This is a genomic window from Maribacter sp. Hel_I_7 (assembly GCF_000688315.1).
Taxonomy (GTDB): domain Bacteria; phylum Bacteroidota; class Bacteroidia; order Flavobacteriales; family Flavobacteriaceae; genus Maribacter; species Maribacter stanieri.
Genome location: NZ_JHZW01000002.1, coordinates 112,153 through 169,823, shown reverse-complemented (window position 1 = coordinate 169,823; position 57,671 = coordinate 112,153). Strand labels below are relative to the sequence as shown.

The window sequence follows — 57,671 nt, the reverse complement described above, 5'->3', positions numbered from 1 at the left end:
CATCTGGTAGAGCTGTAGCAAATGTTCATTCAGATGCATATGTTAAACAATAGGGTTTGAATTAGTCATAGTATCTATTGTGAAAACCCCGTCTACTTAGTAGACGGGGTTACTTTTATAGCACATATGAATCTAATGATTTACATATTGTCTATCATTTGCTTTAATTTTTCCTTAGACTCACCGGTCTTTTCTTGTATTCTACCAAGTAATTCATCAGATTTACCTTCAGCGTACTTTAGGTCATCATCTGTAAGGTCTGCATATTGTTGTTTAAGCTTACCTTTTGCTATATTCCATTTCCCTTTAAATTGCTCTTCATTCATGATATATTGTTTTAAGATTTATAGCTAAGTTAGTATCGATATGTAAATGAAATCTTAATATTTTTAGTATTCAATCGATAGCGCACACATTGATTTTGATACCGTTAATTATGGGCTGGGATTGTTAAGAGATCATTAATTTTTAAATGGATTTCCTGAGATGAAAATGTAATTGTACTGGCTCAATTTCGAAGTTATATCGGGAATTGCAGTATTCTTTTATCGTTTTACCTAAATAAATGAGGATTCAATAGTTATGTCTATTCTGTGTTTTAAAGAACAGACTGTAATTTTCCACAATAATTGTTGATAACTTACAATTGCTCAATTGCTAGAAAGTCCATATTTCATGGGGTATTGCGTATATTTGTAAGATTGCAAAATTTGAAGTAAAACAACCTTAATTTTATGAGCGAAGAAGCAAATAAGAAAAATTATTCGGCAGATAGTATTCAGGCCTTAGAGGGAATGGAGCACGTACGTATGCGTCCATCCATGTATATAGGTGATGTTGGGGTCCGTGGTTTGCACCATTTGGTATATGAAGTAGTAGATAACTCTATTGATGAGGCTATGGGTGGTCATTGTGACACTATTAGCGTAATCATAAACGAAGATAATTCCATAACCACAAAAGATAACGGTAGGGGTATACCTGTTGATCTTCATAAAAAAGAAGGTGTATCTGCATTACAGGTTGTAATGACCAAAATTGGTGCGGGTGGTAAATTTGATAAAGATTCTTATAAAGTTTCTGGTGGTCTTCACGGGGTTGGTGTTTCTTGTGTTAATGCACTTTCTGATCATTTGTCTGCAAAGGTATTTAAGGAAGGTGTTATTTGGCAGCAAGAATATTCTAGAGGTAAGGCTTTGTATCCTGTAAAACGTATTGGCGAAACTACAGAAAGAGGTACAGAGGTAACTTTTCACCCAGATGATACCATATTCACTCAAACAATAGAATATAGCTATGAGACTTTAGCCAATAGAATGCGTGAGCTTTCTTTCTTGAATAAAGGGGTAACCATTTCTATTACCGATAAGCGTCAGAAAGACGAAAAAGGGGGATATGTTGGTGAAACTTTTTATTCTGACGAAGGTCTTAAAGAGTTTGTTAAATTTTTAGATGGTAACCGTGAGTCTTTGATTCAAGATGTTATTGCAATGGAAGGGGAAAAGAATGATATTCCTGTTGAGGTTGCAATGATTTATAATACGAGTTATACTGAAAATTTACACTCGTACGTAAACAATATTAATACACACGAAGGTGGTACGCATTTATCTGGTTTTAGAAGAGGTTTAACTTCTACTTTAAAGAAATATGCAGATGCTTCTGGAATGTTGGATAAATTAAAGTTTGAAATTCAAGGAGATGATTTCCGCGAAGGTTTAACTGCAATTGTTTCCGTAAAAGTTTCTGAACCTCAATTTGAAGGTCAAACTAAAACTAAATTAGGTAACCGTGAGGTTTCTGCGGCTGTTAGTCAAGCTGTATCGGAAATGTTGACCAATTACCTAGAGGAGCATCCAGATGATGCTAAAATTATCGTTCAAAAAGTAATTCTTGCAGCTCAGGCTAGACACGCAGCTTCTAAAGCGCGTGAAATGGTACAGCGTAAGAATGTTATGAGCGGTGGTGGGTTACCAGGTAAATTATCAGATTGTTCTGAACAAGACCCTGAAAAATGTGAAATATTCCTTGTCGAGGGAGATTCGGCGGGTGGTACAGCAAAAATGGGTCGTGATCGTAATTTTCAAGCGATTCTTCCTTTAAGAGGTAAGATTTTGAACGTTGAAAAAGCCATGCAACATAAGGTTTTTGAAAATGAAGAAATCAAGAATATGTATACTGCTTTGGGTGTTACCATTGGTACAGAAGAAGATAGTAAGGCATTGAATCTTGCTAAACTAAGATATCATAAGGTAGTCATCATGTGTGATGCCGATGTCGATGGTAGCCATATTGAAACATTAATATTGACCTTCTTCTTCCGTTATATGCGAGAGTTGATTGAGAGTGGTCACGTTTATATTGCAACGCCGCCATTATACTTAGTGAAAAAAGGTCAGAAAAAGAGATACGCTTGGAGTGATAAAGAGCGTGACGAAATTGCTGAAAGCTACAGTGGTGGAGTTAGTATTCAACGATACAAAGGTCTTGGGGAAATGAACGCCGAGCAATTGTGGGATACTACTATGAACCCTGAGTTTAGAACCTTACGTCTAATTCAAATTGATAATGCGACAGAAACAGATCGTGTTTTCTCAATGCTTATGGGTGATGAAGTACCGCCTAGAAGAGAATTTATTGAGAAAAATGCTGTTTATGCAAACATTGACACATAGAAAATACCATTTACACAACAAAAACCTGCGTCTACAGCGCAGGTTTTTTAGTTTTAAGGAAATTTACAATTATGAAAAATTTACTTACTTGTGTTTTTCTTGGAACTTGTATAACGGCTACCGCACAAGCAGACTTTAATAATGTGCTATCAGCAGGCGTAGAGGATGCAGAAAGATTTACTACCGATTATATGGAACCACTCTCTGAAAGTGTGGTGTATAGTATTTCTACAGGATGGTACAATACAGCCGATGCAAAACCTTTAGGTGGGTTTGAAATCTCGATAGTTGGAAATATCACTGGTTTTAAAAATAAAGAGGATAAGAAGACTTTTCTTTTAGATCCAAATGATTATGAGAATCTAGATTTTGTTGATAATCCAGGTGAGGCAAGAGAGGTTTCTACGGCATTAGGTGATATTTCAGGAACAGAAATGTTCGTTGAAGGAGAAGTATTGGGTGTTACGGTTCGAGAGACGTTTGAATTACCATCAGGATTAGCTGGTGAAGATATTAATTTCGTTCCTTCAGGTTATGTGCAAGCAAGTGTAGGCTTGATAAAAGGGATAGAGGTAAAAGCAAGATTTCTTCCTAAAATGGAATACGAGGATGCTTCAATAGGTTTATACGGAATTGGTATTCAACATGATTTTACCAAATTATTGCCTGCAGATAAAATTTTACCTGTTGCTATTTCTGCAGTTATTGGGTACACTAATATTAGTGGTGATTATGACCTGACCAATGCAAGGCTAATAGATGGAGAGAATCAGCGAATAGAGGCACAGATTAATAGTTGGGTATTTGGTGGCGTAGTTTCAACTAAACTCCCAATAATTAATTTCTATGGCGGTGTTAATTATATTACAGGAAAATTTGTTACTGATGTTCTTGGAACTTACAGGGTAACGAGTGGTCCTTTTGCATCAGATACCTATGTAGATCCTTTTTCTATAACCAAGAAGGTGAGTGGTGTAACCGGTACTTTAGGTACTAAACTAAAATTAGGTTTTTTTAGGCTGAACGCTGAATATAATTTAGGAGAGTTTAATACCGCAACCCTAGGTATTAATTTCGGTTTTAGATAAAGACAAGTTATAAATTTAAAAAGGTCCGATAGGAATTATCTCTAATTCCGTCGGACCTTTTTTGTGCTTTAAATAAGCGTAGGTAATACTTTTTAAAAGCTAAGTTAGAACAACAATGGGTATAAAAAAGACTGCCCAGATCCCTCCGGACAGCCTTTTTCCCATGGCCCTGTTAAAATCGTTTATTCCCTTATAGCCAATGTAGCACCATCTTTCTTTAGAAGATAGAATCCATCTTCAGTAGCTTTAATGGTAATTACATTGTTGGGCTTGCCGTCAAGACCTTTATACTCTACAGTATAAATATCGTCTTGCTTGGACCAGTTGAAATCTGTTTTTAAGGTAATTGTATTGCCGTCAATTTCATGATATCTTCCTAAGAATACATCATTGAAAATCCATTCTTTACGTACGGTTTGTTTCGCAGAATTTTCTGTTGTAATAGTGTTAGATTGCGACCATATCCCAATAATGGGGTCGGTATTCTGTTCTATCCTAGAACAGTTTGCAAGCAACACTATGGCACAAATGGCCAACAAAGAGAGGAACTTCTTAGTCATAAGTAGGTTAATTTAATTTTGGATTTGGGATCCACAGTTATTAACGTGATGAATTTTGTGTTATTACTTTAATTCGACGTATGGTAACTATTTGACGATTTCTTCGTTAAAGCGCAATTTTTTTTAACAAGACGTGTATTTTATCGATGTTTTTTAGGGCTTTCAAGAGTAATTAAATCACAGGTCCGATAGCATATTTTATCAATAAATACCTATTTTTGGAGTGAAAATTCAATAAACATAGGGTGGGCGTTCCATTTTATATATAATAATTCATAAAATAAGAATAAATGAAAGTTACAGTTGTAGGTGCTGGTGCAGTAGGTGCTAGTTGTGCAGAATACATTGCCATTAAAGATTTTGCGTCAGAGGTGGTTATTTTGGATATTAAAGAAGGTTATGCTGAAGGTAAGGCTATGGATTTGATGCAGACTGCATCATTGATGGGGTTTGATACTAAAATCTCGGGTAGTACTAATGATTATGCTAAAACTGCCGATAGCCATATTGCTGTAATTACCTCTGGTATTCCAAGAAAACCAGGAATGACTAGAGAAGAATTAATAGGTATTAATGCAGGTATCGTAAAAACAGTATCAAGCAACCTTTTAAAGCATTCTCCAAATGTTATCATTATAGTTGTAAGTAACCCTATGGATACTATGACATATTTGGTACACAAAACTACTGGTTTGCCTAAAAATAGAATTATAGGTATGGGTGGTGCTTTAGATAGCGCACGTTTTAAATATCGTTTAGCAGAAGCAATGGAAGCTCCTATTTCTGATATTGACGGTATGGTAATAGGTGGTCATAGTGATACTGGTATGGTGCCATTAACATCTCATGCAACTAGAAACAGTATTCGTGTTTCTGAGTTCTTGTCAGAAGATAGATTGCAACAAGTTGCGGACGATACTAAAGTAGGTGGGGCAACTTTAACCAAATTATTAGGTACAAGTGCATGGTACGCGCCAGGTGCTGCAGTTTCTTCTATGGTACAGGCAATTGCATGTGATCAGAAGAAAATGTTTCCTTGTTCAACAATGTTAGATGGTGAATATGGCTTAAGTGATATCTGTATTGGTGTTCCAGTAATTTTAGGAAAAGACGGAATTGAAAAAATAATAGATATTCCTCTTAGTGATGCTGAAAAAGCAAAAATGAAAGAGAGTGCCGCTGGAGTTTCTAAAACAAACGGACTTTTAGAGTTGTAGTTCATATACTCATACATAATAAGAAGCCTTTATAGTTCAACTATAAAGGCTTCCTTTTTGTAAGAGGTTGAGCTTTAGAAATATTTATATTGTAGAAAATAGACTACCTAGTATAATCTTTCTTTTTATATTTGCCGCATGAATGCAAAATGGTGCGTAAGTACTTTAATTATTATTCTAGCCTTATTCGGGCTAAGTCAAGAGCAATCAAAGGCTTCTAATCAACAAATTGTATTACAATTTACTGATGTAGAATTAGCTTCAGAAAGTGCTCATGATGATGTTTTGGCAGCTATAACCAAGAAGTTGCAAGTATTGGGTGTTGATGCTATTGAAATCATAGAAAATGATGGCAGACAACTAAGTATTCGTTATTATAGTGATGTTGATGCAATAAGAGTTGAAGAGTTTCTTTCTCAAGAAGACCAACTGTCATTAACAAATGAAGATGAATTTCCTTCAGATTACCCTAAAGAACAACTTCCGGAAAAATATAACCTAGTAGTATCGGATCTTCATCAGCAAGCTGATGGAGGATTTAAGTTACAAGCAAATCTTGTTTTAATTCAAAAGCAAGACTATAGTAGATTTTATAGCCCGGTAACTCTACATTATAACAATACAATTGTTTTTAAACATGAAACTGTTGTTAATGTAGCTTTTAAGATTAATAGAAACATTGCAATTGCAATAGATAATACTTCACCAATTATTCCAGAAGTTAGGGCAGGACCTAATGTTTATGGGAATAGCTAATTCCGCTAAAAATTTTACTAAGGAACGTAATTACTTTGCGTAAAAGTAATTTGCTTTAGATTTTAAAAATATTCAAAACAATAATCAACATAAATTAAATTATTACAAATGCAAAACAAAGGACTTATAAAGCTTTTTGCTTTATTATTTGGGTTAGTTAGTATCTACCAGCTATCCTATACTTTCATAACAAGTAAAGTAGAAAAAGAGGCGAATGTCTTTGCTGCAAGCCGTGTTTCGGAAGCAGAAGATGGTTATATAGCGCAAAGAGAAATTGTAGCTGCAAACTACCTAGACTCAATTGGTAACAATACCATTTTAGGGTATACCAATTATCATGAAGCAAAAAAGAAGGAATTAAATAAAGGTCTTGACCTTAAAGGTGGTATCAACGTAACGTTACAGATTTCTATTAAGGATATCCTTAAAGGTTTGGCTAACAATACAAAAAGCCCAGTTTTTAATAAAGCATTGGCTGATGCAGATGTTGCTTCTAAAAGTAGTGATGATACATATATCGATTTGTTTTTTGAAGCTTTCGATAAGATTAAGGGAGAAACTAAATTAGCTTCACCAGATATCTTCGCAAACAAAGGTCTTAGTGATGAAATTAATTTTCAAATGTCTGATGATGAGGTTAAGCCTATCATCCGTAGAAAAATAGATGAGTCTATAGTTTCTGCTTTTGAAGTATTAAGAGAACGTATAGATGGTTTTGGTGTTACCCAACCAAATATTCAAAGAGAAGGAAATTCTGGTCGTATTTTGGTTGAATTACCAGGTGCTAGAGATATCGCTCGTGCACAAGACTTATTATCAAGTACTGCTCAATTAGAATTTTGGGAAACATACAAACAGAGCAATACAAGCTTTAGTACTTTTCTTATTCAAGCAAACGAAAAATTAAAGACGATTGTTGAGGTTAAGCAACCGGAACAAGTTAAAGAAGAAACAGAATTAGATTCGTTATTATCTGATGTATCTGCAGATTCTTTAGATTTAGCTACTCAAGTAAATCCGTTATACGAATTATTGATTCCTGCTAACCCAGGAAGTAATGCAATGTTTCGTGCTGCTATTAAAGATACGGCAACAATTGGCTCGTACTTAAGAATGCCAGAAATTAGAAGGTTGTTGCCTGCTGATATTCAGTTTACAAAATTTGTATGGGAAAGACCATCAACTGAAGATACCGAAGTAATAGATTTATATGCTTTAAAATCAAATCGTGATGGTACGCCAAGAATTAGTGGTGATGTAGTTAGTGATGCTAGAGCAGATTTCGATCAGTTCAGCAAGCCAGCTGTTTCTATGACCATGAATACTAAAGGTGCCAAAGAATGGGAAAAATTAACTGGTGATGCATATACTAACCAAACTGGTATTGCTATTGTTTTAGATAACAAGGTATATACTGCTCCTGGTGTTTCTTCAGGTCCTATCTCTGGTGGTCGTTCAGAAATTACGGGTGACTTTACAGTAAATGAAACTAAAGATATTTCTAACGTACTAAGAGCTGGTAAACTTCCTGCTTCTGCAGAGATTATTCAATCAGAAATTGTTGGTCCTTCTTTAGGACAAGAAGCTATTGACAGTGGTTTTATGTCTTTCTTGATTGCTATGGCAATCGTGCTTTTATGGATGATCGCATACTACGGTAAGGCTGGTGTTTTTGCAGATGTCGCTTTGTTATTGAACATCTTATTGATTTTTGGTGTGTTAACTAGCTTAAATGCGGTATTAACATTACCTGGTATTGCAGGTATCGTTTTAACTATTGGTATGTCGGTGGATGCTAACGTACTGATCTTTGAGCGTATTAAAGAAGAATTGGCTAAGGGTAAAGGCAAGAGTCAAGCGGTTGCTGATGGTTTTGGTAATGCATTGTCCTCTATTTTAGATGCGAACATAACAACTGGTTTAACTGCAATTATCTTATTCATTTTTGGTTCAGGACCAATTAAAGGTTTCGCAACTACATTATTAATAGGTATTATAACATCTTTATTTACAGCAATATTCATCACTCGTTTATTAGTTGATTGGTATATTGGAGGAAAAGGTAGAAGCTTAGATTTCTCTACAGCTATCACTAAAAATCTTTTCAAAGGAATCAATATCGATTTCTTGGTAAAAAGAAAGATAGCTTATGTACTTTCTGGTATACTAGTAGCTGTTGGTTTGTTTTCTTTGTTATTCGGACCTGGATTACAAAAAGGTGTAGATTTCATCGGTGGTCGTTCTTATACAGTTCGTTTTGAGCAAGCGGTTAATCCTTCTGAAATAGCATCTGAATTAAATACTGTATTTGGTAGTGGTACAAACGTGAAAACGTACGGTGAATCTAACCAAGTAAAAATTACTACTCCATATAAAGTAGATGTTGAAGGTATTGAAGTTGACACTGAAATTCAGGATAAATTATACGCATCTCTTCAAAAGTACTTGCCAGATGGTATTAGTAAAGAAGCTTTTAAACTAGGTGGCGTAGATGCTGAAGCTGTTGGTATTTTGGCATCGGTTAAGGTTGGTCCTACGATTGCAGATGATATTCAGAAAAATGCGTTTTTAGCTATTTTAGGTTCATTGGCAGTAGTATTCCTATATATCTTATTTAGATTTAGAAGATGGCAATTCTCATTGGGTGCTGTAATTGCAGTATTCCATGATGTATTGATAGTACTAGGAGTGTTCTCTATATTTGGTAAATTAATGCCATTTAATATGGAAATTGATCAAGCATTTATAGCGGCGATTCTTACCGTAATCGGGTACTCATTGAATGATACCGTGGTTGTGTTTGACCGTATTCGTGAGACATTGGCAGAACGTGGCTGGAAAGGTGGTTCAAATATCAATTACGCTATAAACAGTACGTTGAGTAGAACATTAAATACTTCGTTAACTACCTTGGTAGTATTATTGGCTATCTTCATTTTTGGAGGAGAGTCATTAAGAGGATTTATGTTTGCAATGATCGTTGGTGTAGTTGTAGGTACATACTCATCGGTGTTTATTGCGACTCCTGTAATGTTCGATGCATTAAGCAAGAAAATTACTTCTGGAAAAGAAGAATAGATACAACTAACTCAAGCAGAAAAAGCCGTTCAGAAATGAACGGCTTTTTTTATTTTTATAATATGAGATTAAATTATTTTACCCAAAGATCCATTTTCACTGGGTATAAGGTTTAAAATCCGTTTGGGTTTTAGACCTTTTTCTTTTCTATGGGAAACAAAGATTATAGCGGTATCTGTTTCTTCTGAGAATTTATTGACCAATGCAACCAATAAAGCTGCTGAATCATCATCCATACCTGCCGTTGGTTCATCTAAGATTAAAATTGGTGGTCTTTTAACCATAGCACGGGCTGTCATAACCAATCTTTGCTTACCTGTAGATAAGGTATTAAAATAAGCCTTCTTTAAGGCATGTAGGTCTAGTAAAGTTAGCCACTGCTTCACAATTCTTTTTTGTAATTCTGTTGGTATTGTATAGAGTCCTACAGAGTCCGTTAATCCAGAGATAAGCATATTTTCTATAGAGTGCCTGCCGTTGAATTTATTGGTCATTGCAGGAGCGTAATAACCAATTTTGTTTTTAATATCCCAAACACTTTCTCCGCTTCCTTTCTTGTTTCCGAAGAGATAAATATCTTGCCCAAATGCTTTTGGGTTGTCTCCGAAAATCATGGAAAGAATGGTAGATTTTCCACTACCATTAGTACCAGATAGTTGCCAGAAATCACCTTTGTTAATTGTCCAATTAATATTGTTTAATATTCTTATCTCTCCGTAAGCGACATTTACATTTTTGAAATTGATTAATGGATTTTGAAAACCGGAATATGTTGTTATGGCATTTGGAATGCTAACTTGGCTAAAGGCTTCAATTGAAGAGTTTTCGTTAAATTCTATATTTTTAATAACAGAAAATTCATCCTTATCAAGTTTTCCATAGTTGTTTATAAATGAAAGAGTGTCTGCCTTGCGACTTGCTAATAGAATAAACGAAATATAAGAAGAGTGAGATTTAAGGATATCTTTTAGTTGCGCTTGGAAAGTTATATCTAAATTATCAAAAGGGTTATCTAATATTATATAATCAGGGTTTTTACTTAGTAAATGATGTAATAAAGCTCTTTTTTGTTCACCACTAGACATGCTCTCAAGAGATTGATGCGCAGTACTAATAATTTTTTTATCATGCTTATCTTCTTCATCAATAAGTTTTTCTAAAGTAAAAGGGGAGAATAATTTTCCCGTTTTATTTTCAAATTCAAGAAAATTTATAGGCATTTTCCCTTTTTGAAAATTTTTTAAAAAACCTTTCTTGTTAGAGTTATTATCTAAATATATTACCCAATGATTCATTTATGCATGTATTCTAAAAATATGAACTTCGTTGTTGTGGTAGGTGGTTGTAAAGTCTAAAAACATTCCGTTTTTTAAGGCTGTCTTTTGCGAGGGGATATTATTGATCTGAATAATAGAAATTAGGCTTTTCGCCCATTGTTTTTCAAAAGCTACCAATTTGCATTTTTCTGCGGCTTCAAAAGCAAAACCTTGCCTCCAGAATTTTGGAAGAATGGAATAGCCTATTTCTAACTCTTGTTTATCATCTACTTGTTGTACCAATAAACCGCAAAGCCCAACCAAAGTGTTGGTATTCTTTAAAAATAGTGCGTTCATTCCGCCTAAATTTTCATTGTAGCGCTCAAAGATTCTGTCAAATTGTTGTTGACAGGCTACTTTAGGGTTTTTAGGTAAACCAGACCAATATTGACTACTTAAAGGTTCTTTGTGAAATGGAAGCCACTTTTCAAAATCAGCTGGTTGTACTTTTTTAAAAAGTAACCGCTCAGATTCTTCACTGGTCAATAAGTATGCTGACATTGTTGTAGTAAATAAGATAAGTAGAGGAACGCTGGCGCTACTTTCTATTGAAACTTATGCTATCACCTATAGATAGCCCCAATTCTTGCGCTAAACCACCATTAACTTCGAGTACGTATTTTATAGGAACTTGTGACGATAACCCGTTTTCGTTTAATGGTTGTGCATTTTCTTGAAAACTGGCGATCCTTTGGTTTTCTTTAATATAAATAATATCTAAAGGGAACTTTGTATTCTTCATATAAAAAGAATGCATAGATTCATCTGGAAAAATAAACAGCATTCCTTGATTATTTTTCATTCCCTTTCTGTACATAAGTCCCGTTTGGGTCTCATATTCAGTTTCTGCAAATTCAATATTGAATTTAGTTTTTACGGTGTCGCTGGCATTTAAGTAAACTGTTAAGTCCCCTTCATGCGTGAATTCAATATTTTGAGTAGCTATAGTTTTTTTAGAATCTTCTTTACAAGAAAAAACTAGCATTGCCAATGCTATTATAAAAACCCAGCTCTTGTTGATTTTATTAAACATTAAGCAGTTTTTGTTTTTCTGAACATAAAATAAAACCCAATAATAATAAATGGTATACTTAACCACTGACCTGTGGAAAGTAATCCTAACGATTCTTCAAAACCACCTTGACTTTTCTTAACGAATTCTACGAAGAAACGTACTGTCCATAGCAACACAAAGAATAAGCCGAATAAGTAACCTGGTTTGTTCTTTTTGTCTGTCTTCCAGTATAAGAAATAAAGTAAAATGAAGATAAGAATATAACCGATACCTTCATACAATTGTGCAGGATGACGGTAAGGAATTTCGGCTAGATACTGAGAAAATTGCGGATTGTTTTCAATAGCGGCATAGGCTGCGTTTAATGTTTTTTCTCCTGTAATGCCCAGAGCTTTTGAAGGGTGTAAGTCATCAGAATCGCGAATGAATTTGGTGGCAAAGATGAAATTTTCATCAACTATTTTACCATTTATTTCAGAATTGAAAAAATTTCCAAGTCGTACACAAAAGCAACCAATGGCAACAGGTATAACCATCCTGTCAAAAATCCATAACATGCTAAATTCCGGATATTTTCTTGTATACAAATAAGTACCAATGATAATACCAATTGTAGCACCGTGACTTGCTAAGCCAGTGAAACCGGTAAATTCATAGCCATTTATTAACCCGAATAATAAGCTGCCAGAATCACTTTCACGAACCGGAATTAAAATTTCTACCAAGTGGTTAGAATAGTATGCCCAATCATAGAAGAAAACATGACCTAATCTAGCACCTAACATGGTACTTAAAACCGTGTAAATGAAAAGAGAATCTAATTGTTCTATAGATTTTTTTTCGTTAAGGAAAATCTTTTTCATAAGAAACCAGCCTAATGCAAAGGCGGTAATCCAAAGAAGATTGTAATACTTTATTTGTATAAATCCGATATTGAAAAGTGTTTCATTCGGATTCCAAGTAATTCCTGAGAAATGCATGTGTTGAATTTTGAAAGGCTAAGATAAGAAATAGCCATTAGACAAATCGATTTTGAAAAATAGAGTTGTCATAAATATTATAGAAAGTTGCTGTTTTAAGAATGAATTAATATTTCCCGTTCATGGAACGGGATCGTACCCTTTACCACCCCAGGGATTGCAGCTAAATATGCGTTTTGTCGCAAGCCAACCTCCTTTAAATAGCCCATGTTTTTTTAAAGCTTCTAATGTATATTGCGAGCAAGTAGGGGAGTACCTGCAGGTAGCAGGCGTATATGGTGATATGGCCAGCTGGTAAAAACGAACTAATAATACAAAAGGCGTAATCAGTATTTTTTTGATAGATATCTTCACAGTCAATAATTGATAGTACAAATTTACTACAAAAGTGCTAACCCTTTAAAAGAAGAAGTCCGGATGATTAACAGCCGGACTTCATTACATTAAATGATCACTTTTTAAGCTCCGATTCTGATCGGTTCTAGGTGTTCTGCCTCTTTTTCAGTATACAGTCTAGATTTAATAATAAAACGTATGCCCATTGGTATTTCTAATGAAAAACTTGAACCGATACCAGGTGTTACATCAAGCGTTAACTGAGTATGTTTCCAGTATTCATATTGATCTCTTGACATATGAAAATCACAGCCTTCTATATTGCCTAGACAAACATCGTTATCATCTAGCATTAAATCGCCTTTCTCAAAACACATAGGGGCAGATCCATCACAACACCCACCACTTTGGTGAAACATGAGTTCGCCATGTTTTTCTTTGAGTTCAGCAATAACTGCAGCTGCTTTTTCGGTTACTAATACTCGTTTCGTTTTCATCTTGTTTCGGTTATTAAAAGAATCCCATTTTCTTTTTATCGTAAGAGATAAGCATGTTTTTTGTTTGACGATAATGTGCTAACATCATTTTATGGTTTTCTCTACCAATACCAGATTTTTTATATCCGCCGAAAGGAGCATGTGCAGGGTATAGGTGGTAGCAGTTTACCCAAACTCTACCTGCCTTAATGGCTCTAGAAATTTGATATGCTTGGTGTGTATCTCGTGTCCAAACTCCGGCACCTAGTCCATATAATGTATCATTGGCTATTTCAATTGCTTCCGCCTCATCTTTAAAGGTAGTAACACAAAGAACAGGTCCAAATATTTCTTCTTGGAAAACACGCATTTTATTATTTCCTTTCAAGATGGTAGGTTGTACATAATAACCACCTTCTAATCCTTCATTATAAGCTTGATCACCACCGGTTAGCACTTCGCAACCTTCTTCTTTTCCTATTTGAATATAGTTTAGAATTTTCTCAAACTGATCATTTGATGCCTGTGCACCCATCATTGTATTTGGGTCTAACGGATGTCCTATTTTAATTGCTTTTGTGCGTTCTATTACTCGTTCAATAAATTTATCATAGATGCTTTCCTGTACTAACATTCTCGATGGACATGTACACACCTCACCTTGATTTAAAGCAAACATGTTAGCGCCCTCTAAACATTTATCGAAGAATTCATCATCGGCATCCATGATGCTCTCAAAGAAAACATTTGGAGATTTACCACCAAGTTCTAAGGTTACGGGAGTGATATTTTTTGAAGCGTATTGCATAATTAATTGTCCGGTGGTGGTTTCTCCGGTAAAAGCAATCTTGTCAATTCTTGGGCTTGATGCTAGTGGCTTTCCTGCTTCTGCTCCAAATCCATTTACAACATTTAGTACGCCATCTGGCAAGATACCTTCAATAATCTCCATAAGAATAAGAATGCCCACTGGTGTTTGTTCTGCAGGCTTGAGAACAACACAGTTACCAGCCGCCAGTGCTGGTGCTAATTTCCATGTAGCCATTAATAAAGGGAAATTCCAAGGAATAATTTGACCGACGACACCAAGTGGTTCTGTTACATTTAAAGCGACCGTGTTAGAATCTAATTCACTGACCGATCCTTCTTCTGCTCTAATAACACCTGCAAAGTATCTAAAGTGGTCTACTGCTAAAGGTAAATCTGCAGCTCTGGTTTCACGTATGGCTTTACCATTGTCCCAAGTTTCTGCTCTCGCTAAAACTTCTAGATTTTGTTCTATTTTATCTGCAATTTTTAAAAGCATATTACTTCTCTCCGTAGCAGAAGAGGTATTCCATGATGGGGCTGCTTTCCATGCGGCATCAATAGCTTTCTCAATATCTTCCGCAGTGGATCTTGGTATTTTCGTAAATGCTTTTCCGTCTACAGGTGAAATATTATCAAAATATTCACCTTTGCTAGGTGCCACCCATTTTCCACCAATAAAATTTTCATATTGATTTTTGAATTTAGGTTTTTGAAGTACGTCTTTTTCTACAGTTGCTGTTGTGCTCATATTATGTGATTTAAGTTAATAATAGATGTAAGTTTTTATGATATTCTAAATGTACTTACCAAGTTCTTATTACATCTGACGCATTCTACGAATAATGTGAACTATTCTATCAATAATTGATTTTATGATTTTTTTAAGTATAAATTTTTGTAAATTCCTTAAAATAAAATCAAAATAACTGTGATTCAATTATCCGATAATTTCTTTAATGGAAGACGTTTAGAGACAATGGTGGAAAACCAAACCTCTTATACCATGAATAATGCGGCTATGCATGTTTTTGAAACACATGAACAGGCAGCTAGTGTTTTATTGAAATTTGAACAACCTGTTTTAGCAAGTATGATTCAAGGAAAGAAAATTATGCATCTGCGCGATTTTGAATCATTTGATTTTTTACCTGGAGAATCTTTAGTCTTGCCAGCCAATGAAGGCATGTGCATTGATTTTCCTGAGGCTATGGCAAAAAATCCTACGAGGTGTTTAGCTATGGCCATTTCAGAAGATAAGATTAAAAAAGTATTAGAGTTTATGAATGAAAACATGCCCAAGAGTACCAAAGAGCCATGGGGATTAATGGATTATAATTTTCATTTTGTAAACGATAGAGGAATTTTTCAAATTATACAGCGCCTATTGTTTTTGTTTTCTGAAGACCATCCTTCAAAAGACTTGTTCGTTGATAACATGTTGCGTGAACTTATTATTAGAATATTGCAGACTAACGAGCGTAAAATATATAGTAATGCAACCTTGACCATTAAGAAAGAAAGTAGGTTAACCGAGGTCATTAGATATATTAGAGATAATGTTCATAAAGCTATACAAGTGGATGATCTTAGTAAAATAGCCTGTATGAGTCCATCTCATTTTTATAGAACGTTTAAATTAGAGCTGGGTATTTCTCCTGTTGAATTTATTAATAACGAGAGAATAAAATTGGCAGTTGGGTTATTGCAAGACCCAAGTAGAAGTATTAAAGATGTATATCTGGACTGCGGATTTGAAAGTAGGTCCTATTTTAATAGAGTATTCAAAACAAGGCAAAACTTAGCGCCTGGCGAATACCAGTCTAAAATACAAAAATCTAGATTTTTAGATTAATTTTAAAGGCTATACGTAGTTCCTTCTTTGCCGTCTTTTAATTGAATACCTAACACTGCAAGTTGATCACGAATTTTATCTGATGTGGCAAAATCTTTATTTTCTCTTGCTGTCTTACGTAATTCAATCAATAATTCTACAACACCGCCTAATTTCTCAGAATCAGCATCAGAACTACTTTTGTTTTCAAGACCTAAAACATCAAACACAAAACTATGAAGGGTGTTTTCTAATTCTGCTCTATCTTCTTCAGTAATTGATTCTGAACCTTCTTTAATTAGATTTATATGCTTAACAGCGTCAAATAATTTTGCTATTAAAATTGGCGTATTAAAATCATCGTTCATTGCTGCGTAGCAAGATGTTTTCCAAGCTGCAACATCAAAATCAGTAGTCTTGCCAGTATTCAAAGATTTAACAGCATTAATGGCTTCCATCAATTTATTAAAACCTTTTTCTGAAGCCAAAAGCGCATCATTACTCATATCTAAGATACTAGTATAATGAGCTTGCATCATAAAGAAACGCACCATAGAAGGTGAGAACGGCTTGCTAAGAATTTTGTTTTCACCAGAGAATATCTCTCCAGGTAGAATACTATTTCCTGTAGATTTTGCCATCTTTCTACCGTTCAAGGTTAACATATTTGCGTGTAACCAATAGTTTACAGGGCTTTGATCATTGCAAGCTTCTGCCTGTGCAATTTCACATTCGTGGTGTGGGAATTTTAAATCCATTCCGCCTCCGTGAATATCAAAGGTTTCACCTAAATATTTAGTGCTCATGGCTGTACACTCTAAATGCCACCCTGGAAATCCATCTCCCCATGGCGAAGGCCATCTCATAATATGTTGTGGTTCGGCCTTTTTCCACAAAGCAAAATCTTGTGGATTATGCTTATCGTCTTGTGCGGCAAGATCGCGTGTATTGGCGATCATGTCTTCAAGCTTGCGTCCACTTAATTTACCATATTCATGCTTTTCATTGAACTTAGCAACATCAAAATATACAGAACCATTGGTTTCGTAAGCAAATCCTTTTTTAAGAATATCCTTAATAATTTCAATTTGCTCTATAATATGGCCTGTAGCTGTAGGTTCAATACTAGGAGGTAAGAAATTGAATTTCTCCAAAATATTATGAAAGTCAACAGTATATCGTTGAACAACTTCCATAGGTTCCAATTTTTCTAAACGTGCTTTTTTTGCAATTTTATCTTCGCCATCTTCCGCATCGTCAACCAAATGGCCGGCATCGGTAATATTACGAACATAACGTACTTTATAACCAAGATGTCTAAAGTATCTAAAAATCATATCAAAAGACATGAAAGTTCTACAATTACCTAAATGCACATTACTATACACTGTAGGTCCACAAACATACATGCCAATATGACCTGTGTTAATGGGTTTGAAAACTTCTTTTTTACCTGTTAAGGAATTGTATACTTTGATTTCTTGACTTTCGTATAATTGCATGAAGCTATATGCTATTAAAAATGGGTATCTAGATTAAGGTAATTCAAAAACTCACGGCGTACTAATTCTTCTTTGAATTTACCGCCATATTCTGCCGTTACGGTACTACTATCGATATCGCGTATACCTCTAGAGTTTACACAAAGGTGTTTTGCATCTATTACACAAGCAACATCTTCAGTACCTAAAGCTTTTTGTAATTCTCTTACAATTTGAATATTTAAACGTTCTTGAACTTGAGGGCGTTTAGCATAATAATCAACTATACGGTTCATTTTAGAAAGACCTACAACCGTACCTTTAGAAATATATGCAACGTGCGCTCGACCTACAATAGGTAGTAAATGATGCTCGCACGTAGAATATAGGGTAATGTTTTTTTCAACTAACATTTCGCCATACTTGTACTTATTATCAAAAGTAGAAGCCTTAGGTTTCTTGGCTGGATTTAAACCACCAAATATTTCATTTACATACATTTTAGCAACTCGGTTAGGAGTTCCTTTTAAGCTGTCGTCAGTTAAATCTAAACCTAACGTAAGCATGATTTCACGAACGTTTTCGCGAATGCGTTCAATCTTTTCGGCATCATCAAGGTCAAATGCATCTGAACGTAATGGAGTATCTTCTGAAGTGGAAATATGATCATTTCCTAATTCCTCAAATTGATTTTCCAATGTATCCTCAATTTTCATTTTATCTATCTTTTAGAAGCTGCAAAGATATACAATATGTGCCACTTTATAACTAAATGCGGGCATTACACAACATTAATTAGCCATAACGTTAAGGTCTAGTTAATTTTATTTTTCCAATTTAAAAGGCCTTTATGACCAAGTATGGTATAACCATTTTTTTAATTAGCTTACTTTGCTTCTTTACTTCGTTCGCTCAAGTGTCCGCAGATTGTGCCAATGCGGTACCTATTTGCTACAACACACCGGTAAACGGAGGTACTAATGGTTACGGAATTGATGATTTTAACGGAGCATCTATTTCTGGGTGTATTACACAGGGTAGCGGAACAATAGAAACCAATTCTGCTTGGTATAAATTTAAAATCGGGGAAATTGGTCAATTAGGCTTTAATATAGGATTCGATTCTAATGAAGATTGGGATTTTGCCTTGTACAGAACTAATGACTGTAGTTCATTAGGAGAACCTGTAAGATGTAATTATTTTGATAATTCTGATGATAGTAGTTATATAGGTGTTGGTGAAGATCCTACCGGATTGGATAATATACAATATGATGATTGGTTAGATGTTGAGCCAGGAGAAGAGTATCTCTTGATGATTAATAATTTCAGTAATAATAATTCCGGATTTTCTATTCAATTTTCAGGAAACATTTTTGTAGAGTTCCCTAATTCAGCCTTGGATTGTGATATAATAGATAACTTATTAGGACCACCTGTAATTGCATGTGATAACGAAACGGTTATTTTAGATGCAACTACTACGGATGCGTTAGATTATGAGTGGTACTTAGATGCTGGTGCGGGCTTTCAACTTATTCCTGGTGAAAATGACCCGCAATTATCAATAGCTGTTTCTGGAATGTATCGTGTTTTAGTGGTAAGACCATTAGGAAATAATTTAATTAGTGAGACACAGGTAGCATATGCGCCATCACCAGAAACGTTTCCTTTAGAAAATGAGACTGCTTGTTTAGATGGTACAGCCATAGATTTTAATGTAAAAGATACTGAAGCTTTGGGAAGTCAAAGTTCTTTAGAATTTAGAGTGTCTTATCATGATAGTTTTGAAGATGCTTTTGATGGTACCAATGCACTTTCAAAAGAGTTTATTCCATTACAAGAAACTCAGACTATTTATGTTAGAACTACCTCCTTAGAGAATTCAATGTGTTTTGATGCTTCAGAAACTTTTGAAGTAAACGGAATTGAGTTACCGTTTTTAGATTTTGATACAGAAGTTTTTATATGTGGTGATGAACCTGTTGTTACCATTGGGCAACGTATACCAAATAGTGATTTTTCATATGAATGGAGTTCAGGGCAAACCTCTTCTTTAATTACCGTTGCAGAACCAGGTGTGTATACTTTATCTGTTACCAATACACAAGGTTTAATTCAATGTATAACTGTTCGTTCTGTGACCGTGGTTTTTTCTAGTCCGCCAGTTATTTCAGATATCACTATTGAATATGAAGATGATGCATCTAATGTTGTATCCGTTTATGTGGAAGAAGAAGGTGATTTTCAGTATCAAGTAGATAATGATATACCACAAGGTAATGGTGTTTTTAATAATTTGTTTCCAGGCGAACATATTATAACGGTCAGCGATATAAATGGATGTGGTTTTGATACTAGAGATATCGTTGTTGTTGGTTTTCCAAAGTTTTTTACTCCTAACGGAGATAACGTAAATGATACTTGGAAAGTCGATGGGTTGTCTGCCTTAGATAATCCTGTAATTACAATATATGATCGTTACGGTAAATTACTGTATCAAATAATTAATGACTCCAGTGGATGGAACGGTACATTAAATGGATCTTTATTACCAGAATCTGATTATTGGTTTAAGCTTTCCTATACTAATTCTTTAGGTGAGAATACTAGCGCATCATTCATCAATAATCACTTTACTTTAAAGCGTTAAGCCTAATAATTAGGCTCAAAAAGTGCATTTTATCGATTAAATACCAGAATCTTCGTTGTAAGATACTAAAGCGGAGCATGTGTAGTTATAATATACATCACCTATACTAATAGATACGCTTTTATGAGAACACTTATTTGTTCTATTTGTTGTATGTTTCTTTTCTATTGGAACGCAACTGCACAAAATTCTGCCGATTGTAGAACGGCTATACCTGTTTGTGCCGATCAACCTATTATGGGTATTGCTGGTGGCACCGGTGATGTTGATGATTTTGATCCTGATGTTATTCTTCAAACTGGGTGCCTTGAAAAAGGTAGCCTTTCTTCCGCAAATATTGAGTTTAATACCTCTTGGTTCGTTTTTAGAGCGGGAACAGGTGGCCAGGTTGGTTTTGATATTGAAGCTTTAGCGACTTCAGGATCTACACCTACGGCCGAATGGGATTTTGCTGTTTATGGTCCAGATGTAGATTGTGCTGATATTAGCAATGGTACCGCCCAACCTATTCGATGTAATTATGAAGTAAACGACACTAATTTTACGGGATTAGGTGTAAACCCTGATAGCGGTCAAGAAGGTCAAGCATCTTTAACCGGTAGTCAAAATACTTATGATGAATATTTAGACGTACTTCCTGGAGAGATATATTATATTTTAATAAACAATTTTGCTGATAATTTTACGGGAGACCCTGAACCTTTTATGTTGACTTTTACGGGTAGTTCTGTTAGTGATAATCAAGATACTGCTTTAGATTGTACTTTGCGTGATGAGTTTTTGGGATTGGATATCATTGCTTGTGAAGGTGATGATGATATAACTATTAGTGCATTGAATTCTCCTGCGGGCGCAGATATTGCAAGTGTAGAATGGACTGTTGATTATGAAGATGATGGTGTTGTTGATGATACGCTTACCGGTTCTGGTGATTTTGGAGCAGAACTAATTGTTGCTAGTCCTAATTCGGGTCGTTATTTCGCTACAATTACAACCATAACAGGTACGCCGCCAACTGTTAGAGATGATAGTGGAGTGTTAATTACATTTTTTGGCACCCCAATTTTAGACCGAGTAGAAACATTGGATACTAATCTTTCAATTGATCCAGACCGAAACAATGTTGAGTTTTTTGTGGACGGTGATGGGGATTATGAATATGCTATTAATAATGGCGTATTTCAAGATGATGCTGTTTTTATGAATGTGCCTCCAGGAATTAATACTGTAATTATCAATGATAAAAATGGATGTGGTATAACTGATCCAATTGAATTTTTGGTAGTAGGTTACCCTAAGTTTTTTACGCCCAATGGTGATGGAACAAATGATGATTGGAATGTAAAAGGTATAGAAACATTAAATAACCCAGTTGTATTTATATTTGATAGGTATGGTAAGCTATTAAAACAATTAGGCGCAGCCGATGCTTGGGACGGTAATTATAACGGTCAACAAATGCCTTCTACAGATTATTGGTTTCGTTTTGAATATGGAGAACAAGAAGATAATTTAATGGTTGCCAAAACAAGGAAAACACATTTTTCTTTAAAGAGATAACAAAAAAAAGGGAAGCAAATTTGCTTCCCTTTTTTTATAAATATAATCTTTTAACTTAAAAGTTAATGGTATAACTTAAAGTAGCGTTTGTTATGCTCCTGTCTATTGTTGCGGGTGTGGTAATACCGGCGTTAAATAGTCTTTCGCTAACATCTTGTTGAGATTGACTAAGAGCAAAATCTAATTTACTTCCGCCAAAATTATATCCTATACCTGCAGAAACAGCATTTAAATCTCCAATAGTATTTCCATTGGCATATGGGCTTTGTTCAAAACGATATCCAGCTCTAAAGCTTACTTGTTGAACTCTGTATTCACCACCAAGTCTAAATGTTGAAACTGAGCCAAGATCACTAGAAATTTGAGTATTTACAGATTGAAAACTTGGGTCGTTTGTAGGGCGTAATTCAGATTGAGAAAAATCTTGATATCCGTAATCAAAACTTAATAGACCATCCTTAGCAAAAATTACTGCTAAACTACCCGTTAATTTACTAGGTGTTTTTACAGTATAGCTTTCAAATAGGTTAACAATATTGAAATTGATAAAATTAATATCATCGTCTGCTAAATCAGAATTAATGCGTTGAGATAAATCGTCTTCTAATCTATACCAAGTAGGGGACTGGTAGCTGCCGCCTAATCTTACGTTATCATTCAATTTTGCAATAGCTCCTAAGCTAAAGGAGAAACCGTTACCTTCTGTTTGTAAATAATTATCAAATGTTGTGCGTGTAATTTCAGAATTAGGCTCGTATCCACTTTCAGTAAACTGATCATATTGCGTATATAATACATTGTGAAAGTTTAAAGAAGCACCTATGTATATATTCTCTTTGTATTGAGACGCTGCATTTAAAGTGAATTTACTATTATAGCCAGAAGTTCTTCTTAAGAAATCTTGTTCCACTCTATCATAAAGACTGTTGCTAATATAATTGGTGTTATTATCGGCATCTGTCTCTGGGTCAAAAATACCGCCATAATACCCTAAAAAAGCTTGCTGGTCACTAAAACCTTGAACTGCACCTATATCTAAATAGCCTTCTTCTATAAACTCTCCTTCCTGTAAAAGAATTGATCCAAAAGGTGTGCCTCCTGCATATTCTAAAAAATACGTATCAATACCATCTACTGCACTTCCGGTAACATAATATTCGTTATCAAAATTATCGACAACATCGTAGTTGAAGGCCAAAGTAAATTTTTGCCAATCAGAATTAGAGTCGGTGTTTTTAAAAACAAAAGCACCACCTATTTGATTTAATTCTATGTTGTTGTCTTTTGTAATTAAAGCATCTCCAAAATAGCGAGCGTCGTTATTTGTATGATAGTTAGATCCTGTTACGGTAAAAAGGCTGTTGTTAAATACAGCAGACCCAGCAGGATTTACGTTTAAAGATGATAAGTCGCCACCTAATGCGCCAAATGCACCACCCATAGCTTGAAAACGGGCAGTACCTTGAAGGTTTTCGGTACCATAACGTAAAGCGTCATTTATATTTTGTGCACTACCAATGGCACATGAAGCTAGTATTATGAAAGTTAAATATCTTTTCATAGCAATATTCAATTTTAAAAATAATGTTAGATTTTAGTTTCTTCTTCCGCTACTTCTGCTAGATGAACCTGAAGATCTTGATGAAGAACCACTGCTAGAACTTCTGGTACTGCTACCAGAACTTCTGTAAGAACTTCCGCTAGAGCTACTTCTTCCAGAGCTATAGTTACTACTTCTAGAGCTACTTCCAGAACTACGGTAAGATCCACTTCCAGAACTTCTTGTGCTTCTGCCAGAAGAATAACTTCTAGATGTGCTTCCAGAATTTCTATACGTAGAAGTTCTAGGTACAGCTACTCTACTACTTGACCTTGCAGAGCTAGGGCTGCTACTATATCTACTACTGCTACTTCTTGAGGAGTTGCTGCTATATCTTGGAGTGGCCCTAGTACTTCTACTTGTTCTGTATGCTCTATTTTGATCAACGCCTACAGTTCTTCGTGTAGTCGTATTTCCTGAATATGTTCTTGAGCTACGTGTATTTGCAGAGCTTCTAGCGGTTGCTGTACGAGATGTGTTGCTTCTGTATCTTGGAGAATCACCTCTTGTGTTTACATTTGATCTTCCACGTAATGCAGTTGAAGACAAACCGCTGTTATTTATATTTGCTCTTGTGTAATTTCCTCTTCTAGAATTATTTAATGCATAATTTCTATTAGAAAAACGATTATTTCTGCCGTAATATCTATTGCCGTAGCCATACCCGTATCCATAACCATAATAAGGTCTGTTCCATCCAAATCCAAATCCTCTATATCCTGCGTATCCGAATCCGAAACCTGAATATCCCCAATTGTTCCATCTGTTCCAGCCCCAAGGTTGGTTCCATCCGTAATTATAAAAACCTCCGTAACCCCAGTTGTTCCAACCCCATCCAAAAGAATTGCCATAGCCCCAGTTATTCCAACCGTTATTATGAATATAAATGCTAACATCGGCATTATTGCTACCCCAACTTCCGTAACCTTCGTAATCATTGGTTGTGGCGTAATAATCAGTTAGTTGATCTTCTGGTATAGTATCGTCTATTTCATTGCTAGAATAAGAATCAACATCAGTGAAAATTTCACTATCCAATATTTCATCATACTGATTTGCTTTTTCACCAAAGTAATTAGAATAGGTATCCGTTTCGGGATTATTTTGATTATAATTTTTCTGTTGAGGTCTTCTTTCTGTGGTTGGTGCGTCATCTGAATATATGCCGTCATTGTCGTAGTAAGAAGATTGTTGGTATGAACCGCAAGAAGCTGCCAATACAGCTAGGGTCACCATCATTGTTATGTTTCGAATTTTGTTGTGGGGCAAAGAATATATCATCGGATCAAAATTATATTGTTGAACATATTAAAAATAACTAGTTTTACTCAATTATTGTATAGTAATATTCACAAAATTTGTGCCAAAGTCCAGATAATGAGTAAAAATTTGACAAAGAGAAGCGAGGATTATTCCAAGTGGTATAATGAATTAGTGGTTAAGGCAGATTTAGCCGAGAACTCTGGTGTAAGGGGTTGTATGGTCATAAAACCATACGGCTATGGTATTTGGGAGAAAATACAAGCAGGGTTAGATAAAATGTTTAAGGAGACAGGTCATGAAAATGCCTATTTTCCTTTATTCATTCCTAAATCCTACTTAAGTAAAGAAGCTAGCCATGTTGAAGGGTTTGCTAAAGAATGTGCGGTTGTTACGCATTATCGATTGAAAAATGCAGAAGATGGTAGTGGGATCATTGTTGATCCAGATGCCAAATTAGAAGAGGAATTAATTGTTAGACCAACTTCTGAAACCATAATTTGGGATACCTATAGAAAGTGGATACAATCCTATAGAGATTTGCCATTATTAATAAACCAATGGGCAAATGTGGTACGATGGGAGATGCGTACTAGATTATTCTTAAGGACAGCTGAGTTTTTATGGCAAGAAGGGCACACCGCTCATGCAACCGAAAAAGAAGCAATTGAAGAGGCAGAGCAAATGATGAACGTTTATGCGGATTTTGTTGAAAACCATATGGCGATACCTGTCATAAAAGGAACTAAAACAGAGAGTGAAAGATTTGCCGGTGCTATAGAGACATATTGTATAGAGGCATTGATGCAAGATGGTAAGGCTTTACAAGCAGGTACATCGCATTTCTTAGGGCAGAATTTTGCAAAGGCTTTTGATGTGAAATTTGCTACTAAAGAAGGTGGTAAAGAATATGTATGGGCAACTTCTTGGGGGGTTTCTACAAGATTAATGGGTGCCTTGGTAATGACACATAGCGATGATAATGGATTGGTAATTCCACCAAAATTGGCGCCTATACAAGTTGTTATTGTACCAATTTACAAAGGAATGGATCAATTGGACCAAATATCCGATACGGTTAATCCATTAGTAAAAGAATTAAGGGCTAAAGGTATTTCTGTGAAATTTGATAATAGGGACACACATAAGCCAGGATTTAAGTTTAATGAGTATGAAATGCGTGGAGTTCCTGTTAGATTGGCAATTGGACCAAGAGACATGGAAAATGGCACGTATGAAGTTGCAAGAAGGGATACATTGCAAAAAGAAACAGTTTCTGCGACTGATGTAGTAGCTAAAATTGAATTTTTAATGGAGGATATTCAGAAGAATATGTTCCAAAAAGCACTCGATTATAGGGCTGATCATATTACAGAAGTGGATTCATATGACGAATTCAAGAAAGTTTTGAATGAAAAAGGTGGATTTATTTCAGCTCATTGGGATGGTAGTAAAGAAACTGAAGAACGTGTAAAAGATGAGACAAAAGCTACGATAAGGTGTATTCCTATTGATGCGAAGGAAGAAAAAGGTGTTTGTATGGTTACTGGAAAACCATCTAATAAAAGGGTGCTATTTGCTAAAGCGTATTAATTTTTTCAAAAAATTATAATCAGGTGTTGTGATAGTAAAAAATATTTGTATTTTTGCATCCGCAATTGCGCAAAGTATGGTCCGTTCGTCTAGGGGTTAGGACGCCAGGTTTTCATCCTGGTAACAGGGGTTCGATTCCCCTACGGACTACTAATTAACATTTGGATGTATTTCCAAGCATTGACATATAATGGTCCGTTCGTCTAGGGGTTAGGACGCCAGGTTTTCATCCTGGTAACAGGGGTTCGATTCCCCTACGGACTACAAAAATTGAATGGATGAGAATCCGAAGAAATTATAATAAATTATAAAATGGCAAATCACAAGTCGGCATTAAAGAGAATCAGAAGAAACGAAGCAGTTCGTTTACGTAACAGATATCAGCATAAAACTACGCGTAACGCTATAAAAAGATTACGTGGAGAAGAATCTAAGAAAGATGCAGAGGCTCTTTTTCCAAGTGTTGTTAGTATGATCGATCGTTTAGCAAAACGTAACATTATACATGATAATAAAGCTGCCAACTTAAAAAGCAAATTAGCTAAGCACGTAGCTGCACTATAATTTAGCTTTAAGTTAAAAGTATAGAGCCTTCCTTTAATTAGGAAGGCTTTTTTTGTTTAGTTTTTTTAAATTGTTTCGTTCGCTATTCTTAGTCTCTTCATGAATAATAGCCCTAGAATAATACAAGAGTAGAAAATTCCAATAGTGGCGTAATGGTATTTAGATAAATTATAAGCGGTAAATAACTCGTAATTAAAGGATAATATATACATGGTAATTGGGTAACACGTATAAAAAATTAAAATACCAACACTGATCCAAAATAGAAGATTTGTATGTAATGGCAACTTGTGTTTAATCGTAATTAATTTATACAAATAGATTATTGCTGCATATAACAAGATTATTGAGCCTGCAATAATTCCAAAATTTTGAGGTTCCGTAAAAAAATCTTGATAAAATAAATTTACTATACATGTTATTACAAAAAATACACTGCCGTATTTAATTATCTTCTTTGTTATCGGATATTTACTTAAATGGTAATAAATGTAAAAGAAGTAAAGAAAAAATATAATATCGAATACATTAAAAATGATAGTATTGTAATTGTGAAATTCTTGCTTGTAAATAAGTTGAATGTCATCTACATCTCTAACTATTAAGCCCAGGACTTCAGACAAAAAAGTGTATGCGAGTAGAATTGGGAAATATCTTAATACAGTATCATAATAGCGTTGATATTTAGCTATGGACAGAACCAACGCTATAAAATAGAGTAATATAAAATAATTCTCCAATAGGTATTCCAGCATAATTCAGCTCAAGTGTTTACAAGATGATTAATTTTTTGGTGGTGGTACGCCTGAGCCTCTATTGAGCGTTAAACTTTGTTGACCTTGAATGTTTAAAGGTTTTGCGGCTGTTTTTGAAATTGGTGCAAATGATGCATGCGCTTTGTTGTTTTCATTTGTATGTATGCTGTAACCTTTTATATTTTCAAAATCATTGTTTAAAGGAACTGCTTGTTTGCCTTTTGCACCTTGCCCTATGTAGAACAGATAATCTCGTTTTCCATCATTATAGGTTGGTGAAAGCATAATTGAATTCTGTCTTGGGTGTTTAATGGAATCTTTTGAATTCGGGAAAAACACATCATCTGGGTAATTAGAATAGTATAATCTTAAAGTCGATATTTCTACGTTGGCATCTGCAGCTTCCTGTTCAATAAATTTTAGATACTGCTTTAAGATTTTATAATCGTAATATACATATCTGCCAACATCAAATTCTTTGTCATCTTTATAATGCTGGTTTATAGAATCTTCGTAATGTTGAATTAGAGGAACCCTTCTTTTGCTATAAGAATCATACATGTTTTTAGCTTGTGATACTTCTACAATTTGAGCAGGAGCTTCTACAGTGGGTTTATCATTTTTATCAGGCTCATTGGGCTCTTGTACTTGGTTACAGCTAACAAGCACTGTGAGCATCAAAATAAAGGTGATTCTAGTCAATAACATGGTTGGTCTTTTCATTTTCCAGGAATTAGATTAATTAGTTAGAAAATAGAAAAAAGACTGGGGGAGATATCTTTCTCTAAAGATGATAAAGATATTAAAAATAATGTAGGGCTGCACATAGATGACTTTGGTTTTAAAGGAGTTAAGATTATGGAAGTTTATAAAAACAAAAATCCCGATTTCTATTAGAAATCGGGATTTTAAAATTATTTATAAAATTCTATTGATTCATAGTCATCAAGAACTCTTCATTATTTTTTGTTTGCTTAAAGCGTTGCTCTATAAATTCCATTGCTTCCACAGGGTTCATGTCCGCAAGGTATTTACGCATAATCCACATACGCTGTAAAGTGCTTTCGTCTAAAAGCATATCATCTCTACGTGTACTAGAAGAAGTAAGGTCGATGGCAGGGAAGATTCTTCTATTGGCAATCTTACGATCTAATTGAAGTTCCATGTTACCAGTACCTTTGAATTCTTCAAAAATTACTTCGTCCATTTTAGAACCGGTCTCCGTTAATGCAGTAGCAATAATAGATAATGATCCGCCACCTTCGATATTACGCGCTGCACCAAAGAATCTTTTTGGTTTGTGTAATGCATTTGCATCAACACCACCACTTAATACTTTACCTGAAGCTGGTTGTACAGTGTTGTAGGCTCTTGCTAAACGTGTAATGGAATCTAAAAGGATAACAACATCATGACCGCATTCTACCAAACGTTTTGCTTTTTCTAAAACAATGTTGGCAACACGTACATGTTCTGTTGGTTCTTTGTCAAATGTAGAAGCAACAACCTCGCCACGTACATTACGCTGCATATCGGTAACCTCTTCTGGTCGTTCATCAATTAATAATATAATTTGATAAACCTCTGGGTGGTTTGCTGCAATACCATTAGCTATATCTTTTAAAAGCATGGTTTTACCAGACTTTGGTTGAGATACGATCATTCCTCTTTGTCCTTTTCCAATAGGAGAGAACAAATCTATTATACGAGTAGATATCGTGCTTTGACGCTCAGCTAAATTAAATTTTTCTTGAGGGAATAATGGAGTCAAATGTTCAAAGGACACGCGGTCACGAACTATTTGAGGGTCGATTCCGTTAATTTTATTCACCTTAATAAGCGGAAAATATTTTTCCCCTTCTTTTGGTGGTCTTACATTCCCCAATACGGTATCTCCAGTTTTTAAACCGAAAAGACGAATCTGAGACTGAGAAACATAAATATCATCAGGAGAGGATAGGTAATTATAATCAGAGGAACGTAAAAATCCGTAACCATCTTGCATAATATCTAAAACTCCTTCACTAGCTATAATAGAATCGAACTCATATTCAGGTTCCTTATACCTATTCTTTAAGTCCTTGTCAAAATTGCTTTTGTCATGGGTAGGTCTAGGGTTTGGCTTCTTATTATTATTCTGCTGAGGATTCTTTTGCTTATTAGGCTGGTTAGCAGGTTTTGGCCTAGGTCTAGGTCTTTTTTGCTCTACTGGTTCTTTTGACTCAGTTGCTTGCGTTACCTCTTTTTTTGCTGGAGCTACTTTTGTAGGCTCAGTTTTTGCAGGGGCATTTCCATCCTTGTCCGTGTTTTTTTCAACACGTGGTCTAGGTCTAGGTTTTGGTTTTGGCTTCGGTTTTTCTTCTGCTGGTTTGCTTACTTCTTCAGTTTTTGAAGGAGCTATAGCTGCAGCCACTTTAGGATTAGCTGCCTGTAAGTCCAAAATTTGATAAACTAAGTCTAGTTTTTTCAAGGTTTTGAATTTAGGAACCTTTAGTCCTTTAGCAATTTCCTGAAGCTCAGGTAGCTTTTTTGATTTTAAATCTGAAATCTCAAACATTAAGTAGTAGAATAAATTATAAGTAGTTTGTATTGTAAGAAGTAAATAATTTTATTTGGATAATCTCAAGGAATGTTTTCCTTATTGGTAGGCGTTATGACTTGATAACGTAGCAATATTACAAATTATTTTGAATTAAATGGCTATAATTTTTGAAAAGACCTGTATTTTTGCAGTGTAAAGTGGTAATTGATTTATGATTCAAAGAATACAAAGCCTTTATTTGATAGTTGTAGCAATACTTACAGGTGTTCTACCGTTCTTCTTTAACCTATGGGTTAATATAGATGGGGCAGAAGTATTCGCGAATAATGAAATGCTTATTTCTATTGCCTTTTATGCGAGTGCAGTATTAGCTGTTTGGGCTATAGTACAATTTAAAAAAAGAAAATCTCAGTTTGTTATAAACAGGCTGAACATGATATTAAATGTTTTTTTATTAGGATTTTTCGTTTACCGATCACTAAACTTATCCGGAGAAACTTTGGTTTCTGAGAAGGGTATTGGGATGCTGATTCCAGTATTTTCTATCATTTTTTTGGTCCTTGCAAATAGGGCTATAAAGAAGGATGAAGATCTTGTAAAATCTGTGGATCGCTTACGTTAAGCCTATAATCTTAGTAGTATTAGTGCGTTAAAACCCGGGGTAGTTTCCGGGTTTTTTTATGCCCTTTTATTTCTGAAAACAAGTTTCTTCTTTTCAATTATCACAAAACTGTTGCAGGATTTTAGCCTAGTGTGATAAACTCTTTATGTTTTCTTGAATTCTTCGTGATACCGCATTTTTATGTTTGTTCCAAGAAACAGAAAGGCTAACGATAGCCGTTAGTTATGCTGTTTAAAACAAAAACAAATTTAAAAATTACGATTATGAAAAACGGAAAATTTACTCTTGTATTATTAGTTAGTGCCGTGACAACTTTTTTTATTAGTTGCTCTGATGATGATGCAGAAGTAGTAACAGTGACAGAAACGGTAGTTGAAACAGAAACTGTTGAAGTGGACTCCTCGTTACCAGTAGGTGATTTGATGGTAACATTAAGTGGAAATTTGGTTGCTGAGAGTGGTACACCAACACAAGGTTTGGTTGAAGTTGGAGTTGATGCAGAAGACGTTAATTTTGTTCGTTTTGCAGATGATTTTACAACCGAGCTTGGCACTGGAACAGTAGGTATTTTTCTTTCTACATCAGATGTTTTTACTGCTGATCCTGCTAATGGAAATCCAGATTTAATGCTAATTGGTAATGTTGCGGATAATGGTGAAATGTTCATTAAATTGAGCGATACGCCCGATGCTAAATACACACACATCATTCTTTGGTGTGCTACAGCTAACATACCATTTGGTAATGTAGCTTTAAACTAAAATAACATATTACTGCCTTTGGGAATAGAGACACATGATTCTGTTTTTCTATGTCTCCCAAAGGCTTTTTTTCGGGATACACTTTCTGTATTTCCTGAAATTTAATATCACAGAATTATGAAAAAAATAAAAAATTTAATTTTTGTATTTTTTTGCTTCTCTGCCGTTTGCTTACAAGCCCAAAGTGGTTGGACGAGAGAAGCCAAAGGATTATATCTACAAGCATCGGCATCACATTTTTCTTCTAATGATTATTATACTACAGAAGGTAGATTAGCTGATCAAGGAAGTACTTTTAATACAAATGCTTTTTTAATTTATGGAGAATATGGAATATCTAATAGATTTACCGCTATTGTTGATTTACCGTTAGTTCGTTTAAATAGTTTTAGTACAACCGAAACTGTAGGCGGTGTCGGTAACATTCAGCTTGGTGTAAAGTATAAGTTGTTAAAAAACTTTCCATTGTCTTTACAAGTAGCATTAGATATACCTAATAATGATGGCAACAATTTTGCGCAATCAAAAAATGCAAATGATTTTGGGGAATTTGATGAGATAAATTTACCGCTTTCTGATGGTGAGTTTAATGTTTGGACCACCTTAGCTGCATCTCATGGATTTAAAAATGGAAAATCATATGTTTCTGCATTTTCAAGCGTAAACTTTAGAACAGAGAATTTTAGTAACCAGTTTCAGGCTGGGGCAGAAGTAGGTCATTTGTTCTTTAATAAATTGTATTTGATAGGGAAGTTGAAAATTCAGGAAAGATTGTCTTCTGAGAATAATGTGCAAAGCGGATCATTTTTATTTGGAGAGGGAACAACGTATACAAGTTATGGTATTACCTCAATGTATAAATTGACCGATCATTTAAACTTGGTGGCTCAATATTCAGATTACGCAGGTTTTTTGGTGGAGCGTAAAAATATATATGACGGTGGTACATTTTCATTAGGGGTGGCATTTGAATTATAATTTGCTGTTTTACAGGGTGTGTTCAATTAAATTCGCCCTGTTTCTATCTTTTGCCAAGTTCTATAACTTCTAAATCTTTAATATTATCTCCTTCAATAATAAAACGTAACATGGTTCGCATTTGGTGAAAACCGTGTTTTCCGCAAGCACCAGGGTTCATGTGCAGAACGCCTAACTTTTTGTCCATCATTACTTTTAGAATATGAGAATGCCCAGAAATGAATAATTTCGGAGGATTTTCTCTTATCATATCACGAGTTCTAATGTTGTATTTAGGGGGGTAGCCTCCTATATGTGTTATGAGTACATCAACACCTTCGCAAAAAAATCTATTGTTTTCTGGAAATTCTTTTTGGATTATATGGTCGTCTATGTTACCATGTACACCTTTTAAGGGTTTTAATTTTGCTATGGTATCAGTTACATCTAAAGTTCCTATATCGCCGGCATGCCATACTTCATCTGCCCATTTTACATGTTTTAAAATGGCGTCATCTATATGGGAGTGGGTATCGGAAAGTAAAAGAATTTTGGTCATTAAAAGTTTAGGTTTGATGAAGATTTAAGTTTTACTCTGAGTAATTGGCTAAAGGTGATTAAACGTATCCTTTTTAATACCTTTGCAGTATACAAAATTAGTACATCCTTTTGAGATTCTTCATTCAATTTTCATACTTCGGTAAAGCTTATCATGGCTGGCAGTATCAGCCTAATGCCATAACAGTGCAAGAAGTACTTGAAAAAGGTATGTCTAAACTTTTAAATGTCCCTATTTCACTTATGGGCGCAGGTCGTACAGATACAGGTGTGCATGCAAAAGTTATGTATGCCCATTTTGATGTTAATAGTTTAGACAATATTCCAGAATACATTTTTAGATTAAATTCTTTCTTGCCAAGCGATATTGCAGTTGATCGTATTTTTGAAGTTAAGGATGATGCTCATGCTCGTTTTCATGCTACATCACGTACTTATGAATATCATATAACAAAAAAGAAAGACCCTTTTTCTTCAGATTTAGCCCATTTTATTAAGAAAGAGCTGGACTTGGAGCAAATGAATATGGCTGCAAACCTGTTACTGGGAAAGAAAGATTTCGAATGTTTTTCAAAATCGAATACTGATGTTTTTACTAATATTTGTGATTTGCAGAAAGCGGAATGGACATTAGAAAATAACACTCTTGTTTTTACTATCACGGCAGATAGATTTCTTAGAAATATGGTTAGAGCTATCGTAGGAACACTATTAAATGTAGGATTGGGTAAATATTCTGCCGACTATGTTAATACCATATTAAAAAGCAAGGATAGAACAAAAGCTGGTGTTTCTGTTCCTGCAAAAGGACTATATTTGACCTCTATTGTTTACCCCAATACTATTTTAAAGAATGGATAAGGATTCTGGAAAAGCATTTGATACTCGTCTTTTTAAACGCTTACTAGCCTATACAAAACCGTATAAAATTACTTTTTATGGCGTTGCTTTGGCAGCCATATTATTGTCTGTTTTTGCTATTCTTACCCCTTTAATTGTTAAGAAAATAATCGATGAAGCCATAAAGGGCAACAACGAAGAAATGTTGTTGTACCTAACGATTGCTATGCTGGTGGTTTTATTAGGGCAAGTAATATGTCAATTAGCCTTTAATTATTATGCCAACTGGCTAGGAGAATCTGTTATCAAGGATATCCGTATTGATTTATTTAAAAAAATGCTCTCTTTTAAAATGAAGTATTTTGATAATTCTTCATTGGGTGTTTTGGTGACCAGAGCCGTAGCAGATATGCAAAGAATTGGAGAAATTTTTAGTCAAGGCTTTTTTGTGATTGTGGCAGATTTACTTAAAATGGTCGTTGCGGCAGTTGTAATGCTATTTATAAACTGGAAGCTCTCATTGATTGTTTTTGCTTTATTACCAATAATAGTATATGCTACAAGATGGTTTCAAAAAGCAATGAAAGTTGCGTTTACCGAAGTTAGGGCAGAAGTTTCTAACTTAAATTCTTTTGTTCAAGAACGTATTACGGGAATGAAAATAGTACAACTATTTACCCGTGAAAAAATTGAGAGCGATAAGTTTAGAGAAATTAATGAGAAGCATAAAAAGGCTTGGTTAAAAACAGTTTGGTACAATTCTATATTTTTTCCAATTGCAGAGATAGTTTCGTCTTTAACCGTTGGGTTAATCGTGTGGTATGGAGGTTTACAGAATGTGGCAAATATTACAACCGATATTGCAGGTACGATCTTTGCTTTTATCATGTTGATTGATTTATTGTTTAGACCACTACGTCAAATTGCAGATAAGTTCAATACACTTCAAATGGGTATGGTAGCTGCAAATAGAGTATTTAAAATATTAGATACAGACAGCCATATACAAAATGTTGGTTCTTTTGAGAAAGATGTAGTTAGTGGAGATATTAAGTTTGATAATGTTCGTTTTGGATATTTGGAAGACGAAGAAGTTTTACACGGAGTTACTTTTGATGTAAAAGCAGGGGAAACCGTTGCTATTGTTGGTGCTACAGGTGCTGGTAAAAGTACTATCATCAATTTATTAAATAGATTTTACGAAATCAATTCAGGTTCTATTATGGTTGATGGTGTTGATATTAAAGAGTATAATTTATCTTCTTTACGTAAACATATTGCCGTAGTATTACAAGATGTCTTCTTGTTTGCCGATACGATTGCAAATAATATTTCTTTAAAGGATGCTACCATAAGTGTAGATGATATTGAAAATGCAGCTAAAGCTATTGGTGTAGATGAATTTATTTCTAGTCTCCCTGGCGGATATCAATACAATGTAAAGGAAAGAGGTACTATGCTTTCTAGCGGGCAACGACAACTAATAGCATTTTTACGTGCATATGTTAGCAACCCTAGCATTTTAATCTTAGATGAGGCTACATCGTCCGTAGATACATATTCTGAGCAATTGATTCAATTGGCTACAGATAAAATTACACAAGGAAGAACATCAATTGTAATTGCCCACCGTTTGGCTACAATTAAGAAGGCAGATAAAATTATTGTAATGGATGCCGGTAACATAGTTGAGACAGGCACACATAAAGAACTTCTTAAAAAAGGTGGTTATTATAGTAATCTGTACGAGGCTCAGTTCTTAGCTGAGGAGGTTGCTTAATCAAGGAGTCATTTTCTGAAATGTGTCCGTGAAAAAAGCCAAATAAGCAGATATTCCGATTATAAAAAACGTAAACACAGCGCCTAATAAAACTAGAAATAATAATAGTTTAAGTATGGTTTGTTTTATAGTGAGATTAAAGATTTTGTAAAATACCCAAGTGAAAAATAAAATTTGGAAAATCATATTTCCAAAAGAGACATAATACAGCATTTTAGAACTCCAAATAGTCAACAGATATAAGGTGTTGATGAGAATAGACATTTGAGAGTATGCATAAATGTTGATTACAAAATGTTCACTCAGATTAAATTGTTTTTTGTTGATAAATACAAGTCTAGATATCAGTGCTAGAAATGGAAGCATGGCTATATATGCGAGACTTTGATATTTAAACAGATAAGTATTCCATTGTTTTTGAAAATTCTGACCCATTTTTTCTGCTTCGGTCATAGAATCTCCACTTTGATACAGAAAATCAAAGTCTAAAGCTTTTGGAAAAAATTCTGTGTAAACATAAACAAACAAACCCCCAAGGGTAATGGCTATTGTGAAATAGCTAATGGGGTTTAAATACTTCTTTCTAACACCATTAATGTAACCTCCAATTACTTCATCTGGCTTTGTAAAAAGGTGTTTGAAAGTTATAAGAAAGGTGTTGTCAATGTTGAAAAATCGCTCGGTGGCATCATACCATAGATTTTTCACGGTAAGCCTATTTCGAATTACTTTAGCCCCACAATCGGGACAATAACTATAATCTGTTCTTAGGTTGTTTTGACAGTTTTTACAATCCATTAAGCTAAATCTTGTTTAATCATATTACTTAACTGGGTAATAGAATCATAAAGAACAAATTCACCGTTTTTGATATAGGAGATTAAACCGGTTTCCTCACTGACCACTATGCTTAATGCATCGGTCTTTTCACTAATGCCAACGGCAGCTCTGTGTCTTAATCCAAATCTTAGCGGAATATTACGCTCATTAGAGACAGGAAGAATTACCCTGGTTGCTACAATATAATTTCCAACTATTACTGCAGCGCCATCATGTAAGGTGCTGTTCTTATAGAAGATACTTTCTAGAATTGGTTGGTTAATTTCAATATTCATTCTATCCCCCGAGCTTTTAATGAAATCTAATGAGTTGCTACGCTCTATTACTAAAATAGCACCTGTTTTAGTACTTGCCATTTTTTCACAAGCTTTAATTATAGCGTCTACATCCGTATCGGTAGATATACCTTCTTGTTTTAAAAACTTAAAGTGTTTTACAAAATTTCTTTTGTTAGCAAAATTGGTAGACCCGATCATTAATAAGAATTTTCTAATCTCTTGTTGAAAAACGATGATTAGCGCAATAAGTCCCACTTGCATAAATGCACCAACCATACTGCTGATCATTTGCATGTCTAACAATTCGGTCAATTTCCAAAAAGCCCAAACTATTACAATACCAATAAAAATGTTGATAGCAACAGACCCTCTAACCAACTTATATATGTAATATAGAAGTACGGCAACAAAAATGATGTCTAAAACATCTGTAATCTTAAAATCAATAAAATTTAAAAAATCCAATCGGTACTTTTTTAGTAAAATTAAGAAAATAGATTACAAGTAATTCATATAAACTTAGGCATTTAATTGTTCATATAGTTTTACACATTCCAAAGCTTCTTTTACATCATGCACCCTTAAAATGTTTGCACCTTTTTGTAGGCAAACCATATGTAATGCCGTTGTGCCGTTTAACGCTTGATCAGCAGTAGTTTTTAGTGTTTTGTAAATCATTGATTTTCTGCTAATGCCTGCTAAAATAGGATGCTCAACAAGATTCATAATTTCCATTTGCTTTAAAAGCTCATAGTTCTGTTCTAAGTTCTTTGCGAAACCAAAGCCTGGGTCAATAACGATATCTTTGATTCCTAAAGATTTTGCTGCTACAAGTCTTTCTGAAAAAAAGGAAAGAACTTCCTTTAAGATATCATCATAATCTGTATGTTGCTGCATGTTTTGTGGTGTACCCCGCATATGCATCATAATATAGGGTACATTTAATTTTGCAACGGTAGGTAACATTTTTTCATCTTGTAATCCTGCAGAAATATCATTAATAATTTCAGCACCATTTCCAATACATTCTTTAGCCACCTTACTTCTAAATGTATCAATTGATAAAATAGTTTTTGGGAACCTTTGCAGAATCAAGCTTACTATGGGTAAGATGCGTTTTAGTTCAATTGCCTCATCTACTTTTAAAGCGCCAGGTCTTGTGCTATATGCACCAACATCTATAAAAGTAGCGCCATCGTTTAACATTTTTTCGACCTGATTTAAAATACTAGACTCATCTTTATATTTTCCGCCGTCATAGAAAGAATCTGGAGTAATGTTTAAAATACCCATTATTTTGGGATGGTCTAGAGATATAAGTTTACCGTTGCAATTTATGGTCATTATCAATATTTAATAGGAATTTGTGGCATTTTCCAAGTTTAAACCTTCAATCTTGATGGTTACAATTTTTTAAGCGAAATTTACACAAATTAGAAAGAATTACATGCTAGATACGGCAAAGGAATACGATGAGGTAATTGAGGTTTGTTTAAATCTGTACCAGAAAAAAATGTCAGATTACGGTAGTGCGTGGCGAATTTTGAGATTGCCATCACTTACAGATCAAATATTCATAAAAGCGCAACGTATACGTGGCCTTCAAGAAAATGATATTCGTAAGGTTGATGAAGGTGAACGATCGGAGTTTATCGGTATCATAAATTATTCTGTTATGGCACTAATTCAACTTGAATTGGGTGTTGCTGAACAACCAGATTTAAACACAGAAGAAGCGGTTGCATTATATACTAAGCATATTAAGATAACAAAAGATCTAATGCTAAATAAAAACCATGATTATGGTGAAGCTTGGCGAGATATGAGAGTAAGTTCGCTTACAGATTTAATTTTGCAAAAATTACTTAGGGTAAAGCAGATTGAAGATAATAAGGGAAAAACTTTGGTAAGTGAAGGTATTGATGCCAACTATCAAGACATGATTAATTATGCAGTTTTTGCATTGATACATTTAGGGTCAGAATCAGATAAATAAGAGTAATAATGAAGTATTTAGTAGGGGTCGTTAGAATTTTTGTAGGTATTCTTTTTATTATTAGTGGGTTTATTAAATTGAATGATCCGGTAGGATTTTCATTTAAACTAGAAGAATATTTTAGTCAAGGTGTTTTGGACCTTCCTTTTTTGACTCCTTTTGCCTTGGCAATATCTATTCTTGTAGTTATTGTAGAAGTAATGGTTGGGGTCATGCTAATTTTAGGGTACAAGCGCAAAATTACGATTTGGACCTTGCTGGCAATGATAATTTTCTTCACTTTCCTTACGTTCTATTCGGCTTACTTCAATAAAGTGACAGATTGTGGTTGCTTTGGAGATGCTATAAAACTGACACCCTGGGAATCATTTACAAAAGATATTGTTCTCTTGGTACTGATTCTAATCATTTATATTGGCAGAAAGTATATTACTCCATTGGTAAACTCAAAAACGTTGATGACTTTGTTGATCGGGTCTTTACTTGCTTGTGTAGGTTACGTGTATTACGTATTAAATCACTTGCCAGTTATAGATTTTAGACCATATGAAATTGGTAAAAATATTGAAGAGGGCATGAGTACGCCAGAAGATGCACCAAAGGCAATTTTTGAATATAAGTGGAAATTTAATGTAAATGGCAATCAAGAAATTTATGTCACTAATGGAGATTACCCCACTGTTGACGGAGAATTCATTGATGTTGAAACTAGTGAGATTCAGGCTGGGTATGAACCACCTGTTCATGATTTTACAATTGAACAAGAAGGAGAAGATTTTGCAAGTTCATTATTACAAGAACCAAAGTTGGTCATGGTCATTGCTTATGATTTAAGAAAATCTAACCTTGAAGTTTTTAAGGAAATTAAAACGGTTACAGATAAAGCTTTAAAATTAGGTTACAAGGTTATTGGAATGTCTGCTTCTGGTCCTGATCAAACAGATACGTTAAAGAAAGAGAATAATCTTGGATTCGATTTTTACTTTACAGATGAGACTACGTTGAAGACCATAGTAAGATCAAACCCTGGTGTATTGGTTTTAGAGAAGGGTACAATAAAACAAAAAGTACATTATAACGATTTAGAGAATTTAGTATTCGAGTAAGATTTTAAACGGAAATAGTATAATTAGAAATATAATAACATGAGAGCAAAGATAGTAGCAGGTAACTGGAAGATGAATAAGAATTTAGCTGAAACAGAAGCGCTTTTAGCAGAGTTATCGGCAAAATTACCAGATACAAATGCAGAGGTAATGGTAGCACCTACATATGTTAACTTAGCTAGTGCGGTACGTACTTTAGAATCTTCTAAAATTGAAGTTATTGCACAGAATATGCATTATGCGGAAAGCGGTGCTTTTACTGGTGAGATATCTGCAGATATGTTATTGGATATAGGTATTGATACAGCAATAATCGGACACTCTGAAAGAAGAGCATATTTTGGCGAAAGTGATGAGATTCTATCAAAAAAAGTGATTACGGCCTTAAACAAAGGTATTCGAGTAATGTTCTGTTTTGGTGAAGAATTAGAAGATCGTAAATCTGGAAACCATTTTAAATTGGTTGAAAGTCAGTTGAAAAATGTCCTATTTAATTTAGAGCCTTCAGCTTGGTCAAATATCGTGTTGGCATATGAGCCAGTTTGGGCAATTGGTACTGGTGAAACAGCTTCTCCGGAACAAGCTCAAGAAATGCACGCATTTATACGTAAAACTATTTCAGAAGCTTTTGATGCTACTATAGCAAATAATGTAACCATTCTATACGGTGGTAGCGTTAAGCCAGGTAATGCCGTAGAAATTTTCTCTAAGCCAGATGTTGATGGTGGTTTAATTGGTGGTGCTTCATTAGTAGCTGACGATTTTATTGCAATCATTAAGGCTATATAAGCGAAAAAGTAAAAATGAGCGATACAGTATATATTGAATACCGTTTTACGGTAAAACCAAAAGAACCGGCATCAGACCTTCTTATAGCAGAATTGGGTGATGTTGGTTTTGAAAGTTTTGTTGAAGAAGAAGATGATGTGTTGGCGTACATTCAGAAAACTGATTGGTCTGAAAATATCTTAGAGAATGTTCAGATTCTTGATAATCCCAGATATTCATTTACTCACGATTATAAAGAGATTGAGCAAGAGAATTGGAATGCCACATGGGAGCAAAATTTTCAACCTATTATGGTTGATGATATTTGTATGATAAGAGCTCCATTTCATGAGGCTATTAACGTAGATTATGACATTGTTATTGAACCAAAAATGAGTTTTGGTACAGGTCATCATGAAACAACTCATATGATGTTGCAGCATATTTTGCAGTTAGATGTAAAAGATAAAACTGTTCTAGATATGGGAAGCGGTACAGGCGTATTGGCTATTTTAGCAGGTATGAGAGGGGCAACAACAATTGATGCTATAGATATCGATAATTGGTGTTACTTAAATGCCAAAGAGAATGTTGAGCGTAATAATATGGATTTTATATCTGTGTATGAAGGTGATGCTGCGTTATTAAAAGGGAAAAAGTACGACTTAATAATAGCAAATATCAATAGAAACATATTATTGGCAGATATGCCTAAATATGTACAGTCTTTAAATTCTGGAGGGGTATTGCTATTAAGTGGTTTTTACACAGAAGACCTAGATATGATTACACAAAAGTGTGTCGATTTAGAGTTAAAGTTTGAAAAAAACCTTGAACGGAATAATTGGGTTGCAGCAAAATATGTAAATTAGATAGTATTAATTAAATTAATATGAGCACTAAAGAAGAAATTTACGAAGAACTACTTTTAGAAGAAGAGACGGTTCAGCAAAATGAAATCGTTCTTTTCAATGATGAGGTGAATACTTTTGATCATGTAATAAATACATTAATTTCTGTATGTGAACATTCGCCAGAACAAGCAGAGCAATGCTCTTTAATTGTACACTATAAAGGAAAATGTACTGTGAAGACGGGGGAGTATGAAGAACTTAAACCACAATGTTCAAAATTGTTACAAGCAGGTTTAAGTGCTGAAATTACTTAAGACTGAGATTTTATTCATTATTTATTAAAATAAAAAAGACCCCTTATTTCTATAAGGGGTCTTTTTATTAGATTAATCTAAAAAATAAATTATATGATAGATAGAAGTTTATACCAATGGTACACCATTCAGTCTCTTTTCAATCTTCTTCTTTTTCTCGGTTAATCTTTTCATTACGTCCATTAAATTAGAATCCTTAGTTTCTTTATAAACCTCGTTGATGCTCAATATAAGTGCTTTCGCCTCTCTTGATGCTTCTACTCGGTCACTAGTGGACATATTGCTCATTTTTCGACTTTCAAATTCCTGAGCTTTTTCAAGTAACTCCATGTGATGCTTTTTTTTCAAAGTTAACATAATATTCAAATTACGCAATTCTTTGTTGATTGTATATAGTTATGAGGCTATTAGATAATAGTATTTATGAACAATTTAACGAAAATGGGGGTTTTAGAACCTTTTTTTCGGAGGTGAGCGCGATTTTTATTTCATTTTTTTAATCTGTGATTTATAAATTTATAATTTAAGGTGATTTTTTAATTTAATTCTGTTATTCAAGGTCTTAAATTATATATCAGATAAATTGTAGTACTTTAATTGATGATTAATCTAATTTTAAGTCTATTTAGTTGCTAAATATTTAAAATTGGATATATTTGTGTAATCGATTGCATTAATTTACAACGCGAATTATTTTTTATGAAAATTTAGTGTTTTTTCATTCTAGAATAGTGCAATACATCGTTTAATATCAAATAAAGGGAAACCTTCAAACAAAAAGTAATGAGTAAGTCCGTAGTAAATAATAAAACATTCATAACAGAAGATTTTCTATTAGAAAATAAATTCTCCCAACGATTATTTCATGAGTATGCGGCTCAAATGCCAATTATAGATTACCACTGTCATTTGCCACCTAATGAAATTGCAAACAATCGTCAGTTTGAAAATCTGACTAAGATTTGGTTAGATGGTGATCATTACAAATGGCGTGCAATGCGAACTTTTGGTATAGATGAAAAGTATGTTACGGGTAATGCATCAGATAAAGACAAATTTATTGAATGGGGTAAAGCGGTACCTTATACATTGAGGAATCCTTTATATCATTGGACACATTTAGAGTTACAACGCTATTTTGATATTGATACTTTATTAAATGCCAATACGGCAAATGATATTTATGATGAAGCCACGGCAAAACTACAAACACCTGAGTATAGTTGTCAAAGTCTTATTAAAAAAATGAATGTTGAAGTTATTTGTACAACTGAGGATCCAATTGATAGTTTAGACCATCATGCTACTATTAAAAATAGTGATTTTGATACAACTGTAAGTACTGCATTTAGACCAGATAAGGCAATAGTAATTTCTAGCGAAACTTATCTTGAATATATAGAAAAGCTATCTACAGTTAGTAAAGTGACTATTATTTCATACAGAGCTTTGTGCGATGCACTTTTGGTAAGATTAGATTATTTTGAAGAGAATGGCTGCACTCTTTCTGATCATGGTTTAAGTTATGTTCCTTTTAGAACATGTACAGATGCTGAGATAGAACTCATTTTTCAAAAAAGAGTTGCTAAAAAACAATTGTCTTTAGAAGAGGATGAGAAATTTCAAACGTCCATTTTATTGTTTTTATGTGAAGAGTATCATTCTCGTGGATGGATACAGCAATTTCACCTTGGGGCATTACGAAATAATAATGCTAGAATGACACGTATTCTGGGTCCAGATACAGGCTGGGATTCTATAGGTGATTATTCTCAAGCTAGAACACTTTCTGGTTTCTTAAATGCTTTAGATGCTAAAGACAAACTTACTAAGACTATTTTATATAACCTTAATCCTGCAGATAATGAAGTATTGGCAACCATGATCGGTAACTATAATGACGGTAAGGTAAAAGGTAAAATGCAGTTTGGTTCCGGTTGGTGGTTTTTAGACCAAAAAGATGGCATGACAAAGCAGTTGAATGCGCTATCTAATATGGGATTAATAAGTTGTTTTATTGGTATGTTGACAGATTCTAGATCTTTTCTTTCATACCCTAGACATGAGTATTTTAGAAGAATTGTATGTAACCTTTTTGGACAAGAAATGCAGAAGGGCGAACTACCGCCAGATTTTGAATTGGTTGGTAAAATAATTCAAGATATAAGTTACAATAATGCCAAAGCTTATTTTAAATTTTAAGCAATAAAAGCTATGAAAACTAAAAAAAATGTACTGTTATTCATTTTAATTGGCACCTTTTTAGGTTGTGAAATACAAAGTGATGTAAAGACTTTGCGCTTGGGTCACGGTCTAGATGTTAGCCATTCTGTACACAAGGCAATGGTAAAAATGGGCGAAGATTTATTAAAGCGCTCAGGTGGTAAACTTAAGCTTGAAATTTATCCTAGTCAACAATTGGGTACAGAACGAGAATGTTTGGAGCTTTTACAGATTGGTAGTTTAGATATGACCAAAGTATCTGTTGGCGTTTTGGAGAATTTTGCTCCTAAAATGAAGGTTCTAGGTCTTCCTTTTTTGTTTAGAGACCGTCAACATTCATTTAATGTACTTGACGGACCTATTGGTGAAATGTTGTTGAATGACGGTGAAAAATATTGGCTAAAAGGTTTAGGATATTATGATGCCGGTAGCCGTAGTTTTTATACTATGAATAAACCTATTGAAAAACCAGAGGATTTAGTTGGTGAAAAAATACGGGTTATGGAAAGTGCTACTGCCGTTAATATGGTAAAAGCCCTTGGCGGTTCGCCAACTCCAATTTCATGGGGAGAATTATATACTTCGTTGCAACAGGGAGTAGTGGATGGTGCAGAAAATAATCCTCCAAGTTTTTATCTGTCTAGACATTATGAGGTTTGTAAATACTATTCTCTAGATGAGCACACCGTATTGCCAGATGTTTTATTAATGGGTACATATGTTTTTGACAAATTAAATGAGCAAGAGCGAAAATGGCTTAAAGAAGCAGTGACAGAATCGGTGAAATACCAACGTATTCTTTGGGCAGAAGCTGAAGAGGAAGCATTACGCGAAGTTCAAAAAGCAGGAGTACAAGTCATTAGACCAGATAAATCATTATTTGCGGAAAAGGTAAAAGGTATTTTCGAAGGGTATAAAGATGATAAAGATATTTACCCACTTATCAAACAAATTCAAGAAACTAAATAGTTTACTATGCGAAACAAAATAGATTCCATTTTGGGCAAGACATTGGTGCTTATCATGTCGATTATGGTCATAAATGTACTATGGCAAGTATTTACAAGATATGTAACGGGCAATCCAAGTTCTTTTACAGATGAGCTGGCGCGTTATCTTATGATTTGGATTGGTGTACTTGGAGCAGCATATGTTTCTGGACGTAATTTACATGTAGCCATAGATATTTTACCGCTTAGACAGAATAAGAAAACACAGAAGAGACTTAAAGTTATGGTTACCGTACTGATTATACTTTTTGTTCTTTTTGCTTTTGTAATTGGCGGTTCACGCTTGGTGTACATATCCTATGTTCTAGGGCAACAATCACCAGCTTTACAGGTGCCATTGGCACTTGTTTATATTATTATTCCAATTAGTGGATTATTGATTATGTATTATAAAATTTCTGACTTAAAAAATATTGAATCATGATGGAGCATTTACCAATTCTTGTTTTAGTTATTAGCTTCATATGTTTATTGTCAATTGGTACTCCGGTAGCTTGGAGTATTGCTATTTCATCTTTATTGACAATGCTGGTAAGTATACCTGCTATGCCGGCATTTACCACGGTATCTCAACGTATGGCAACTGGTCTCGATAGTTTTGCCCTCTTGGCTATACCTTTCTTTGTGCTTTCTGGTGAACTGATGAATAAAGGTGGTATTGCCCATAGACTCATTGCTTTTGCAAAAACTTTGGTAGGGTCATTTCCTGGCGGCTTGGCTTTAATTAACGTAATTGCTGCAATGTTAATGGGGGCTATTGCTGGTTCGGCAATGGCATCTGCATCTGCAATGGGAAGTATTTTAGGTCCAGAAATGGAAAAAGAAGGGTACTCTAAAGAATTCGGTGCAGCAGTAAATATAACATCAGCGACCACAGGTTTAATTATTCCACCAAGTAATGTATTGATCGTTTATTCATTAGCAAGTGGTGGTGCGTCTATTGCAGCCTTGTTTTTGGCAGGATACATTCCTGGTATTATGACAGGTTTATTTCTAATGATAGTTGCATCTTTTTGGGCGAAAAAGAAGAAATATAAAGTAGGTAAACGCAGTAGTTTAAAAGAGGTAGGTAAAACATTTATTGATGCATTACCTAGTCTTTTTATGTTGGTCGTGGTTATTGGAGGTATTGTTACAGGGATTTTTACAGCTACAGAGGCTTCTGCCATTGCTGTACTATACAGTTTAATTTTAGGTTTTATTTACAAGGAGATTACCTTGCCAAAACTACCTCAAATTTTATTGGATTCTTCGGCAACAACTGCAATTGTAATGTTATTGATAGGTTCTTCTATGTGTATGTCATGGGCATTGTCTTATGAAAACATTCCACAGGATATTAGTAGCGGACTTTTAAGTTTAAGTGATAATAAAATTGTTATTCTGTTGATTATAAACTTATTGTTATTGTTCGTAGGTATTTTTATGGATATGACTCCTGCGGTATTAATATTCACTCCAATATTTTTACCAGTTGTAACAAAACTAGGTTTGGATCCTGTTCACTTTGGTATTATCATGGTTCTTAATTTATGTATAGGATTGTGTACACCACCTGTAGGGTCGGTCTTATTTGTTGGGGTTGGTGTAGCCAAAACTACCATTGAGAAAGTCTTTAAACCTTTATTGCCTTTGTTTATAGCAATGATTATTGCACTGTTTTTGGTAACTTATATTCCACAGTTAAGTTTATGGTTACCTAGCTTATTTGATTTATAATTTTATACTAAAAATCATGCAGAAATTAAATAGAAATAATATTGAGGTTTCTGATGTGTTACCTATAAAAATTGTTCAATTTGGGGAAGGTAATTTTTTGCGAGCCTTTGTAGAATATGCCTTTCAGACTTTAAATAAAGAAGTAGGGTTTAATGCTGGTATTGCCGTGGTACAACCTATTGACAAGGGTATGGTGTCATTGTTAAATGATCAAGACGGTCTGTATACACTTTTTACCAAAGGCTTAGAGAATGGTGTTGCTGTTGAGAAAAAAGAACTGATTACTAATATAGTATCGGGCATTGATCCATATTTAAATTTCAATGATTTTTTAAATCTAGCGAGAGAGCCGGAATTAGAATTTATAATTTCAAACACTACAGAAGCAGGTATTTCATTTGTGGAGATAGATGAATTTAATATGGCTCCGCCAAGTTCTTTTCCGGCAAAGCTTACAAGATTATTATTTGAACGTTTTACTTATTTTAATGGGGCAAGTGATAGAGGTTTAACCATAATACCATGTGAACTTATCAATTATAATTCAGATACTTTAAAACAAATAATCCTGGATTATATCTCTCTTTGGAATTTATCAAAAGAATTTAAATATTGGATTTTAAATTCCTGCACATTTCACAATACATTGGTAGACCGTATTGTACCTGGTTATCCTAGAGATCAAATTGAAGCTTATAATAAGCAGTTACACTATCAAGATAATTTAATTGTAAGCGCAGAAACCTTTTTTTTATGGGTAATAGAGGGTGATGAAGCGTTAAAGAAGAAATTACCATTTCATAAAACTAGCTTAGACGTTAAAATTGTAAATGATATGCAGCCTTTTCGTACCAGAAAGGTTCGTATTTTAAATGGTGCGCATACTGCTATGGTTCCAATTTCATTATTGTACGGTAACGCAACAGTGAAAGAAACTGTGGAGGAGGATTTTACGGGACCATTTATTCGTTCTTTAGTATTTGACGAAGTTATTCCAACTTTAGAAATGGAAAAAGAGGAGCTGAACGAATTTGCTAATGCAGTTTTTGATCGATTTAAAAATCCGTTTATAAAACATCAGTTAGCAAGTATTGCTTTAAATTCTATTTCAAAATTTAAAGTTAGAGTGCTGCCAAGTTTGTTAATGTACTACCAATTAAATGGAAATTTACCTATTAAAATGGTATTTGCATTTGCTTGTTTAATCCGATTTTACAAAGGAAATTATAATGGAAATGTTATGCCCGTTAATGATGATAATGATGTTGTTTCAGAAATGGCGTTGCTATGGAAATTATGTTCCATGAATGAAATTGCCACGAAAGTTTTGGGTAAAACTCAGTATTGGGGGCAAGATTTAAATGAGATTGAAGGTTTGACCAATGCTATAACAACATCTTTAGAATTCATAGAAGAATACGGTATAGAAAAAGGATTTTTGAAATTAGGTCAGTCGTAAATACAAGGCAATGCAAAGGAAAATAATTAAAGTTCAGGAAGAGGATAATGTGGCTATTGCTTTGATAGACCTTGTAAAAGGAGACCGTTGTGAATATAATGGTGAAGAAATAATTATTTTATCTAACACTAAAGCAAAACACAAAATAGCATTCGTTGATTTGGCTATCAATGATTCTATTTATATGTATGGCGTATTGGTTGGTAAGACAGTTGTTTCAATCGCAAAAGGTGATCTGTTGACCACGGAGAATGTAAAACACCAAAGTGATAAGGTGGTGGCTAAAACCAAAAATATAGGTTGGAACGCACCCAACATTTCCAATTGGAAAGACAGAACTTTTATGGGGTATCATAGGGCAGACGGTCAAGTGGGTACCCAAAATGTTTGGTTATTTTTTCCATTGGTCTTTTGTGAGAATAGAAATATAGAAGTACTTAAAGAGGTTTTTGAAAAAGAACTTTCTATGGGTAAGGAGCGTAAGCAAAGACAATTGCTACGTAATCTTATTAATGGTAATGATGTAAATTTTAATGATGGTAAACAGCAAGTTTCTGAGCAAACTTTTGATAATGTAGATGTTAAGTTTATAACCCACCAAGGGGGTTGTGGCGGTATACGTCAAGACTCACATACATTAGCCAAATTATTGGCAGGTTATGTAAAAAATCCTAATGTAGCTGGTGCAACGGTATTAAGTTTAGGTTGTCAAAATTTACAGATAGATATTTTTAAAGATGCCTTGAATTCTATTGATTCCAATCTAAACAAACCAGTGCTAATTTACGAACAGCAGCAAATGGGTACGGTAGATGATATGTTGAATATCATAATCAAAGATTCATTTGCGGGTATTAAAGCAGCTAATTCTATTGAACGTAAGCCAGCACCTATATCAAAATTAAAAATGGGATTGGAATGTGGAGGTTCAGATGGTTTTTCGGGTATTTCTGCAAACCCAGCTTTAGGCTATGCTTCAGATATTTTAGCGGCTGTTGGTGGTTCACCAATTCTTTCCGAATTTCCAGAGTTATGTGGTGTAGAGCAAGAGTTGGTAAATAGATGCGTAGTAGATGCAGACGCAGAAAGGTTTATGTTTTTAATGAAAGCGTATGAGGCTTCTGCAGAGGCGGCTGGTTCAGGATTTGATATGAATCCGTCACCAGGCAATATTAAAGATGGTTTAATTACCGATGCAATGAAATCTGCGGGTGCTGCAAAGAAAGGGGGTACATCACCTATTGAAGCTATCTTAGACTATGGTGAGTATGTTACTAAACCGGGCCTAAATCTACTTTGTACACCAGGTAACGATGTAGAAAGTACAACAGGTATGGTAGGTTCAGGTGCCAATATCGTTGTTTTTACAACTGGCTTGGGGACACCAACAGGAAATCCTATTGCTCCTGTTTTAAAAGTTTCTTCTAATTCTATATTGGCGGAGCATATGCCTGATATTATCGATATAGATACGGGTGCTGTTATTAGGGGAGAAAAGACCATTCAAGAAATGGGAGAGGAGATTTTGGAATATGTAATTCAAGTAGCCAGCGGTGAGAAAAAGGCAAAAGCCGATATTTTAGGTCAAGATGACTTTATTCCGTGGAAAAGAGGGGTTTCACTTTAATAAAGTAGCAAATGTTACTACTGCTTACTTGATGATTTTCTAATAATTAGTTTGGCAGGCAATACAACGTTTTCATCTATTCCACTTTCATCATTTTCAATTTGCTTTAAAAAAACTTTAGCAGCCATTTTACCCATTTCCATAGGTGATTGGTCTACAGAACTAATGGATGGTTCCAGAAATTGAGTGAAAGGTTCGTTACTGAAACCTACTACACAAAAATCTTCTGGTATTTTTACAGATATACTTTGAAGATATTTTACAGCTCCCAATAAGCCGTTATCCGTGGAAGAGAAAATAGCATCTGGCGGTACGGGTAATTTCATAAGTTTTTCTGCAGCCTCCTTTCCTGCTTCCATATCACTGGTTAAAGAAATTACATAATCACTATGGTATCCAATTCCATGTTTTAAAAGGGCATCTTTATAACCATTTAATCTATTGTTATAGAGTTCAATATTTTGGTCTACATAAAAATGGGCTATTCTTTTACAACCTTGATGTATTAAATGCTCGGTAGCATCAAAACCACCTTGATAATCATCTATAGTTACCGTACTGGTGCCATCAAAATTCAAAACACGATCAAAAAATATAAAAGGGGTAGATTTTTTTAATTCTTGATTTAGTTGCTCTTTATTCTCGTTGGTAAAAGATGTAGAGATGAGAATACCATCTACTTGGGCATTTATTAAATTTTGAATAATCTTTTTTTCACGGTCAACATCTTCATGGGTCTGGGATATAATTACGTGAAATCCTTTTGGGTACAGTTCATCTTCAATACCTCTAATAACAGATGCGAAAAAGTTTTTATTAATAAACGGTACTACTACACCTACATTTTTGCTTTTACCGCTTTTAAGGGCCAATGCTAATTTATTCTGCTTGTAATTCATTTTCGCAGCAGTAGCATGTACAAGCTCTCGTGTTTTTTTACTGATTTTAGGATTATTGTTTAAAGCCCTAGAAACAGTAGCTGCTGTTATTTTTAGCTCTTTTGCAATGTCGTAAATAGTAGCTTTTTTGCTCATAGGAAAGTGTATTACGAATTTACGATTATTGAATTAAAAAAAAGTAAAGTAGAAAGCTTAATAATTAGCACGTTTTAAATTTTATAAATTTAATAATTCACTGTTTTTCTGTGTTGTTTATTTTCACGAAATTCAAGGGATAGAAACTCTAATTTTACTACATATTTTTATATTTACAAGTAAACATGGTATCTTAAGTTTTTAGCGAAAATGAGTAACACTACAATATTATTTATCATTATTTTAATGCCTTATTTAGCTCATCATTCCAATTTTGAAAATATGATTAAAAAAGATTTAAAAGATGCTGTTACGATTGAAAAAAGAAGTTATGGTACTACTACAGATGGTGAACTAGTAGATCAATTTAGCTTAAAAAATAAAGGAGGAATTGAAGTTCGTATTATAACCTTTGGTGGAAGAATTACTGAAATAAACACAGCTGATAAAAATGGTAAACTAGAAAATGTTGTTTTAGGCTTTAATAGCTTAGAACAATATGAGAAAAAGAACCCATTTTTTGGTGCTTTGGTAGGTCGTTATGGAAATCGTATATCTAAAGGAAAATTTAGCTTAAATGGAACGGAGTATTTATTGGCTAAGAATAATGGAGAAAACAATTTACATGGTGGTTTAAAAGGCTTTGATAAAGTAGTTTGGAAAGTTGAAAATGTAGAGGAATCTACTTCTTTTGCTTCTTTGAAATTGAGTTATTACAGTGCGGATATGGAAGAAGGTTTTCCTGGTAATTTAAAAACTACCGTTACATACACGTTACATAGTAACAATAGCTTGGACGTATTGTATGAAGCAACTACTGATAAAACCACAGTAATTAATTTAACACAGCATTCTTATTTTAACTTATCAGGTAATTTTTCTCAGTTGATAGAAAATCACGAAGTTGAAATAGATGCGGATAAATTTGTTCCGGTTGATGCTTCGTTAATTCCTACGGGTGAATTGGCTATTGTTGAAAATACCCCTTTTGATTTTAGAAAGTCAAAAATTGTGGAGACTGCTATCAATAGGGAACATGAACAATTAAAAATAGGCGGTGGTTTTGATCATTGCTGGGTACTCAATGGTAAAGGGTATAGATCGGTAGCAAAAGCACATCATAAAGAATCGGGTCGTGTAATGGAGGTTTTTACCGATCAACCTGGTATGCAATTTTATACTGGTAATTTTTTAGATGGTACTTTGCCAGCCCCAAATAACGGAGTTTACGTAAAAAGAAGTGGTCTTTGCTTTGAGACACAGCATTTTCCAGATTCTCCAAATCAACCACAATTTCCAGATACAACGTTAGAACCAGGACAGAAATATGAAACCAAAACTACTTTTAATTTTTATATTAATCACTAGTTTTAGGCCAGTTCCTTTTCATTTTTAGGACATTATTTATTTGGTATTATTTACATGGTAATCTCGTGTTAGTAATTTTTGTTATCGCGGTAATTTAAATCGGTATTGACGAATATATTTATTCATAAAAAAAGAACATCATGCAAAAACCAAATAAAAGATTAGAAGGTCAAACTTGTATAGTTACTGGCTCTAGTGACGGTATCGGTGAAGCGGTAGCAAAAGCTATGGGAATGGAAGGCGGTAATATCGTTGTCAATTATCACAGCAGTAAAGAAGAAGCAGAGGAAGTTGCACATTGGATCAGTACAAACTCTAATTGCGGTAGTGCAATAGTCGTTAAATGCGATGTTAGTAAAGAAGATGATGTAAAGAACATGTTTAAACAAACAATTGCTGAATTTGGTACTGTAGATGTCTGCGTAGCTAATGCTGGTATGCAATTAGATTACCCATTACATGAGATGCCTTTAAAAGATTGGCAGCGTGTAATAGATGTGAATCTTACAGGTCAGTTTCTTTGTGCAAAAGAAGCTATTATAGAATTTAAACGAAGAGGTATGAGACCAGAGGTTTCTAAATCTCTTGGTAAAATAATTCATATGAGCTCGGTTCATGAGGTAATTCCATGGGCGGGTCATGCAAATTACGCAGCTTCTAAAGGCGGATTGGTAATGTTGATGCAAACTATTTGTCAAGAATACGGTCCAGATAAAGTAAGATGTAATTCAATAGCTCCGGGAGCAATAAAAACAGATATCAATAAAGAGGTTTGGAGCACAAAAGAAGGAAGAGATGGTATGTTGAAACTTATACCCTATAAACAAATTGGTGTGCCAGACGATATTGGAAGCGTTGCCAGTTGGTTAGCATCAGATGAATCTGAATATATTAATGGAACGACAATTTTTGTAGATGGAGGCATGACATGTTACCCAGGTTTTACGGCAAATGGGTAGTTGTGAATAAAAAAAGCCGCCCAATTAGGCGGCTTTTATATTTATAATTCAGATGATTATTTCATCATTGGCTTGTAATCAAATTTTTGTCCACCAACAGATGCATCTGCCATTAAACCAGCTTTTGGTAAAGCGAATACGGCAACACCATCTCTATATTTGGCATTAACTGAAACTCCAGATTTTAAAGCAACCGCAGAAGCTTCTGCAGAGAATTCAAAATCACCTTCTTTAAACTCAGCTAAATCATCTGCTGTCTCAAAGAATATTACTTCGGTAATTGCTTGTCCACCAGCTTGTAATCCTACACTTAATTTTTTCAAATCAGCCATTCCAATCATAGTACCATTTTCATATACTACCCCATTACCAGATGCTCCACCAATTATAAACCCTCCTTTACCTACATTAGGAAAAATCACATAACCTGCAGAATTATTGAAGAAATTGTCTAAACCAACTTCCATTTTCATTAGTTTATCTTTTGCCTTATTGGCATCTTTTATAACTTTTTGGTCTTTGCTGTTTTGTGCATTTAGCCCTACAGCTAAGAATAACAAGGTTGTAAATGCAATCGATTTTAAAATTTTCATATGTTCTAGATTTTAGGTTTAATAATTATTATTAACAGTACAAAGCTAAATTTTACTTGTGTAATGAATTGACTTATTAGCCTTAAATCTTAATTCGAATAAGTGTTAAATATATGTGAATCAGTTAATTAGAAGTTAAATTATGATTTATGGAAGAGAATAATTTCTTCTAACTTGTTTATTGATAGGAATTTATCTAGTAAATTGATTTCTTAAAAATTTGTTAATTATTACTAATAGTTATATATTCAATAAATAATCTAACTCATAACATAATAAGATGGGGAACCAAGAGAATTTTTTTGATTCAAAAATGATAGCAAACCTAATTATAGCTTTCGCTTTGTTATTTTCTGCCATTTATTATTTCAATTACGCTCAAGAAATTGAAGATGACATTAATACTGTTATTGTAAATTCTCTTAAAGATGCAAGCAATAGCTTGGCTGAGCAGGAGACTGCACATAAATAATTTAAATTTCTGACCATAACTATAGGCTGCCAATTCATAGTGATCGGTAGCTTTTTTTATGCCTCTTTCAATTATCTTTTACCCACAAGAACATTAGTTACTAACGCTGCTACTATCATTAGGATACCTAAAAGGCTCCAAAGAGAATAGATGTCTCCGAACCAGAAAATACCGACCATAATTGTAAATATGACTTCAATGTACTTTAAGGGAGCAACTAAATTGGTTTTGGCAATTTGAAATGCTTTGGTCATAAAAATCTGTCCGAAAAAACCAAAAACCCCTAAACTTAGAAGTATTAACCAGTCCATACCTTCCGGGTTAATCCAATTATTAATACTTAGTAGACCACCAATAACAGTACCTGTGAACATAAAATAATTAACAATAACCAAAGGGTGGTCACTGTTTCCTATTTTTCTAATTAGTACATATACTAAACCGCTAAACACAGAAGCCGCTAAAACTAGAAGTAAGCCTGTAGTGTTTATATTTTGATCAAATCCTTTTAAAACCAGTACTCCCGCAAAAGCAAATAGAAATAGAAACCATTGAATTGGTTTTAATTTCTCTTTAAGTAAAAAGACGGCAAACATTGCGGCATAAATTGGAGCAAGATATCTTAGGGAAACAGCGGTTCCAACTGGTAGGTATTGTAAAGACATAAAAAACAAACTCATAGCCGTTAAACCAACTAAAGCTCTATATATCATTAATTTACGACTATTTCCGAATATAGGTATGCCTTTAATTAAAATTAGGGCGGTTCCTAAAACAAGTGAGCCAATAGCTCTAAAGAAAACAATTTCGAAAGTAGGGTAGTGATTTAGGTATTTTACGAAAGAATTCATTAAACTAAATGAAAACGTACTAATAATCATATATAATATTGCCTTCTTCACAGTCTTAATTTGTGATTGCAAAGTTACTCGTGACAAATAGAATTAAGTCTTAATACAATGAAAAATAACTATTTAACTATAAGTTTTACGATACCCATAATTTTATAGGTATATATGTTGCTGTTCAATGACATATTGAAGATTAAGGTTCATAAATGAAAATAAACCCTTATGTTTTTTGATTAATCTATTTTCTATATTTTTCTGTTAATAAATGTTCTGTATTTAGTTATAATAGGTTGAACGTTATGTATCATTTTAAGAAATCTCTTAACTTGGCAGAACAAAACAAATTGATTGGTTTAAGCCATTTTTTTTAATTGGAACTTAATCTTATCAGATTGAAAAAACAGAATTAATATGAACGAATTGTTATCGTTGAAAGATAAAAATTATGCCCTATCTGGGGGAACAGGAACCTTGGGTGGTTCAATTGCTAAATATTTAGTGGAAAATGGAGCAAGAGTTCTTTTATTAGGTAGATCAGAGGAAAAATTAAAAGAGAAGCAAGAGGAGTTAAATAGTCTTGTTGCTGATAGTACATTTATTTTTAAGGTAGATGTAATGGATGAGAGTGATCTTATCAATTTGAAGAATAAAATTAAAAAAGAATTTAACCACTTAGACGGGTTGGTGAATCTTGCCGGAGGAAATATACCAGGAGCTACTTTAAAACCAGATCAAACAGTTAGAGATATCGCTATGGATGATACTAGAAAAGTAGTCGATATTAACTTATTCGGTACGGTTACACCAACGGTTATTTTAAGTGAGTTAATGGTAGAACAAGGTTATGGTTCTATTGTGAATATTTCATCTATGGCTGCCAAGCAAACTATTTCTAGGGTTCTCGGGTATTCTATGGCCAAAGCTGCAGTTGATATTTTTACGAAATGGATGGCAAATGAACTAGCGTCTAAACATGGAGATAAAATTAGGGTGAATGCAGTAGCTCCTGGTTTTTTCATAGGAAATCAAAACAGACGATTACTTACTAATGAAGATGGTTCATTTACAGATAGAGGTAATAGTATTATTAAAAACACCCCAATGGGTCGTTTTGGTGATGCATCAGAACTTAATGGTATGGTTCATTATTTGCTTAGTGATGCCTCAAGTTTTGTAACTGGTAGTATTTTTGATGTAGACGGCGGATTCAGTTCTTTTTCAGGTGTTTAAATAGTATTTAATAGTTAGAACAGTATTTATTTTTGCAATCGATTACATATGTAATATGTGATGATTTGTAACATGTAGAACGTATGGATTATTTAAAGAAAACCTTTCGCTGGTTTGGACCTGATTTTGGAGTTAGCTTAATAGATATAAAGCAGCTTGGTATTGAAGGTATTGTAGCGGCATGTCAAGAAATTCCAGTAGGTGAGGTATGGCCATTAGCTTCAATTGCTAACTTGAAATCACAAATTGAAGCTAACGGAATGGAATGGTCCGTTGTTGAAAGTGTTAATATCCATGCAGATATTAAGTATGGGCTTGCCAACAGAGATTGGTACATTGCTAATTATATTCAAACGCTTAAAAACCTTGCTGAAAATGGTATTTATGATGTTTGCTATAATTTTATGCAATTAATTGATTGGACACGAACCGATTTAGATTTTAAATTACCCTCAGGAGCATCAGCTCTAAATTTTGATCCTATCGCAGCAGCAGCTTTTGATTTATACATATTGGCTCGTGAAAACGCAGAACAATCTTATTCAGATGCTATTTGTAAACAAGCCAAAAATTATTTTGAGGCACTAACGGATATTGAAAAAATAAATCTAAAAAATGCGATTTTGGCTGGTATGCCAGGTTCTAGGAAGTTGATTGCCTTAGATGATTTTAAAACAAATCATGCGGCTGTTTTAAAAATTGGTAAGGAAAGTTTACAAAATAATTTATCTTACTTTTTAAATGCTGTAATACCAGAAGCGGAAAAAATTGGCATTCGTATGGCAATCCACCCAGATGATCCACCATTTTCAGTTTTTGATGTTCCAAGAATCGTTTCTAATTACCAAGATATTAAGTTTATACTTGATTGTTGTCCATCCACTAGTAATGGATTAACATTCTGCTCAGGGACTTTAGGAGCATCCGAAGAAAACAACCTGGTTAAGATTATTGAAGATTTCGGGGATAAAATTCACTTTCTACATTTAAGAAATGTTACGCGTTTAGAAGATGGTAGTTTTTATGAAGCTGATCATTTAAATGGTTCAGTACCTATGCAAGAGGTCATGAAAGCTATTATAATAGAGCAACAGAAAAGAGTAAACAACGGTAAGGGCATAGTTAATATTCCTATGAGACCTGATCATGGTCACGTTCTTTTAGATGATAAAAAAAGAATAGATGAATTCTACTCCGGTTACTCCTTAATAGGTAGGGCAATAGGTTTGGCTCAACTTTCTGGTTTGGAATTAGGTATTAGGAATGGTCTAAAATTATAATTCTTATTATCGAAAAAATAAATTAA

Annotated in this window: 55 protein-coding genes and 2 tRNA genes (1 of these 57 running past the window's edge); 34 read left to right on the top strand and 23 right to left on the bottom strand. The window is 34.2% G+C overall.

All coding sequences use genetic code 11. From position 1 onward, the window contains the following. Window positions 1-53, top strand: partial view of an asparagine synthase B gene (gene asnB, locus P178_RS0102255; RefSeq protein WP_027064678.1) — the 3' portion only. 1,621 nt of this gene lie to the left of the window's left edge; the window shows 53 of its 1,674 coding nt (coding positions 1,622-1,674); its start codon lies beyond the left edge, outside the window; it ends in the stop codon at window positions 51-53. An 87-nt stretch (window positions 54-140) separates the two neighbouring features. Here the strand turns inward: asnB and P178_RS0102250 are convergent, their stop codons facing one another. Continuing rightward, window positions 141-326, bottom strand: a complete 186-nt coding sequence (locus P178_RS0102250; protein ID WP_027064677.1) for a CsbD family protein — start codon at window positions 324-326, stop codon at window positions 141-143. A 408-nt stretch (window positions 327-734) separates the two neighbouring features. Between P178_RS0102250 and gyrB the strand changes: the two genes are divergently transcribed. Together gyrB and P178_RS0102240 are read left to right on the top strand one after the other, a co-directional pair. Further along, window positions 735-2,675, top strand: a complete 1,941-nt coding sequence (gene gyrB, locus P178_RS0102245; protein WP_027064676.1) for a DNA topoisomerase (ATP-hydrolyzing) subunit B — start codon at window positions 735-737, stop codon at window positions 2,673-2,675. 71 nt (window positions 2,676-2,746) lie between these two features. Further along, complete coding sequence (locus tag P178_RS0102240; protein ID WP_027064675.1) at window positions 2,747-3,763, top strand: DUF6588 family protein; 1,017 nt, start codon at window positions 2,747-2,749, stop codon at window positions 3,761-3,763. Between the two features lie 182 nt (window positions 3,764-3,945). On the opposite strand, the gene P178_RS0102235 is transcribed toward P178_RS0102240, so the two are convergent. Then, complete coding sequence (locus tag P178_RS0102235; RefSeq protein WP_036145588.1) at window positions 3,946-4,323, bottom strand: hypothetical protein; 378 nt, start codon at window positions 4,321-4,323, stop codon at window positions 3,946-3,948. A gap of 290 nt (window positions 4,324-4,613) precedes the next feature. On the opposite strand from P178_RS0102235, the gene P178_RS0102230 reads away from it, so the two are divergent. The 3 genes from P178_RS0102230 to secDF all read left to right on the top strand — a co-directional run bounded on the left by P178_RS0102230 (window position 4,614) and on the right by secDF (window position 9,374). Then, window positions 4,614-5,540 carry a malate dehydrogenase gene (locus P178_RS0102230; RefSeq protein WP_027064673.1) on the top strand — a complete coding sequence of 309 codons (927 nt, stop codon included), beginning with the start codon at window positions 4,614-4,616 and terminating at the stop codon, window positions 5,538-5,540. 138 nt (window positions 5,541-5,678) lie between these two features. Next, complete coding sequence (locus P178_RS0102225) at window positions 5,679-6,296, top strand: hypothetical protein (protein WP_027064672.1); 618 nt, start codon at window positions 5,679-5,681, stop codon at window positions 6,294-6,296. Between the two features lie 108 nt (window positions 6,297-6,404). Then, window positions 6,405-9,374 (top strand): protein translocase subunit SecDF, encoded by a 2,970-nt coding sequence (gene secDF, locus P178_RS0102220; RefSeq protein WP_027064671.1) that lies wholly within the window; start codon window positions 6,405-6,407, stop codon window positions 9,372-9,374. A 68-nt stretch (window positions 9,375-9,442) separates the two neighbouring features. On the opposite strand, the gene P178_RS0102215 is transcribed toward secDF, so the two are convergent. The 7 genes from P178_RS0102215 to P178_RS0102190 all read right to left on the bottom strand — a co-directional run bounded on the left by P178_RS0102215 (window position 9,443) and on the right by P178_RS0102190 (window position 15,055). Beyond that, window positions 9,443-10,669 carry an ATP-binding cassette domain-containing protein gene (locus tag P178_RS0102215; protein WP_027064670.1) on the bottom strand — a complete coding sequence of 409 codons (1,227 nt, stop codon included), beginning with the start codon at window positions 10,667-10,669 and terminating at the stop codon, window positions 9,443-9,445. Then, window positions 10,670-11,191: a GNAT family N-acetyltransferase gene (locus tag P178_RS0102210; protein WP_027064669.1), complete on the bottom strand. Its 522-nt coding sequence runs from the start codon at window positions 11,189-11,191 to the stop codon at window positions 10,670-10,672. Between the two features lie 37 nt (window positions 11,192-11,228). Beyond that, entirely contained in the window at window positions 11,229-11,723 is a 495-nt protein-coding gene (locus P178_RS0102205; protein WP_027064668.1) for a DUF192 domain-containing protein, read from the bottom strand. Further along, window positions 11,723-12,685 carry a prolipoprotein diacylglyceryl transferase gene (gene lgt / locus P178_RS0102200; protein WP_027064667.1) on the bottom strand — a complete coding sequence of 321 codons (963 nt, stop codon included), beginning with the start codon at window positions 12,683-12,685 and terminating at the stop codon, window positions 11,723-11,725. The genes P178_RS0102205 and lgt overlap by 1 nt, the downstream gene beginning before the upstream one ends. Before the next feature lie 120 nt (window positions 12,686-12,805). Then, window positions 12,806-13,027: a membrane protein insertion efficiency factor YidD gene (gene yidD, locus P178_RS22840; protein WP_081819430.1), complete on the bottom strand. Its 222-nt coding sequence runs from the start codon at window positions 13,025-13,027 to the stop codon at window positions 12,806-12,808. 116 nt (window positions 13,028-13,143) lie between these two features. Then, entirely contained in the window at window positions 13,144-13,518 is a 375-nt protein-coding gene (locus P178_RS0102195) for a DUF779 domain-containing protein (protein WP_027064666.1), read from the bottom strand. A gap of 13 nt (window positions 13,519-13,531) precedes the next feature. Continuing rightward, on the bottom strand, window positions 13,532-15,055 hold the full coding sequence (locus P178_RS0102190; RefSeq protein ID WP_027064665.1) for an aldehyde dehydrogenase family protein: 1,524 nt from the start codon (window positions 15,053-15,055) through the stop codon (window positions 13,532-13,534). Window positions 15,056-15,235: 180 nt separating this feature from the next. Here P178_RS0102190 and P178_RS0102185 point away from each other — a divergent pair, with 180 nt between their 5' ends. Next, on the top strand, window positions 15,236-16,159 hold the full coding sequence (locus P178_RS0102185; protein WP_231500495.1) for an AraC family transcriptional regulator: 924 nt from the start codon (window positions 15,236-15,238) through the stop codon (window positions 16,157-16,159). Between the two features lie 2 nt (window positions 16,160-16,161). Here P178_RS0102185 and cysS read toward each other — a convergent pair whose 3' ends face one another. Together cysS and folE are read right to left on the bottom strand one after the other, a co-directional pair. Next, window positions 16,162-17,640: a cysteine--tRNA ligase gene (cysS, locus tag P178_RS0102180; protein WP_027064663.1), complete on the bottom strand. Its 1,479-nt coding sequence runs from the start codon at window positions 17,638-17,640 to the stop codon at window positions 16,162-16,164. Between the two features lie 14 nt (window positions 17,641-17,654). After that, window positions 17,655-18,335, bottom strand: coding sequence for a GTP cyclohydrolase I FolE (folE, locus tag P178_RS0102175; protein ID WP_027064662.1), 681 nt, complete (start codon window positions 18,333-18,335; stop codon window positions 17,655-17,657). A 134-nt stretch (window positions 18,336-18,469) separates the two neighbouring features. Here folE and P178_RS0102170 point away from each other — a divergent pair, with 134 nt between their 5' ends. Both P178_RS0102170 and P178_RS0102165 read left to right on the top strand, forming a co-directional pair. Continuing rightward, entirely contained in the window at window positions 18,470-20,272 is a 1,803-nt protein-coding gene (locus P178_RS0102170) for a T9SS type B sorting domain-containing protein (protein WP_027064661.1), read from the top strand. A 123-nt stretch (window positions 20,273-20,395) separates the two neighbouring features. Continuing rightward, window positions 20,396-21,832 (top strand): T9SS type B sorting domain-containing protein, encoded by a 1,437-nt coding sequence (locus P178_RS0102165; protein ID WP_027064660.1) that lies wholly within the window; start codon window positions 20,396-20,398, stop codon window positions 21,830-21,832. A 55-nt stretch (window positions 21,833-21,887) separates the two neighbouring features. Here the strand turns inward: P178_RS0102165 and P178_RS0102160 are convergent, their stop codons facing one another. Both P178_RS0102160 and P178_RS21330 read right to left on the bottom strand, forming a co-directional pair. After that, window positions 21,888-23,393 carry an OmpP1/FadL family transporter gene (locus P178_RS0102160; RefSeq protein ID WP_027064659.1) on the bottom strand — a complete coding sequence of 502 codons (1,506 nt, stop codon included), beginning with the start codon at window positions 23,391-23,393 and terminating at the stop codon, window positions 21,888-21,890. A gap of 33 nt (window positions 23,394-23,426) precedes the next feature. Continuing rightward, window positions 23,427-24,671, bottom strand: coding sequence for a hypothetical protein (locus P178_RS21330; RefSeq protein WP_051638148.1), 1,245 nt, complete (start codon window positions 24,669-24,671; stop codon window positions 23,427-23,429). Window positions 24,672-24,809: 138 nt separating this feature from the next. On the opposite strand from P178_RS21330, the gene proS reads away from it, so the two are divergent. The 4 genes from proS (at window position 24,810) to rpsT (ending at window position 26,849) form a co-directional block, all read left to right on the top strand. After that, a complete protein-coding gene (gene proS / locus P178_RS0102150; RefSeq protein WP_027064658.1) occupies window positions 24,810-26,285 on the top strand; it encodes a proline--tRNA ligase in 1,476 nt (491 codons plus the stop codon). 78 nt (window positions 26,286-26,363) lie between these two features. After that, window positions 26,364-26,435: transfer RNA gene (locus tag P178_RS0102145), tRNA-Glu, on the top strand. A gap of 42 nt (window positions 26,436-26,477) precedes the next feature. After that, a tRNA-Glu gene (locus P178_RS0102140) sits at window positions 26,478-26,549 on the top strand. A 48-nt stretch (window positions 26,550-26,597) separates the two neighbouring features. Further along, entirely contained in the window at window positions 26,598-26,849 is a 252-nt protein-coding gene (gene rpsT, locus P178_RS0102135) for a 30S ribosomal protein S20 (protein ID WP_027064657.1), read from the top strand. Between the two features lie 782 nt (window positions 26,850-27,631). Here the strand turns inward: rpsT and P178_RS0102125 are convergent. Together P178_RS0102125 and rho are read right to left on the bottom strand one after the other, a co-directional pair. Beyond that, window positions 27,632-28,327, bottom strand: coding sequence for a hypothetical protein (locus P178_RS0102125; RefSeq protein WP_027064655.1), 696 nt, complete (start codon window positions 28,325-28,327; stop codon window positions 27,632-27,634). Window positions 28,328-28,532: 205 nt separating this feature from the next. Further along, window positions 28,533-30,161, bottom strand: coding sequence for a transcription termination factor Rho (gene rho, locus P178_RS0102120; RefSeq protein WP_027064654.1), 1,629 nt, complete (start codon window positions 30,159-30,161; stop codon window positions 28,533-28,535). Window positions 30,162-30,357: 196 nt separating this feature from the next. On the opposite strand from rho, the gene P178_RS0102115 reads away from it, so the two are divergent. The 3 genes from P178_RS0102115 to P178_RS0102105 all read left to right on the top strand — a co-directional run bounded on the left by P178_RS0102115 (window position 30,358) and on the right by P178_RS0102105 (window position 32,507). Continuing rightward, on the top strand, window positions 30,358-30,768 hold the full coding sequence (locus tag P178_RS0102115) for a DUF4293 domain-containing protein (RefSeq protein WP_027064653.1): 411 nt from the start codon (window positions 30,358-30,360) through the stop codon (window positions 30,766-30,768). A gap of 263 nt (window positions 30,769-31,031) precedes the next feature. Further along, complete coding sequence (locus P178_RS0102110; protein WP_027064652.1) at window positions 31,032-31,529, top strand: DM13 domain-containing protein; 498 nt, start codon at window positions 31,032-31,034, stop codon at window positions 31,527-31,529. Window positions 31,530-31,646: 117 nt separating this feature from the next. Then, window positions 31,647-32,507 carry a hypothetical protein gene (locus P178_RS0102105; protein ID WP_027064651.1) on the top strand — a complete coding sequence of 287 codons (861 nt, stop codon included), beginning with the start codon at window positions 31,647-31,649 and terminating at the stop codon, window positions 32,505-32,507. A gap of 43 nt (window positions 32,508-32,550) precedes the next feature. Here the strand turns inward: P178_RS0102105 and P178_RS0102100 are convergent, their stop codons facing one another. After that, window positions 32,551-33,045, bottom strand: coding sequence for a metallophosphoesterase family protein (locus tag P178_RS0102100; protein WP_027064650.1), 495 nt, complete (start codon window positions 33,043-33,045; stop codon window positions 32,551-32,553). 110 nt (window positions 33,046-33,155) lie between these two features. On the opposite strand from P178_RS0102100, the gene truA reads away from it, so the two are divergent. Both truA and P178_RS0102090 read left to right on the top strand, forming a co-directional pair. Next, window positions 33,156-33,905, top strand: coding sequence for a tRNA pseudouridine(38-40) synthase TruA (gene truA, locus P178_RS0102095; protein WP_027064649.1), 750 nt, complete (start codon window positions 33,156-33,158; stop codon window positions 33,903-33,905). Further along, window positions 33,898-35,664, top strand: coding sequence for an ABC transporter ATP-binding protein (locus tag P178_RS0102090; RefSeq protein ID WP_027064648.1), 1,767 nt, complete (start codon window positions 33,898-33,900; stop codon window positions 35,662-35,664). Before truA ends, P178_RS0102090 begins: the two co-directional genes overlap by 8 nt. On the opposite strand, the gene P178_RS0102085 is transcribed toward P178_RS0102090, so the two are convergent. The 3 genes from P178_RS0102085 to folP are packed head-to-tail and all read right to left on the bottom strand — an operon-like array spanning window position 35,665 to window position 38,126. After that, complete coding sequence (locus P178_RS0102085) at window positions 35,665-36,462, bottom strand: DUF3667 domain-containing protein (protein WP_027064647.1); 798 nt, start codon at window positions 36,460-36,462, stop codon at window positions 35,665-35,667. Continuing rightward, window positions 36,462-37,247, bottom strand: coding sequence for a diadenylate cyclase (locus P178_RS0102080; RefSeq protein WP_027064646.1), 786 nt, complete (start codon window positions 37,245-37,247; stop codon window positions 36,462-36,464). The genes P178_RS0102085 and P178_RS0102080 overlap by 1 nt, the downstream gene beginning before the upstream one ends. 54 nt (window positions 37,248-37,301) lie before the next feature. Continuing rightward, window positions 37,302-38,126 carry a dihydropteroate synthase gene (folP, locus tag P178_RS0102075; protein ID WP_027064645.1) on the bottom strand — a complete coding sequence of 275 codons (825 nt, stop codon included), beginning with the start codon at window positions 38,124-38,126 and terminating at the stop codon, window positions 37,302-37,304. Between the two features lie 103 nt (window positions 38,127-38,229). On the opposite strand from folP, the gene P178_RS0102070 reads away from it, so the two are divergent. The 5 genes from P178_RS0102070 to P178_RS0102050 are packed head-to-tail and all read left to right on the top strand — an operon-like array spanning window position 38,230 to window position 41,820. Further along, the gene (locus P178_RS0102070; RefSeq protein ID WP_027064644.1) at window positions 38,230-38,778 is read left to right on the top strand and encodes a DUF1599 domain-containing protein; all 549 of its coding nucleotides are present in this window, start codon (window positions 38,230-38,232) and stop codon (window positions 38,776-38,778) included. A gap of 8 nt (window positions 38,779-38,786) precedes the next feature. Further along, a complete protein-coding gene (locus P178_RS0102065) occupies window positions 38,787-39,884 on the top strand; it encodes a BT_3928 family protein (RefSeq protein ID WP_027064643.1) in 1,098 nt (365 codons plus the stop codon). Window positions 39,885-39,923: 39 nt separating this feature from the next. Further along, window positions 39,924-40,673 (top strand): triose-phosphate isomerase, encoded by a 750-nt coding sequence (gene tpiA / locus P178_RS0102060; RefSeq protein ID WP_027064642.1) that lies wholly within the window; start codon window positions 39,924-39,926, stop codon window positions 40,671-40,673. Between the two features lie 14 nt (window positions 40,674-40,687). Continuing rightward, the gene (gene prmA, locus P178_RS0102055) at window positions 40,688-41,524 is read left to right on the top strand and encodes a 50S ribosomal protein L11 methyltransferase (protein ID WP_027064641.1); all 837 of its coding nucleotides are present in this window, start codon (window positions 40,688-40,690) and stop codon (window positions 41,522-41,524) included. A 20-nt stretch (window positions 41,525-41,544) separates the two neighbouring features. Then, entirely contained in the window at window positions 41,545-41,820 is a 276-nt protein-coding gene (locus P178_RS0102050) for an ATP-dependent Clp protease adaptor ClpS (RefSeq protein ID WP_027064640.1), read from the top strand. 108 nt (window positions 41,821-41,928) lie between these two features. Here P178_RS0102050 and P178_RS0102045 read toward each other — a convergent pair whose 3' ends face one another. Continuing rightward, window positions 41,929-42,150 (bottom strand): hypothetical protein, encoded by a 222-nt coding sequence (locus P178_RS0102045; protein WP_027064639.1) that lies wholly within the window; start codon window positions 42,148-42,150, stop codon window positions 41,929-41,931. Between the two features lie 453 nt (window positions 42,151-42,603). Here P178_RS0102045 and uxaC point away from each other — a divergent pair, with 453 nt between their 5' ends. Genes uxaC through P178_RS0102015 form a run of 6 tightly spaced genes read left to right on the top strand, consistent with a single transcriptional unit; the run spans window position 42,604 to window position 49,858 of the window. Further along, on the top strand, window positions 42,604-44,022 hold the full coding sequence (gene uxaC, locus P178_RS0102040; protein ID WP_027064638.1) for a glucuronate isomerase: 1,419 nt from the start codon (window positions 42,604-42,606) through the stop codon (window positions 44,020-44,022). Between the two features lie 12 nt (window positions 44,023-44,034). Then, window positions 44,035-45,012: a TRAP transporter substrate-binding protein gene (locus P178_RS0102035; protein ID WP_027064637.1), complete on the top strand. Its 978-nt coding sequence runs from the start codon at window positions 44,035-44,037 to the stop codon at window positions 45,010-45,012. Between the two features lie 6 nt (window positions 45,013-45,018). Next, window positions 45,019-45,477 (top strand): TRAP transporter small permease, encoded by a 459-nt coding sequence (locus tag P178_RS0102030; protein ID WP_036145576.1) that lies wholly within the window; start codon window positions 45,019-45,021, stop codon window positions 45,475-45,477. Next, window positions 45,477-46,772, top strand: coding sequence for a TRAP transporter large permease (locus P178_RS0102025; RefSeq protein ID WP_027064635.1), 1,296 nt, complete (start codon window positions 45,477-45,479; stop codon window positions 46,770-46,772). Before P178_RS0102030 ends, P178_RS0102025 begins: the two co-directional genes overlap by 1 nt. 16 nt (window positions 46,773-46,788) lie before the next feature. Further along, the gene (locus tag P178_RS0102020) at window positions 46,789-48,231 is read left to right on the top strand and encodes a tagaturonate reductase (protein ID WP_027064634.1); all 1,443 of its coding nucleotides are present in this window, start codon (window positions 46,789-46,791) and stop codon (window positions 48,229-48,231) included. Between the two features lie 10 nt (window positions 48,232-48,241). Further along, a complete protein-coding gene (locus P178_RS0102015) occupies window positions 48,242-49,858 on the top strand; it encodes a UxaA family hydrolase (RefSeq protein WP_027064633.1) in 1,617 nt (538 codons plus the stop codon). A gap of 17 nt (window positions 49,859-49,875) precedes the next feature. Here P178_RS0102015 and P178_RS0102010 read toward each other — a convergent pair whose 3' ends face one another. After that, window positions 49,876-50,892 carry a LacI family DNA-binding transcriptional regulator gene (locus P178_RS0102010; RefSeq protein ID WP_027064632.1) on the bottom strand — a complete coding sequence of 339 codons (1,017 nt, stop codon included), beginning with the start codon at window positions 50,890-50,892 and terminating at the stop codon, window positions 49,876-49,878. 210 nt (window positions 50,893-51,102) lie between these two features. Between P178_RS0102010 and P178_RS0102005 the strand changes: the two genes are divergently transcribed. Together P178_RS0102005 and P178_RS0102000 are read left to right on the top strand one after the other, a co-directional pair. Then, window positions 51,103-52,260: an aldose epimerase family protein gene (locus P178_RS0102005; RefSeq protein WP_027064631.1), complete on the top strand. Its 1,158-nt coding sequence runs from the start codon at window positions 51,103-51,105 to the stop codon at window positions 52,258-52,260. A 140-nt stretch (window positions 52,261-52,400) separates the two neighbouring features. Continuing rightward, the gene (locus P178_RS0102000) at window positions 52,401-53,219 is read left to right on the top strand and encodes an SDR family oxidoreductase (RefSeq protein WP_027064630.1); all 819 of its coding nucleotides are present in this window, start codon (window positions 52,401-52,403) and stop codon (window positions 53,217-53,219) included. Window positions 53,220-53,275: 56 nt separating this feature from the next. Here the strand turns inward: P178_RS0102000 and P178_RS0101995 are convergent, their stop codons facing one another. After that, the gene (locus P178_RS0101995; protein ID WP_027064629.1) at window positions 53,276-53,812 is read right to left on the bottom strand and encodes a YSC84-related protein; all 537 of its coding nucleotides are present in this window, start codon (window positions 53,810-53,812) and stop codon (window positions 53,276-53,278) included. A gap of 280 nt (window positions 53,813-54,092) precedes the next feature. Between P178_RS0101995 and P178_RS0101990 the strand changes: the two genes are divergently transcribed. Then, window positions 54,093-54,284 carry a hypothetical protein gene (locus P178_RS0101990; RefSeq protein ID WP_027064628.1) on the top strand — a complete coding sequence of 64 codons (192 nt, stop codon included), beginning with the start codon at window positions 54,093-54,095 and terminating at the stop codon, window positions 54,282-54,284. Window positions 54,285-54,355: 71 nt separating this feature from the next. Here P178_RS0101990 and P178_RS0101985 read toward each other — a convergent pair whose 3' ends face one another. Further along, the gene (locus P178_RS0101985; protein WP_262493275.1) at window positions 54,356-55,186 is read right to left on the bottom strand and encodes a DMT family transporter; all 831 of its coding nucleotides are present in this window, start codon (window positions 55,184-55,186) and stop codon (window positions 54,356-54,358) included. A 360-nt stretch (window positions 55,187-55,546) separates the two neighbouring features. On the opposite strand from P178_RS0101985, the gene P178_RS0101980 reads away from it, so the two are divergent. Further along, the gene (locus tag P178_RS0101980; RefSeq protein WP_027064626.1) at window positions 55,547-56,365 is read left to right on the top strand and encodes an SDR family oxidoreductase; all 819 of its coding nucleotides are present in this window, start codon (window positions 55,547-55,549) and stop codon (window positions 56,363-56,365) included. 83 nt (window positions 56,366-56,448) lie between these two features. Then, entirely contained in the window at window positions 56,449-57,645 is a 1,197-nt protein-coding gene (uxuA, locus tag P178_RS0101975; protein WP_027064625.1) for a mannonate dehydratase, read from the top strand. The last annotated feature ends 26 nt before the right edge of the window (window positions 57,646-57,671 follow it).

What these genes read in the sequence shown, in the direction of transcription:
- P178_RS0102240 (WP_027064675.1), top strand. Translation starts at nt 2,747, where the DNA reads ATGAAAAATTTACTTACTTGTGTTTTTCTTGGAACTTGTATAACGGCT.
- P178_RS0102085 (WP_027064647.1), bottom strand. Translation starts at nt 36,462, where the DNA reads ATGGATTGTAAAAACTGTCAAAACAACCTAAGAACAGATTATAGTTAT.
- P178_RS0102105 (WP_027064651.1), top strand. Translation starts at nt 31,647, where the DNA reads ATGAAAAAAATAAAAAATTTAATTTTTGTATTTTTTTGCTTCTCTGCC.
- P178_RS21330 (WP_051638148.1), bottom strand. Translation starts at nt 24,671, where the DNA reads ATGATGGTGACCCTAGCTGTATTGGCAGCTTCTTGCGGTTCATACCAA.
- P178_RS0102025 (WP_027064635.1), top strand. Translation starts at nt 45,477, where the DNA reads ATGGAGCATTTACCAATTCTTGTTTTAGTTATTAGCTTCATATGTTTA.
- P178_RS0102010 (WP_027064632.1), bottom strand. Translation starts at nt 50,892, where the DNA reads ATGAGCAAAAAAGCTACTATTTACGACATTGCAAAAGAGCTAAAAATA.
- P178_RS0102005 (WP_027064631.1), top strand. Translation starts at nt 51,103, where the DNA reads ATGAGTAACACTACAATATTATTTATCATTATTTTAATGCCTTATTTA.
- P178_RS0102100 (WP_027064650.1), bottom strand. Translation starts at nt 33,045, where the DNA reads ATGACCAAAATTCTTTTACTTTCCGATACCCACTCCCATATAGATGAC.
- P178_RS0102235 (WP_036145588.1), bottom strand. Translation starts at nt 4,323, where the DNA reads ATGACTAAGAAGTTCCTCTCTTTGTTGGCCATTTGTGCCATAGTGTTG.
- P178_RS0102110 (WP_027064652.1), top strand. Translation starts at nt 31,032, where the DNA reads ATGAAAAACGGAAAATTTACTCTTGTATTATTAGTTAGTGCCGTGACA.
- P178_RS0101995 (WP_027064629.1), bottom strand. Translation starts at nt 53,812, where the DNA reads ATGAAAATTTTAAAATCGATTGCATTTACAACCTTGTTATTCTTAGCT.
- cysS (WP_027064663.1), bottom strand. Translation starts at nt 17,640, where the DNA reads ATGCAATTATACGAAAGTCAAGAAATCAAAGTATACAATTCCTTAACA.
- proS (WP_027064658.1), top strand. Translation starts at nt 24,810, where the DNA reads ATGAGTAAAAATTTGACAAAGAGAAGCGAGGATTATTCCAAGTGGTAT.
- P178_RS0102045 (WP_027064639.1), bottom strand. Translation starts at nt 42,150, where the DNA reads ATGGAGTTACTTGAAAAAGCTCAGGAATTTGAAAGTCGAAAAATGAGC.
- P178_RS0102190 (WP_027064665.1), bottom strand. Translation starts at nt 15,055, where the DNA reads ATGAGCACAACAGCAACTGTAGAAAAAGACGTACTTCAAAAACCTAAA.
- P178_RS0102125 (WP_027064655.1), bottom strand. Translation starts at nt 28,327, where the DNA reads ATGAAAAGACCAACCATGTTATTGACTAGAATCACCTTTATTTTGATG.
- P178_RS0102115 (WP_027064653.1), top strand. Translation starts at nt 30,358, where the DNA reads ATGATTCAAAGAATACAAAGCCTTTATTTGATAGTTGTAGCAATACTT.
- P178_RS0102230 (WP_027064673.1), top strand. Translation starts at nt 4,614, where the DNA reads ATGAAAGTTACAGTTGTAGGTGCTGGTGCAGTAGGTGCTAGTTGTGCA.
- P178_RS0102165 (WP_027064660.1), top strand. Translation starts at nt 20,396, where the DNA reads ATGAGAACACTTATTTGTTCTATTTGTTGTATGTTTCTTTTCTATTGG.
- lgt (WP_027064667.1), bottom strand. Translation starts at nt 12,685, where the DNA reads ATGCATTTCTCAGGAATTACTTGGAATCCGAATGAAACACTTTTCAAT.
- rho (WP_027064654.1), bottom strand. Translation starts at nt 30,161, where the DNA reads ATGTTTGAGATTTCAGATTTAAAATCAAAAAAGCTACCTGAGCTTCAG.
- P178_RS0102170 (WP_027064661.1), top strand. Translation starts at nt 18,470, where the DNA reads ATGACCAAGTATGGTATAACCATTTTTTTAATTAGCTTACTTTGCTTC.
- P178_RS0102035 (WP_027064637.1), top strand. Translation starts at nt 44,035, where the DNA reads ATGAAAACTAAAAAAAATGTACTGTTATTCATTTTAATTGGCACCTTT.
- P178_RS0101990 (WP_027064628.1), top strand. Translation starts at nt 54,093, where the DNA reads ATGGGGAACCAAGAGAATTTTTTTGATTCAAAAATGATAGCAAACCTA.
- P178_RS0102195 (WP_027064666.1), bottom strand. Translation starts at nt 13,518, where the DNA reads ATGAAAACGAAACGAGTATTAGTAACCGAAAAAGCAGCTGCAGTTATT.
- P178_RS0102020 (WP_027064634.1), top strand. Translation starts at nt 46,789, where the DNA reads ATGCAGAAATTAAATAGAAATAATATTGAGGTTTCTGATGTGTTACCT.
- uxaC (WP_027064638.1), top strand. Translation starts at nt 42,604, where the DNA reads ATGAGTAAGTCCGTAGTAAATAATAAAACATTCATAACAGAAGATTTT.
- folP (WP_027064645.1), bottom strand. Translation starts at nt 38,126, where the DNA reads ATGACCATAAATTGCAACGGTAAACTTATATCTCTAGACCATCCCAAA.
- P178_RS0102000 (WP_027064630.1), top strand. Translation starts at nt 52,401, where the DNA reads ATGCAAAAACCAAATAAAAGATTAGAAGGTCAAACTTGTATAGTTACT.
- P178_RS0102090 (WP_027064648.1), top strand. Translation starts at nt 33,898, where the DNA reads ATGGATAAGGATTCTGGAAAAGCATTTGATACTCGTCTTTTTAAACGC.
- P178_RS0102160 (WP_027064659.1), bottom strand. Translation starts at nt 23,393, where the DNA reads ATGAAAAGATATTTAACTTTCATAATACTAGCTTCATGTGCCATTGGT.
- folE (WP_027064662.1), bottom strand. Translation starts at nt 18,335, where the DNA reads ATGAAAATTGAGGATACATTGGAAAATCAATTTGAGGAATTAGGAAAT.
- uxuA (WP_027064625.1), top strand. Translation starts at nt 56,449, where the DNA reads ATGGATTATTTAAAGAAAACCTTTCGCTGGTTTGGACCTGATTTTGGA.
- P178_RS0102205 (WP_027064668.1), bottom strand. Translation starts at nt 11,723, where the DNA reads ATGTTTAATAAAATCAACAAGAGCTGGGTTTTTATAATAGCATTGGCA.
- P178_RS0102215 (WP_027064670.1), bottom strand. Translation starts at nt 10,669, where the DNA reads ATGAATCATTGGGTAATATATTTAGATAATAACTCTAACAAGAAAGGT.
- P178_RS0102210 (WP_027064669.1), bottom strand. Translation starts at nt 11,191, where the DNA reads ATGTCAGCATACTTATTGACCAGTGAAGAATCTGAGCGGTTACTTTTT.
- P178_RS0102050 (WP_027064640.1), top strand. Translation starts at nt 41,545, where the DNA reads ATGAGCACTAAAGAAGAAATTTACGAAGAACTACTTTTAGAAGAAGAG.
- rpsT (WP_027064657.1), top strand. Translation starts at nt 26,598, where the DNA reads ATGGCAAATCACAAGTCGGCATTAAAGAGAATCAGAAGAAACGAAGCA.
- P178_RS0102225 (WP_027064672.1), top strand. Translation starts at nt 5,679, where the DNA reads ATGAATGCAAAATGGTGCGTAAGTACTTTAATTATTATTCTAGCCTTA.
- P178_RS0102030 (WP_036145576.1), top strand. Translation starts at nt 45,019, where the DNA reads ATGCGAAACAAAATAGATTCCATTTTGGGCAAGACATTGGTGCTTATC.
- tpiA (WP_027064642.1), top strand. Translation starts at nt 39,924, where the DNA reads ATGAGAGCAAAGATAGTAGCAGGTAACTGGAAGATGAATAAGAATTTA.
- P178_RS0102065 (WP_027064643.1), top strand. Translation starts at nt 38,787, where the DNA reads ATGAAGTATTTAGTAGGGGTCGTTAGAATTTTTGTAGGTATTCTTTTT.
- P178_RS0102070 (WP_027064644.1), top strand. Translation starts at nt 38,230, where the DNA reads ATGCTAGATACGGCAAAGGAATACGATGAGGTAATTGAGGTTTGTTTA.
- P178_RS0102250 (WP_027064677.1), bottom strand. Translation starts at nt 326, where the DNA reads ATGAATGAAGAGCAATTTAAAGGGAAATGGAATATAGCAAAAGGTAAG.
- gyrB (WP_027064676.1), top strand. Translation starts at nt 735, where the DNA reads ATGAGCGAAGAAGCAAATAAGAAAAATTATTCGGCAGATAGTATTCAG.
- P178_RS0101980 (WP_027064626.1), top strand. Translation starts at nt 55,547, where the DNA reads ATGAACGAATTGTTATCGTTGAAAGATAAAAATTATGCCCTATCTGGG.
- prmA (WP_027064641.1), top strand. Translation starts at nt 40,688, where the DNA reads ATGAGCGATACAGTATATATTGAATACCGTTTTACGGTAAAACCAAAA.
- P178_RS0102015 (WP_027064633.1), top strand. Translation starts at nt 48,242, where the DNA reads ATGCAAAGGAAAATAATTAAAGTTCAGGAAGAGGATAATGTGGCTATT.
- secDF (WP_027064671.1), top strand. Translation starts at nt 6,405, where the DNA reads ATGCAAAACAAAGGACTTATAAAGCTTTTTGCTTTATTATTTGGGTTA.